We start from the raw sequence: 57671 nt of genomic DNA, 5'->3' as shown, positions 1-57671 counted from the left end.
TGACGTCGGTGCTTTCCTGGCCAAGCGTGGTCATGAGTTCGGTGCCACCACTGGCCGCGCCCGCCGTTGCGGCTGGTTCGATGCGGTGATTCTGCGTCGCGCCATCGAGATCAACAGTATCTCCGGCCTGTGCCTGACCAAGCTGGACGTGCTCGACGGCCTGGAAACCATCCGCATCTGCACCGGTTACAAGGATGCCAATGGCCAGGTGCTGGTCGATGCGCCGACCGACGCCGACAGCTACATCGGCCTGCAGCCGGTCTACGAGGAAATGCCGGGCTGGAGCGAATCCACCCTGGGCGCCAAGACCCTGGAAGACTTGCCGGCCGCTGCGCGTGCCTACATCAAGCGTGTGGAAGAGCTGGTCGGTGCGCCGATCGACATCATCTCCACCGGCCCGGACCGCAACGAGACCATCGTGCTGTGTCATCCGTTCGCCTGATCGAGAGATTCTCGAGTCGCACAGGAGCCGCCTTCGGGCGGCTTTTTTGTGCTCGCCCGTACGGGGCCCTGGCAGGGGTGCTGGGCATGCGCTTTGCTTGTATTCAATAAATCCCGGAAGTCGCCGTTATAGCTGTTACGGTCGTTGAGGAGTGTCCCCAGTGTTCGCCATCGTTTCCATGTTGCGTAGCCGTCTGCTGCGTCCGGTGTTCGTTGCGCTTGGTCTGGCCATGTTGGTGCAGGTTGGTTTGGCTGTCTGGCTGATGCGCGCGTCGGTCGACGGCATGGTCGAGGATCTGGCGCAGCGCCTGGGCGGTGAGAGCCAGCGCCTCGGTGAAGAGCTGAACATGGCCGAGCGCGAGATGAGTCAGGGGCTTGCGGCGTTGTCGAGCAGCACCCGCACTCGCCTGGGCGAAGGGCTTTCCAACCAGTTGAAGAGCGAGCAGGCGCAACTGCGTGCGGTGCTGGAGGGTAACCTCAAGCAATCCGGTCAGGCGCTGGCACAACTGCTGGCGGGTGTTGCGCCGAAGTCCATCTGGGATCTGGACATTCCTGCGCTGACGGCGCTTACCCGAATCGCCCAGCAGGACCCGGCGGTCTTGTTCGCCATCATTTATGACGCCGAAGGCAAGCGCCTGACGCGCAATTTCAATCGCAGTAATGCACAGGTACGCGAGCTGGTCGCTGCCGGGCAGGGTGACTCGCCGCTGGAGAAGCTGGTCGAAGCTGCGTCGCGTGATCCGCGCGTGTACGTGGTTGAGGCGCAAATCAGTCCGATGGGAGCGTCGATCGGCAAGGTGCAGATGGGCCTGTCGCTGGATCTGGTGGAGAAGGAATTGACCGCGCTGGACGGCCGCTTTGCGGCTTTGGTCAGCGGTGCTGGTGAACTGGTCGATAGCAGTCTGGCTGGCGCTTCCGAGGAAGCGACCGGCGCGCTGCGTGAGCGCCTGCAGTCGGCCGAGCGCTACACCCAGGAAATGGCGCGCAACGGTGGTGAGTCGGTGCGCGTGGCGGCGGATTCACTGCGTTGGAACATCGCCCTCGGCTTGTTGATCGTAGGGGCGTTGGCAATGGTGATGGTCGCCCTGGTGTTGGGCTGGCGAGTGCTGAGTCGCCTGCGTCTACTCAGTGCGGCGCTCAATGACCTGGCGGCGGGCGAGGGGGACCTGACTCGCCGCGTGAGCATCGACAGTCAGGATGAAGTTGGCGAAATGGCCGATGCGGTCAATCGTTTCATCGCCAAGCTGCAGCCCATCGTGCGCGAGTCTGGCGAGGTGGCGTTGCGCACTGGTGAGCAGATTCGCAGCCTGACTCAGCGCGGAGTGGCGGCCGAGGCCGCTGCCGGGCGTCAGCGCGATGAGGTGGCGGGTAGCCTGCAGGCCTTGGAGCAAATGGCCGACGAAGCGCAGGCGGAAAGCCAGGCCATGCAGGATGCGCTGCAGCGTGTCGACACCATCCGCCAAGCTGCACATGAAAATGCGGCTATTGCTCAGCGTCTGTCTACGCTGATCGAGGGCTTGGTGGCGCGGGTGGCCGATGGCTCGGCGGTGATCGAGCGCCTGGCCAAGCAGAGTGAGCAGATCGAGGTGGTGCTGACGGTGATTCAGTCCATCGCCGAGCAGACCAACCTGCTCGCGCTCAACGCGGCCATCGAAGCGGCGCGGGCTGGAGAGAGTGGGCGTGGTTTTGCGGTGGTGGCCGACGAGGTGCGTGCGCTGGCGAGCAAGACTCAGCAGTCCACCGGCGATATCCAGACCCATATCGCTGCGCTACAGCGTGGTGCGCAGGAGGCGGTTGCCGCCATTGCCCAGGCGGGCGCGCAAGGCAGTGAAGGGCTGCAGGTGCTGCGAGATAGTGCGCGCCTGCAGCAGTCGGTGCAGCAGTCGGTAGACGAAGTGCATGGCGCCATCAATGCAGCCACTCAGGCGGCGGCACATCAGGCGGACGGTGCGGGAGCGGTACGCGGGCGTGTCGAGACCATTCATGCCGAAGCGCAGCGTGCGGCCGAGGCGGTGACTGCGATTGCCGGCAATGCGCGGGCGTTGGATGAGTTGGCAGCGCAGCTCAAGGCCAGCCTGGGGCAATTCAAAGTGTAGGGTGCGCCGTGCGCACCTCGTCTGGGCGGGTGCGCGTAGCGCGCCCTGCGAGGTGGTCTGCTTTTTTGTGGGCAATAAAAAACCGAGTCGTTCGACTCGGTTTTTTGAATTTTGGTGCCCAGGAGAAGACTCGAACTTCCACGACCGTTAAGTCACTGATACCTGAAACCAGCGCGTCTACCAATTCCGCCACCTGGGCACTGCAGCAATGTTCGTCGTTGCCGACACGGAGCGTTGCATCCGTTTATTTGCAAAGTGGGTTATCAAACCACTTCACGAATTTGGTGCCCAGGAGAAGACTCGAACTTCCACGACCGTTAAGTCACTGATACCTGAAACCAGCGCGTCTACCAATTCCGCCACCTGGGCACAGAAACCGATGAATCATCATCTGCTTCGTGTTACAACGTCTGCTCGACGCTGTGGGCGCGAACTATACGGGCGGGCATTTACCTTGTAAACCCCTGACCCCAAAAAAATTATTGTCACCGGAAAAGCTGCCCCGGATGCCTTTTTCGCGCTTCAATAGGCATATGGCATACACCTTTATACATAAGCACAGGTAATCCTCCTTACATGGCCGATTGGCAATCCCTCGATCCCGAGGCCGCCCGCGAGGCGGAAAAATACGACAACCCCATCCCCAGCCGTGAGCTGATCCTTTCGCACCTGGCCGAGCGCGGCGCGCCTGCCAGTCGTGAACAACTGGTCGAAGAGTTCGGTTTGCATACCGACGATCAGCTCGAAGCGCTGCGCCGCCGTCTGCGCGCCATGGAGCGTGACGGTCAACTCATCTATACCCGCCGCGGCACTTACGCCCCGGTGGACAAGCTCGACCTGATCTGCGGCCGTATCAGTGGTCACCGCGACGGCTTCGGCTTCCTCGTGCCGGATGACGGCAGCGACGACCTGTTCCTCAGCCCGGCGCAGATGCGCCTGGTGTTCGATCGCGATCGCGCGTTGGTGCGGGTCGCGGGCTTCGACCGGCGTGGCCGCCGTGAAGGCGGCATCGTCGAGGTGATCGAACGCGCTCATGAGAGCATCGTTGGCCGTTACTACGAAGAAAACGGCATCGGTTTCGTCGTCGCCGACAATCCCAAGATCCAGCAGGAAGTGCTGGTCACGCCGGGCCGTACTGCCGGTGCGCGCATCGGCCAGTTCGTCGAGATCAAGATCACGCATTGGCCTACCGCGCGCTTCCAGCCGCAGGGCGACATCGTCGAGGTGATCGGCAACTACATGGCGCCGGGCATGGAAATCGACGTGGCGCTGCGCAGCTACGACATCCCGCACGTCTGGCCCGAGGCCGTAGTCAAGGAAGCGCGCAAGCTCAAGCCTGAAGTGGAAGAGAAGGACAAGGAGAAACGCGTCGACCTGCGTCATCTGCCCTTCGTCACCATCGATGGTGAGGACGCGCGTGACTTCGACGACGCCGTTTACTGCGAGAAGAACAGCAGCCGCTGGAAGCTGTTCTCCGGTGGCTGGAAGCTCTACGTGGCCATCGCCGACGTGTCGCACTACGTCAAGGTCGGTTCGGCGCTGGACGCCGAGGCGGTCGAGCGCGGCAACTCGGTGTACTTCCCTGAGCGCGTGGTGCCGATGCTGCCAGAAGAGCTGTCCAACGGCCTGTGCTCGCTCAATCCGCACGTTGATCGCCTGGCCATGGTTTGCGAAATGACCATGTCCAAAAGTGGTCAGATGGTCGACTACAAGTTCTACGAGGCAGTGATCCACTCCCATGCGCGCCTGACCTACAACAAGGTCAGCCTGATGCTGGAAGATCCCAAGAGCAGCGAGGGCAAGTCCCTGCGCAGCGAGTACAAGGAGGTCCTGCCGCACCTCAACCAGCTCTATGCGCTGTACCAGGTGCTGGTCGCTGCTCGTCACGAGCGCGGCGCCATCGATTTCGAAACGCAGGAGACGCGCATCGTCTTCGGTACTGATCGCAAGATCGACGAAATCCGCCCGACCCAGCGTAACGACGCGCACAAGCTGATCGAAGAGTGCATGTTGGCCGCCAACGTGGCCACTGCGCGCTTCATGCAGGATCACGAGATTCCGTCGCTTTACCGCGTGCATGATGGTCCGCCGCTGGAGCGCCTGGAAAAACTCAAGGCCTTCCTCGGCGAGCTGGGGCTTTCGCTGCAGCGCGGCAAGTCCAAGGACGGCCCGTCGCCCAAGGACTACCAACGACTGCTGGAAAGCATTCGCGAGCGCCCGGACTATCACCTGATCCAGACCGTGATGCTGCGCTCGCTGAGCCAGGCGGTATACAGCGCGCAGAACGAAGGGCACTTTGGCCTCAATTACGAGGCTTATACTCACTTCACCTCGCCGATCCGTCGCTATCCGGACCTGCTGGTGCACCGCGCCATTCGCAGCGTTGTTCGTTCCAAGCGCGACACCAAGCACGTCGAGCGTGCGGGGGCGGCGATCATGCCCAAGGCACGCATCTATCCGTACGATGAGGCGACCTTGGAGAAACTCGGCGAGCAGTGCTCGATGACCGAGCGCCGTGCCGATGAGGCGACGCGTGACGTGGTCAACTGGCTCAAGTGCGAGTTCATGCAGGATCGCGTCGGTGAGACCTTCGCCGGTGTGATCACTGCCGTGACCGGTTTCGGCATCTTTGTCGAGCTGCGCGACATCTACGTCGAGGGCCTGGTGCACGTGACCGCGTTGCCGGCCGACTACTACCACTTCGATCCGGTTCACCATCGCCTGTCCGGCGAGCGTAGCGGCCGCAGCTTCCGCCTTGGCGACAGTGTCGAGGTGAAGGTAATGCGCGTCGATCTGGACGAGCGCAAGATCGACTTCGAGCTGAGTCAGGACAAGGCCGGTAAGGGTGATGATGCTCGTCGCGGTGGCAAGCCGAATGGCATGGGCAATACCGACGTGCAGAAAAGCCGGGACGTGAAGAAAGCGTTGTTGGCTGGCGCCAAGGCTGGCAAGGGCGCGAGTGGCAAGGGTGCTGCCGGCAAGTCGGCGAGCAAGCCGGCCGGTGGTTCGCGCAAAGGCTCCGGACGAGGCGACAGTGCCCCGCCGCCTGCCGGTAAGCCGCGCAAGCGTAAGGCCAAGTCATGAGTGATCTGGAAAAGATCTACGGCGTACATGCCGTAGAAGCCTTGTTGCGTCATCACCCCAAGCGGGTGAAGCAGGTCTGGCTGGCCGATGGTCGCAGTGATCCTCGAGTGCAACCCTTGCTGGAGCTGGCTGCGCAGTCTCGCGTAAAAGTCGGGCAGTGCGAGCGCCGTGAGATGGATGCCTGGGTCGAGGGCGTGCATCAGGGTGTGGTTGCCGACGTCAGCCCCAGCCAGGTCTGGGGCGAGGCGATGCTCGAGGAATTGCTCGATCGCTGCGAAGGCCCGCCTTTGCTATTGGTGCTCGATGGCGTGACCGATCCGCACAACCTGGGGGCCTGCCTGCGTACGGCGGACGCCGCCGGCGCGTTGGCGGTGATCGTGCCCAAGGATAAATCGGCAACCCTCAACGCCACGGTGCGCAAGGTCGCCTGTGGCGCTGCCGAGGTGATTCCGCTGGTGGCGGTGACCAACCTGGCGCGCAGCCTGGAGAAGTTGCAGCAGCGCGGCCTGTGGGTGGTGGGTACGGCCGGCGAGGCCGAGCAGGAGGTCTATGAGCAGGACATGACCGGGCCGACGGTGCTGATCATGGGCGCCGAGGGCAAGGGCATGCGCCGCTTGACCCGAGAGCACTGCGATTATCTGGTCAAGCTGCCCATGGCCGGCAGTGTCAGCAGCCTCAACGTCTCGGTTGCCACTGGGGTCTGCCTGTTCGAAGCGGTGCGCCAGCGTCAGGCCAAGCGCAAGGGCTGACTGCTCAAATAATCGCCAATTCGTCTTGCGTGCGGCAGGGGGCTTCTCTAGAATGGCGCCCCTTGCCGTGACGGCAGGCCTTTTCGCGCCTACCGCCCGGCAAGCTCATCACGAGAAAACCCACTCCTTGCCTGACCACCTTAGTTGGCAGGCTACAACCCGTAAGGAGCATTTATGCGTCATTACGAAATCATCTTTCTGGTTCACCCGGACCAGAGCGAGCAAGTCGGCGGCATGGTCGAGCGTTACACCAAGCTGATCGAAGAAGACGGTGGCAAGATTCACCGCCTGGAAGATTGGGGTCGTCGTCAGCTGGCTTACGCCATCAACAACGTCCACAAAGCCCACTACGTGATGCTCAACGTAGAGTGCACCGGCAAGGCCCTGGCCGAGCTGGAAGACAACTTCCGCTACAACGACGCCGTGATCCGTAACCTGGTCATCCGTCGCGACGAGGCCGTCACTGGCCAGTCCGAGATGCTGAAGGCCGAAGAAAACCGCAGTGAGCGCCGCGAGCGTCGTGAACGTCCTGAAAACGCCGAGTCCAACGACGGCGATGACAGCGACAGCAACGACAGCGACAACGCTGACGAGTAATCCACGGATCTATTGAGGAGCCAATCACATGGCACGTTTCTTCCGTCGTCGTAAATTCTGCCGCTTCACCGCTGAAGACGTGAAAGAGATCGATTTCAAAGATCTCAACACCCTGAAAGCCTACATCTCGGAAACCGGCAAAATCGTTCCTAGCCGTATCACCGGTACCAAGGCTCGTTATCAGCGTCAGCTGGCCACCGCTATCAAGCGCGCCCGCTTCCTGGCCCTGCTGCCCTACACCGACAGCCACGGCCGCTGAGACCGGACAGTCGACAAGAGTTAAGGAATAGATCGCATGCGCGCCCTGGCTGAATACATCATGCGCGGCCGTATGCAGGCCACCCTCGTGGTGGTGGGATCGGCAGCGATGCCGCTGTTGTTCTGGTTGAGTGCAGCCGCTGGCAGCCTGGTGCTGCTGCGGCGTGGAGCCAGTGATGCCATCGGCATCTTGGCCTGGGCCCTGCTACCGGCGATTGCCTGGTGGTATTTCGGCGAACCGCGCACCTTGCTGGTGCTGGTCGGCGCGCTGGGGTTGGCGTTGTTGTTGCGCGCCAACTGGACCTGGAACCGCATACTGCTGAGCAGTGTGGCACTGGGCCTGGTGTATGGATTTGTCCTTGGGGCAGTGTTCCGCGAACCCATCGCGGCCATGGCCGGTGAGCTGCAGAAGCTACTGCCGACCATGTTCGATGGGGCTCACCAGCAATTGTCGGTGAGTGAACGCGAGCGTCTCGAGGCTTTGATCGCACCGGTGCTGACCGGATTGCTGGCGGCCTTGCTGCAGATTCTGAGCTTGCTGAGCCTGATCCTTGGGCGTTACTGGCAGGCCGTGTTGTACAACCCTGGCGGTTTTGGTCGCGAGTTCCGCGCCCTGAGACTGCCGCTGCCGCAGGCGCTGTTGCTGCTGGCGGGCATGATCCTAGGTCCCAATCTGGGGCCGCAGTTGGCCATGCTCACGCCGCTGTGCAGTGTGCCACTGCTGTTCGCCGGGATCGCCCTGGTGCATGGCTTGGTAGAAAAGGGTGGGCTCGCTCGCTTCTGGCTGGTGGGCATGTACATCACGCTCCTGCTGTTCATGCAGCTGATCTATCCGTTACTGGTGGTCTTGGCCATCGTCGACAGTCTGTTTGATTTTCGCGGTCGCCTGGCGCGCAAGAATGGCCCGGGCTCTGCGAACGGTGAAGGTTAAAAGTTAAGAGGTAAGACCCAAATGGAAGTCATCCTGCTGGAAAAAATCGCCAATCTGGGCAACCTGGGCGACAAAGTGAACGTTAAAGCCGGTTACGGCCGTAACTTCCTGCTGCCGCAAGGCAAAGCCACTGCTGCCACCGAAGCCAACGTTGCTGCTTTCGAAGCACGTCGCGCCGAGCTGGAAAAAGCTGCTGCCGAGAAGAAAGCTTCCGCTGAATCTCGCGCTGCTCAGCTGGCTGAGCTGGAAGTGACCATCACCGCCACCGCTGGCGATGAAGGCAAGCTGTTCGGTTCCATCGGCACCCACGACATCGCTGACGCCCTGACCGCCTCCGGCGTGGAAGTGGCCAAAGCTGAAGTTCGTCTGCCGAACGGCACCATTCGCCAGGTTGGCGAATACGACGTAGCTGTGCACCTGCACACCGACGTCGAAGCCACCGTCAAGGTGGTCGTGGTCGCTGCTTAATCAAGTAGCCGCCAAGCGGGCTTGCGCTGTAGCGTAGGTCTGCTGACAATCGGGCACGGTATCGCTCTGCGATCCGTGCCCTTTGTTTTTCTATCGCAGCATTTTCTTCCCGAGCCTATGAACGACATCAGCATTCCCGAGCAATACGACCTGCAGACTGCCGCCCTGAAAGTGCCTCCGCACTCCATCGAGGCGGAACAGTCGGTGCTCGGCGGCCTGATGCTCGACAACAACGCCTGGGAGCGTGTGCTCGATGGTGTGTCGGATGTCGATTTCTATCGCCATGACCACCGGTTGATCTTCCGCGCCATCTTCAAACTGGCCGAGCGTAACGAGCCTTTCGACGTGGTGACCCTGTCCGAGCAGTTGGACAAGGAAGGGCAGCTGTCGCAAGTCGGTGGCCTGGCTTATCTCGCCGAACTGGCGAAGAACACGCCGTCGGTGGCCAACATCAAGGCCTACGCGCAGATCATTCGTGAGCGCGCCACCTTGCGCAAACTGATCAGCATCAGCAACGACATTGCCGACAGTGCCTACGCCCCAGAGGGGCGCACGGGCGAGGAGATTCTCGACGAAGCGGAGCGTCTGATCTTCCAGATTGCCGAAGACCGCCCCAAGACCGGCGGCCCGGTGGGGATCAACGACATTCTGGTCAAGGCCATCGACCGCATCGACACGCTGTTCAACAACGGCGATGCGATCACCGGTCTGTCGACCGGTTTCGACGATCTGGACAACCTCACCAGCGGCCTGCAGCCGGCCGATATGATCATCGTCGCCGGCCGTCCGTCGATGGGTAAGACCACCTTCGCCATGAACCTGGTGGAAAACGCGCTGATGCGCAGCGACAAGGCGATTCTCGTCTACTCGCTGGAGATGCCGTCGGAGTCCATCGTCATTCGTATGCTCGCCTCGTTGGGGCGCATCGACCAGACCAAGGTGCGTGCCGGTCAGCTAGACGACGATGACTGGCCGCGCCTGACCAGTGCGGTCAACCTGCTTAACGATCGCAAGCTGTTCATTGACGATACCGCCGGTATTTCCCCGAGCGAGATGCGTGCGCGCACGCGGCGTCTGGCGCGCGAGCACGGTGAGATCGGCCTGATCATGGTCGACTACCTGCAGCTGATGCAGATTCCTGGCTCCAGCGGCGATAGTCGGGTCAACGAGATTTCCGAGATCTCGCGTTCGCTCAAGGGCCTGGCCAAGGAATTCAACTGCCCGGTCATTGCCCTGTCGCAGCTCAACCGTGGTCTGGAACAGCGCCCTAACAAGCGCCCGATCAACTCCGACTTGCGTGAGTCCGGTGCAATCGAGCAGGACGCCGACATCATCCTGTTCGTCTACCGCGATGAGGTGTATCACCCCGAGACCGAGTACAAGGGCGTGGCCGAGATTATCATCGGCAAGCAGCGTAACGGCCCGCTGGGCACCGCGCGCCTGGCCTTCCTCGGCAAGTATTCGCGCTTCGAGAACCTGGCGCCGGGTAGCTACCAGTTCGACGACGAATGAGATTCTCAGCCCGGGCGTCGTAGGGGCGAGTTCTGTAGCCCGGATGAAATCCAGGGCTCTCGGCGCAGAAGCCCCCGGATTGCATCCGGGCTACGCTCTAGATCAATGAAAACGGGCGCCCAGCGGTTAAGATGGGCGCCCGTTTTTCGTTCAGGCCTTCTGTCATGCGTCCGCTTGCCGCCATCGTCGACCTTTCCGCCATCGCTCATAACTACGCCGTCGCCAAGCGCTGCGCGCCCGGGCGTCAGGCCCTCGCCGTGGTCAAGGCCAATGCCTACGGGCATGGCGTGCGTGAGGTGGTGACGGCGCTGCACGAGGTTGCCGATGGCTTTGCCGTGGCCTGCCTGGAGGAGGCGGCCGAGGTGCGCGCCATGCATGGTGAGGCGCGCATCCTGCTGCTCGAGGGCTGCTTCGAGGCCAGTGAATACGCCATCGCCGCGCAACTGGGGCTGGACCTGGTGCTGCAGAGCGCGGCGCAGGCAGAGGCGCTGATTGCCGCTGAGTTGGCGCGTCCGCTCAATGTCTGGCTCAAGCTCGACTCTGGCATGCATCGCCTCGGTTTCGATGCCGCCAGTCTACGTCAGTGGCATGCGCGGCTCGAAGACGCCGAGCAGGTTGCCGAGCTCAACCTGCTCAGCCATTTCGCCTGTGCCGATGAGCGCGGCCACCCGCTCACCGAACTGCAGGTCGAGCGTTTTCTCGATCTGCTGGATCTGGATTTCAATCATCGTTCCCTGGCCAACTCGGCGGCCGTGCTGACCATTCCCGCTGCGCATATGGATTGGCTGCGCCCCGGCATCATGCTCTACGGCGCCACGCCGTTCGCCGAACTGAGTGCGCGCGAATTGGGGCTGAAACCGGCCATGACCCTGGCTGCGCGGGTGATCGCCGTGCGTGAGGTGGCAGTCGGTGAAAGCGTTGGTTATGGCGCAGCCTGGGTGGCCGAGCGGCCTTCGCGTATTGCCACGGTCAGCTGCGGTTATGCCGATGGTTATCCACGCCATGCTCCCAGTGGTACACCGGTGTTGATCGAGGGGCAGCGCGCCAAGCTGGCGGGCAGGGTGTCGATGGACATGTTGGCGGTGGATATCACGGACCTGCCGGAGGCCGATGTCGACTCGCCGGTGGAGCTGTGGGGCAGCCAGTTGCCGGTGGATGAAGTGGCCACGGCGTGCGGCACCATTGGCTATGAGCTGCTGAGCAAGGTCACTGCTCGAGTGCCGCGGCGCTATATCGGCTAGCAGTATTTCAGGTAGGGTGAGTGCAACCCGCCACCGGTAGCCTGGCGGGTTGCACTCGCCCATGGGGCCTAGGCCAGCCCGCTCGGGACTTTAAGTACGTCCAGCTCCAGGCAGGCCTGTTCGCTCAGTTCGCCATCGTCGCCATGCACGCGTGAACCGGAGCGGCCCAGTTCCTTCACCCGGTAAAGGGCCATGTCTGCCGCCTTGTACAGTCCGGTGAAATTTTTCGCATGGCGCGGATACAGCGCTACGCCGATGCTGATGGTTACGCGCAGGCGCTCGGCGCCGTAGTGCACGGGCTCGGATAGCTCGGCCAGCAAGCGCTCGGCGATCTCTCGAGCCTGGTTTTCGGCATCGCTACCGCAGATCAGTGCGGCGAACTCATCGCCGCCCAGGCGCGCAACCGCATCACCGGCACGAACGTGCTCGCGCAGTCGCATGGCGACTACCTGCAGCATCAAGTCGCCGGCCGCGTGACCGAAACGGTCATTGATCGGCTTGAAATGGTCCAGATCGATCAACAGCAATGCCACGCTTTCATTGTGCCGTTCGGCATGAGCCAGGGCCGACTCGCAGCGCTCGACCAGGTAGCGTCGATTGGGCAGTTCGGTCAGCGAGTCATGGAAGGCGGCATGCTGCAGTTCACGCTCGCGTTCACGTAGTTGCTCGTTGGTTGCGGCCAGCTCGGCGGTGCGTGCGGTCACTGCTGCTTGCAGTTCGTCGGCGCTGGCCTGCAGTTGCGCCAAACGTGCGGTTTTCTCGCGATCTGCCTGTTGCAAGGCAACGGCGCGCTCCTGCTTGAGGATCTGGATGCGATAGGCCAGGGCGAAGGAGAACAGGATGGATTCGGCAGCCACTGCCAGGGGGAACACGTAGGCATTCCACTCAGCCGGCTGCAGCACGCCGGTGGTACGCAGCAGCAGAATGGCGACACTGCCCAGGACCAACCCGTAGCCGTAAAGATACAGCTGCGCTGGGAAGAAACCCTGGCGCCAGCGGATCACGGCGCTGCCCAGGGCAGCAGGGATGCTGGTCAGCGACAGCAGGGCGATGGCCCAGGCAGCGAGGTAGCGCTGATCGAACAGGGTCAGAACGATGGCGATCAGGTAGATCACGCAGGCCATGTTCAGCAGGTGATGCGCCCAGCGCACGTAGAGTCGCGTCTGCAGTAGTGTCTGGGTGAAGCGGCTGGCGAACAGGCCCCATAGCGAGGGCAGGGTGATGCGATCGAGCCACGCCGGCACCGCATGGTTTGGCCACAGGTACTGTGCGCCATGGCCGGTCATGCTCATGATGAACAGCAGGGCGAAGGCAGTGGTCAGCACATACCAGAAATAAGCCTTGTCGCGCAGCGATATGAGGATGAACAGGTTGTACAACAGCAGCGCGAAAACCACGCCATAGATAGCCCCGAGTGCCAGGTTCTCGCGGGTGGCCAGTTGCGTGAGGTCTTCGAGTTGCCAGACCCGCAGCGGGAAGGAGTTGCCCGCCGGGTCAAAGGCACGCAAGTAGAGGGTCTTTGGCTGCTCACTCAGGGTCGGTAGGTCGAACACCATGCGGCGGTAGGGGTGGTCGCGATTTTCGCTGAAGGGGACTCGCTCGCCGGACTGACGCAACTGCCAGCCACCCTGGCCGTCAGGGAGATAGAGCTGCAGGTCCAGCTGAGTCACTGAGCCCACCTCCAGTACCCAGTAAGCGGGAGCGTGGATGTCGCGTTGTAGAGTGAGTTTGATCCACCAGGGATTGAGGCTCTGGCCGACGCTGGCGCGGCCGTTGGCGGGTTGAAAGCGCGACTGCTGCTCAGGGCTGGCAAGGTCGTCGATTGTCAGGGTGCCCTGGGCGTCTTCCAGCAGCTCGATATGCGCATTGAGCGGCATGCCGCTGCTGGCGTCGGTGAGTACCACGGACGCCGCTGCCGGACCCGTGATCGACAGTCCCAGCAGAAGGGCGAGCAGAAAGACGAAGCGCTGCGGCATAGATGTCCTGGAGTCGGCTGACCGAGTACTTGAGTATATGCACAGGATTGTTATCGGACGAAAACAAATATGGCGTAAGGCTACTGCAGGAAAATAACTGATTTCTCTAACCTTTCTTTCCTGATGTCGGCGTCGGGCAAGAGGCAGTAGCCAGGTGAGTGATCTGTGCGCCTGTTTGAGCGTTTGCCGTGGTGTGCTCAGGTGCTATTAAACCCAGCGTATTAGTCTGGTTTGGTCAATTTTTGTGCTATTATCCGCGCCCCTCGTGATAGCCCACTGATCAAAAAATATGCAAGCCGCCAAGCCGTTGTTCGACTATCCCAAGTATTGGGCCGAGTGTTTCGGGCCTGCACCGTTCCTGCCGATGAGCAGGGAGGAGATGGATCAGCTCGGCTGGGATTCGTGCGACATCATCATCGTCACCGGTGATGCCTACGTCGACCATCCTTCGTTCGGCATGGCGATCATCGGCCGTCTGCTGGAAGCCCAGGGCTTTCGTGTGGGCATCATCGCCCAGCCGAACTGGCAGTCCAAAGACGATTTCATGAAGCTCGGTGAGCCGAATCTGTTCTTCGGTGTCGCAGCCGGCAACATGGACTCGATGATCAACCGCTACACCGCCGACAAGAAGATTCGCTCCGACGACGCCTATACGCCCGGCGGCCTTGCCGGCAAGCGCCCGGATCGCGCCAGCCTGGTATATAGCCAGCGCTGCAAGGAGGCCTACAGCCACGTGCCGGTGGTGCTGGGCGGCATCGAGGCATCCTTGCGCCGTATCGCCCATTACGACTACTGGCAGGACAAAGTCCGCCGTTCGATCCTGATGGACGCCACCGCCGACATCCTGCTTTACGGCAATGCCGAGCGCGCGGTGGTGGAGATCGCTCAGCGGCTGTCGCGTGGTGAGCAGGTGGAAACCATCAGCGATGTACGTGGTACGGCTTTCATTCGGCGTGACACGCCCGAAGGCTGGTATGAGGTCGATTCCACTCGTATCGACCGTCCGGGCCGCGTCGACAAGATCATCAACCCCTACGTCAATACGCAGGATACCGAGGCCTGCGCCATCGAGCAGGCCAAAGGCGAGGTTGAGGATCCGAATGAAGCAAAGGTAGTGCAGATTCTCGACAGCCCGCGCATGACCCGCGACAAGACTGTGATCCGGCTGCCGTCGTTCGAGAAGGTGCGTAACGACCCGGTCCTCTACGCCCATGCCAACCGCGTGCTGCACCTGGAAACCAACCCGGGCAACGCCCGCGCGCTGGTGCAGAAGCATGGCGAGGTGGACGTGTGGTTCAACCCGCCACCCATCCCCATGACCACCGAGGAAATGGACTACGTGTTCGGCATGCCCTACGCGCGCGTGCCGCATCCGGCGTATGGCAAGGAGAAGATCCCGGCCTACGACATGATCCGCTTCTCGGTGAATATCATGCGTGGCTGCTTTGGCGGCTGCACCTTCTGCTCGATCACCGAGCACGAAGGCCGCATCATCCAGAACCGCTCCCACGAGTCGATCATTCGCGAAATCGAGGAGATGCGTGACAAGGTGCCAGGCTTCACTGGCGTGGTCTCCGACCTCGGTGGGCCGACCGCCAACATGTACCGCATCGCCTGCAAGGACCCGGAGATCGAGAAGCACTGCCGCAAGCCGTCGTGCGTGTTCCCGGGCATCTGCGAGAACCTCAATACCGATCACAGCTCCCTGATCGAGTTGTACCGCAAGGCGCGTGCGCTGCCGGGGGTGAAGAAGATCCTGATCGCCTCGGGCCTGCGTTACGACCTGGCCGTGGAGTCGCCGGAGTATGTCAAGGAACTGGTCACCCACCATGTTGGCGGCTACCTGAAGATCGCCCCGGAGCACACCGAGCGTGGCCCGCTGGACAAGATGATGAAGCCGGGGATCGGCAGCTACGACCGCTTCAAGCAGATGTTCGAGAAGTACTCGAAAGAGGCGGGCAAGGAGCAGTACCTGATCCCGTACTTCATCGCTGCGCACCCGGGCACCACCGACGAGGACATGATGAACCTCGCTCTGTGGCTAAAGCGCAACGGTTTCCGCGCCGACCAGGTGCAGGCCTTCTACCCGTCGCCGATGGCCACGGCGACCGCCATGTATCACTCGGGCAAGAACCCGCTGCGCAAGGTCACCTACAAGAGCGACGGCGTCGAGATCGTCAAGAGCGAGCAGCAGCGCCGTCTGCACAAGGCCTTCCTGCGCTACCACGACCCGAAAGGCTGGCCGCTGCTGCGTGAGGCGCTGACGCGCATGGGCCGCAGTGATCTGATCGGCCCGGCCAAGCATCAACTGATTCCGGCTCACCAGCCGGCTGCTGATGATGGCTACCAGAGTGCGCGGCGCAAGAACTCTACGCCGGTCGGCAGCAAGAAAGTGGGCAACGCAGGCAAGATACTCACTCAGCATACGGGGCTGCCGCCGCGTGGCAGTGATGGCAGCAAGCCTTGGGACAAGCGTGAGCAGGCCAAAGCGGCGGCTGAGGCGCGTAACCAGCAAGCCGCGCGCGAACGTGCTGGCGCTGGCAAAGGCAAGGGCAAAAAGCCCGGGAAGAAACCCGCGGTACCGCGCTGAATCATCGTAGCGCTCACGAAAACGCCAGCATTACGCTGGCGTTTTCGTTTCAGAAGCCCTCGTCAGCGCCTTGTAGGGTGGGCTTCAGCCCACCATCATCGTCGTGCCCTGCGGCTGGCTCAGTCAGCGCTGAAACGGCAGGTCAGGTAACGGTTGCTCGGGCCGTAGCGCAGGATCGACCACAAGCGCCTGAACAGATAAAACGGGTGGCTGCGGTAATACGCCAGCACGGCATTGCCGACACCTTCCGAGCGGTGCTGGCGGGCCTCTTTTTTCTCCGACCTCTTGAACAGTCCGGAACATTCCCAGTGCTGGATCTGCTCGAAGCGCTCATGCGGGCGCAAGCCATGGCGGCGGAACAGGCGGGCGAAGCTGGCTGGGCTGAAGTCATGCAGGTGATGCGGGTTGCCGTCGAGCGTGGGCGTCGTTGGCACCGAGGCAATGATGCGGCCGCCCCTGGCCAGCAGTCGTGAGAGGTTTTCCACCAGGCGCACCGGGTCTGGCAGGTGCTCGATGGTCTCCAGGCTGACGATACTGTCGAAGCCTGCGCTGTCGGCGAAGGTTTCGGCGTTGGCGCACTGATAGCGCAGGTTGGGACGTTGATAATTCGCCTGCGCGTAGGCAATAGCTTCGGGATCGATGTCGATACCGGTGATCTGCTTGTCTGGATGCCGTTCAGCCAACAATGCACTGCCGTAACCACAGCCACACGCCATGTCGAGCACGCGCGAGCCTGCCAGCGAGTCGCTGGCGAATTCATAGCGCTGCATGTGCAGGTCGAGAGTGGCCTGGTCGGCGGCCAGGCGCTCATCCATCTTCAACGGATAGATGCGTTCGAGGGTGTGCATGGCGGCCTGTCCTTGGGCTGTGGAGGGAAGAGATGGCCGACGTAGTCTGTTGTTTCCCGGTGAGGGCTGCAAGCGTCTCGCCTGGTTTCATGGCTCGGCTTGTGATGCATGGCGGGCTTGGTTTGTTTTTGTATTGGCACTATAGTTCCAAAATATAAAAACAACATCGGAGTCCTACCATGCGCCTTGCTGCTCCCTCTGTTATCGCTCTGTCCATGTTGTTGGCTGCATGTGGGGAGAGCGAAGCGCCGCCCGCGGCCAGTCTCGACTTTCAGAAGCAACTGCAGACGCAGCTGATCAAGGCCAAGCCGGGTGAGGTGGTCGAGATTCCGGCGGGTACCTGGCAGCTCGACCGTAGCCTGAGCCTCAAGGTCAGTGGGGTGACGTTGCGCGGCGCCGGCATGGATCAGACCATCCTCAACTTCAAAGGGCAGAAGTCGGGTGCCGAAGGGCTGCTGGTGGACGCCTCCGACTTCACCATCGAGGATCTGGCGCTGGAGGACACCAAGGGCGATGCGCTCAAGGTCGTGGGCGGTCAGAACATCATCATCCGCCGTGTACGCACCGAATGGACCAATGGCCCGGCTACCGAGAATGGTGCTTATGGCATCTACCCGGTGCAGACCGAGAACGTGCTGATCGACGGCGTGGTGGCCATCGCAGCCTCGGATGCTGGCATCTATGTGGGTCAGTCGCGCAACGTGGTGGTGCGCAACAGCCGTGCCGAGCGCAACGTCGCGGGTATCGAAATCGAGAACACCATCGGTGCCGACGTTTACGACAACGTCGCCACCGGCAACACCGGCGGCATCCTGGTGTTCAACATGCCCAATCTGCCGCAGCCAGGCCACACCACGCGGGTCTACCGCAACAAGGTCGAGGGCAACAACCACAAGAACTTCGGCCACAAGGGCACGCCGGTCGCCAGTGTGCCGGCGGGCTCTGGCGTGCTGGTCAACTCCAACGACAAGGTGGAAATCTTCGATAACGATATTGGCGACCACCGCACTGCCAACGTCATCGTCAGCAGCTACTTCAGCACCGGCTACACCGACCTCTCCACCGAGGCGGACTTCGATCCCTACCCGGAGGCCATTCATATCCATGGCAACCGCTTCGGACCTGGTGGCGACAGCCCCGATAACCTCGAGCTGAAAGCGCTGAGGCTGACCAAGTTCGGTCTCAATGGCCGCCTGCCGGACATCCTCTGGGACGGCTACGTGAACCCCGAAAAGCTGGTCGATGGCAAGCTGCCGGCTGAGTTGGCCATCTGCATAGACAATGGCGATGCCGGCATCGTCAACGTCGACGGCCCCGGCGGCTACAAGAACATCAGTACTGACATAACGCCGCACCGCTGCGAGCTGCCCCGTCTTCCTGCCGTCGAGCTGCGTTCAGCTCTGGCCGAGGTAGGTGAGTAAGCATGAAGCACGCCTGGCTGTTGATTGCCGCTATGCTGCTCGGCGCCTGTGAGCAAGCGCGTACGCCCCTGTATCTGCCCAGCAGTGAAGACTATCCGCACAAGCTCAGCGCCTGGGGTGTGCTGCAACAGCGTGACGGCCAGTTGCAGCCGGTCGAAGGTGTACAGCCTTATGATCTGAATACGCCGCTGTTCACCGACTATGCGCACAAGCTGCGTACGATCTGGCTGCCCGAAGGGAGCCATGCTCGCTATGGCGAAGCACGTTTCGATTACCCCGTTGGCACCGTGCTGAGCAAAACCTTCTACTACCCGATCGATACCCAGGGTCGGTTGCAGCGCAGCGAACAGCGCGATACCGAGGCGGTGGAACTGAAGCGGGTGCGGCTGATCGAGACGCGCATTCTGCTGCGCCAGGAGCAGGGTTGGGTCGCCCTTCCTTACGTCTGGGACGAGGCGCAACGCGAGGCCATGCTGGACTGGGCTGGTGCCAGTTTCGATCTGCAACTGCATGATGAAACTGGCGAGGTGCTGGCGGTCGACTATCAGGTGCCCGATGCCAACCAGTGTGCGGGGTGTCACGAGGAGCAGGCGGGCAAGGGCGTACAGCCGCTGGGGCCGAAGGCGCGTCATCTGAACAAGGATTTCGTCTACGCCGATGGCGCGGCCAACCAGTTGCTGCACTGGCAGGGTATCGGTTTTCTGCAAGGTGTTCCGGCTGACATGACCAGCGTTCCACGCAACGCCCTGTGGGGCGCACCGCGTGAAGGGGAGGGGCTGGAGCATCAGGCACGCAGTTATCTGGATGCCAACTGCTCGCACTGCCATAACCCTGAAGGGGCGGGGCGTACCTCAGGTTTGTATCTCGATCCGGCTACGCCGCTGAGTATCGCTTATGGTCTGTGCAAGCAACCAGTGGCCGCGGGCAAGGGCTCCGGTGATCGCCTGGTGGACATTTATCCCGGTGCGCCGGAAAAGTCGGTGCTGAGCTTCCGCCTGCACAGCACCGATCCCAGCATCATGATGCCTGAGCTGGGTCGTTCCACCTCCCACCGCGAAGGGCTGGAGGTGATCGACCGTTGGATCGCCAGTCTCGATGGCGAGTGCTGACAGACTAGAGCTGACCTGCCTGCCACTGCGCTTCGCGACTGGAGAGAGCTGCGGCGATGTCCGCAACGCTGTCGGAGGCGACGCTCTCCGGCAGCGGGTCGAGGCCGACGCTGGCGAATAGCTGGCCATAGCTGTTACGCAGTTCGGCGTAGGCCAGGTCACGGCGCAGATCCGCCTGTAGTGTGTTCAGCTCGCCCTGGATCAGTTCCAGCTCGCCAATGCCCTGGGCCTGGTAGCGATTGCGCAACTGCTCGACGATCTGCCCGTCCAGGCCGGCCAGTTGCTGGCTGGTCTGGAACTGGCGCTGAGCCTCGCGGAAGTTGGCGTTGGCAACGTGCAGTTGGGCGAGGATGGCCATCGACATGGCCTGGCGCCGCGCATCGGCGACTTCCTGGCCGGCCTTGGCGACATCGATGGCGGCTGGTGCGGAGAGCACGTTGAACAGGTTCCAGGTGACTTTCACGCCGTAGTCGGCCCAGCTCTGGTTCACCAGGAACGAGTTGCTGTCGTAGTGGCCACCGGCGGAAAACTCCAGGCCTGGTAGCAGGCGGAGCATGGCTTTGCGTGTTTCTGCGGCACTGATGCGCGCCTGATAGTCCTGCTCGCGCAGTTCGGGGCGACTGGCCAGTGCTTCCTGTTCGAGTGTGCTCAGTTCAACCTTGAGTTCCGGCATCTGATAACCGGCGTCAGGCGCCAGTTCGACCTGAGTGCCCAGTGGCAGGTTGATCAGAGTGGCCAGTTCGGTCTTGGCCAGCGACAGGGCACGGCGTTGTTCTTCCAACTGACGGCTAGCCTCGATCAGCGCGCGCTGATAGCTCAGGGCCTGGATCGGATCGCCGATTCGCTGTTCGCTCAGGCGCTGGCTGTTGTCGCGAGCCTGGGCGACGCGTGCCATGAGGCTATCTATCTGAGTCAGCAGGCGATCGGCCGCCACGGCACGCCAGTAGGCGGAGCGCACATCCTGAATGATGGTATGCACTACCTTGCGCCGGCGCTCCTGCACGATCAGCCGCTGGTCGCCCTGTTGCTTGGCGCTGACATAGCTGACACCGAAGTCCAGTACGTTCCACACCATGGTCAGATCGGCCACGCCGCGGTCACGATCCTGCGAGGTGGACGGTTCCAGCGACTGGGTGCCGGTGTTGACGCTCTGGCTGCTGGAGGCGCTGACGTTGTTGCGCCCGGCATAGCCGGCGGACAGCGCCATACGCGGCAGCATGTCGAAGGTGGCCAGGTCGACCTGACGCTGGGCCATGGCTTCTTCCATGACCTTCAGGCGCGCCTCGAGGTTGTACTTCACCGCGCGGGCCATGGCTTCGTGCAAGGTCAGTGGGCCGCTGAGCGGTTCCTGATCCTTGAACATGGTCGCCAGATCCTGCTGCGCGCGTTGCTCGCTGACGCTGCGGTCGATGGGTTGACTGGTCACCGCGCAACCACCAACGGCTAACGCCAGTACACTGATGCTGAAAAATTTCGCTGCTTTGCTCATCCTTGGGCCGCCCCCTAGTACGGCACTCATTCGATTCTTATCTGTTGTGTCGATTACGCTTGTGGCATCTGCAACGGAATTTCTCCCAGCGCCCAGGCAAGGTCTCTTACCTGGCGTTGTTCGCTATCCCCTATTTCCTGGAGTTGCTGGCTCAGAGTTGGTGCTCCGAGAATCTCTCCCCCGCCGAGACCAATGCCGTTGGAATTACCCCAGCGAAGCTGAATTTCGCCTGACTCCAGCGGTACGTCCTTGTTGAACATGCTGGAGAAACTGCTGATACCGAACACGCCGCCGTCGCCCCCGCCAAAGCCGAGGAAACCAATGCCGCTGCCATTGCCGGCACCGCTGTCGCTGCTGGCAAAGACCTGGGCGATGTAGCTGGGCGCCAGCGCACCGTTGTTGATGAAGATGTTGCCCACTGTGGGTACGCCACTACCGAGAGTCGGCTGCTCGAACAGTGGCGGCGGCAACAGTGGCGAGGTGGTGTTGGAGGGTGGCGCGCTGGGTACATTGGGTTGAGGTGGTGCACTAGGCATGGTGGGTACGTTGGGCGTCGGGTTGGCGCGGAACTCCGGATCACCATTATTGAGCCCGCCCAGTGTGTAGCTGGCGCTGGAGAAGTTGCTCAGCATGGCATTGCCGACGCCATCTACGATGCCGCTACCAGCGGCCATGAGCGACAGACCAAGTGTGCCCTGGCCGGTCACGCCGGTGACGGTGATGCGATAGGTGCGGGCGTCGACCTGTACCAGCGAGAGCAGGGTGCCGCTGGCGCTGCCGGTAGTGGCCAGGGCGAAGTCACTCAGGTCGACACCGTTGACGTCTTCGCTGAAGGTGACGGTGAAGCCGAGAGTGCTGCTGGTGGTGGGCGACGTGCCGTCGAGGGCGATGCCTGTCACCTGTGGTGGGGCGGCATCAACCAGCACGGCGTTGGTGGCACCGATGTTGTTGAGGGTCGTGGTTGTGTCGTTACCGGCGGCATCGCGCAGTGTCGCGCCGTTGGTCTGGAGGTTGCTAGCGATGGCGATGCCGTTGCTGTCCTGCTGGCCATTGGCGACGCTCAGGCGGAACACCAGCGCGGTGCTACCCGAGCCGCTCAAGTAGTTGGCATAGACGGTGCCACCCGTGTCCAGAGTGATTGCCAGACGTGGGGTGCCGCCTGTGGTGTCGACGGTCACGGCTTCGTCGAAGTTCACCGTGAAGTCGAGAGCGTCCCCCGCCACGTAGGTGCCGTTGGCTGGCACGCCAACCGAGGTGACGGTCGGGGCCTTGCTGTCGATGGCGTAGTTGTTGGAGTCGGTGGTGCCGATGCCGGTGTTGCCGGCGGCGTCGGTGAAGCCGGTGTTGTCCAGGGTGATCAGGTTGGTCGGGTCGGTGACGTCGGCGCTGGGTGTCAGGGTCGCCGTCCAGGTGCTACCGCCGTCCGCGGAGCTGAGCCCGCTCAGGCTGCCGTTGGCCACGCTGAAGTCCGCCGTGGTCAGCCCGCTCACCGCCTCGCTGAAGGTGATGGTGACGGTGGTGCCTTGCCCGGCCTTCAGCGCCGTGTCGGTGACCACGATGGTCGCCGTCGGGCGCTGGCTGTCGATGGCGTAGTTGTTGGAGTCGGTGGTGCCGGTGCCGGCGTTGCCGGCAATGTCGGTGTAGCCGGTGTTGTCCAGGGTGATCAGGTTGGTCGGGTCGGTGACGCTGGCGCTCGGCGTGAGGGTCGCGGTCCAGGTGACGCCACCGTCGTTGGAACTGAGGCCGCTCAGGGTGCCGTTGGCCACGCTGAAGTCCGCCGTGGTCAGCCCGCTCACCGCCTCGTTGAAGGTGATGGTGACCGTGGTGGTCTGCCCGGCCTTCAGCAACGTGTCGGTGACCACGACGGTGGCCGTCGGGCGCTGGGTGTCGATGGCGTAGTTACCCGAGTCGGTGGTGCCGCTGCCGACGTTGCCCGCCAGGTCCATCACTCCGGCGTTATTCAGGGTGATGATGTTGGTGGCGTCGCTGACGTTGGCGCTCGGGGTGAAGGTGGCGGTCCAGGTCAGGCCGCCATCGCTGCTGCTCAGGCCCGAGAGCGAGCCGCCGGACACCGTGAAGTCCGCCGTGTCCAGCCCGACCACCCGCTCTGCGAAGGTGATGGTGACGGTGGCGGTCTCGCCGATGCGCAGGGCCGTGTCGCTGAGGGTGATGCTGGTGGCCGCCGGGCGCACGCCGTCCACCACCAGGGCCTTGTTGGCGCCCAGGGAGCCGGCGGCGCCAGGGGCTGCCAGGGTGAGGATGGCGTTCTGGTTGGCGCCGTCCTTGATGGTGCCGCCATTCAGGCTTAGGGCCGAGGTGGAGGTGTAGTCGAGGTCGGCGGAGCTGTCGCCGGCCTGCACGGTGTAGCTGAAGCTCAGGGTGTCGGTGCCCGAGCCGGACACGTAGTTGAGCACCCGGTCGGTGGCGCCGGTCTCCAGGGTCAGGGTCGGGGTGCCGGTCACGTTCACCGCGCTGTCGAAGCGCACGGTGACGGTGATGACGTCGCCGATCTTGTAGGTGCCGTTGGCGGTGCTGGATGACACGTTGGTGATGGTCGGGGCGATGGGCGCGGTCAGGGACAGGTCGTTGCCGCTGCCGCCGATGTAGCTGGTGGTCAGCTCGGTGCCGTTGCCGGCGGCGTTGAACTTGCCCCCCTCGCTGACGCCGCTGAAGGTGCCGGTCACGGCATCGGCGGCGTCGTTGACGATCACCGTGTAGCTGTCGCCGCTGCCGGCCGCATAGCCGTGGGTGACCGCCAGGGCGGCGCCGGAGACGTCGACGGTGCCGTTGACCACCACCCGGTCGTAGCCAGTGCCCGCGGTAGCACCGTTGATGTCCAGCGCCAGGGTGCTGCCGAAGTCCAGGGTCAAGTTGCCGTTAATGGTCAGCGTGCCGGCGCCACCGTTGCCTGGGGAGAGGGTGCCGCCGCTCTGTACAGTGACGTCTGAACCCAGGGTGCCGCTGCCGGCCAGCGTCGCGCCGCTGGCCACGGTGGTGGCGCTGTTGGTGCTGCCGTCGACCACCAGGGTGCCGGCGGAAACGGTGGTGGTGCCGAACTGGGTGTTGCTGCCGGATAGGGTCAGGTTGCTGGCGCCGGTCTTGGTCAGGCTGCCGGTGCCACTGATGGTGCTGGACAGGGTAGCGGCGGCGCCGGCATTGACGGTGACCAGGCCGGTCAGCGCCAGGGCGTTGTCGATGGTGGTGGTGCCGGTGATCTGCAGCGTGGTGCCGTTGGCCAGGTTGAGCGCACCGGCGCCCAGGTTGGCGTCGCTGGCGACGCTCAGGGTGCCGGCGTTGACGCTGGTGCTGCCGGTGAAGGTGTTGCTGCCGGTCAGGGTCAGAGTGCTGGCGCCGGATTTGGTCAGGTTGTTGCTGCCACTGATGACGCCGGAGAGCGTGGTGTCGGCACCGGTGTTGACCGTGGCGTTGCCGCTGAGGGTAATGGCGTTGTCGATGGTGGTGGCGCCGGTCACCGCCAGGGTCGAGCCACCGGTCAGGGTAACGGTGCCGCCGCCCAGGTTGCTGTCGCTGGCGACGCTGAGGGTGCCGGCACTGACCGTGGTGGCGCCGTAGGTGTTGGTGCCGGAGAGGGTCAGGGTCGAAGCCCCGGCCTTGGTCAGTGTGAATGCACCGCTGATTACCCCGGACAGGGTGGTGTTGGCCGTCGTGCTGACCGTGGCATCGCCCGCTAGGGCAATGGCGTTGTCGATGGTGGTGGCGCTAGTTACCGCCAGGGTTGTGCCGGCCGCCAGGTTGACGGCACCCGAGCCCAGGTTACCGTCGCTGCTCACGCTCAGGGTGCCGGCATTCACGTAAGTGGCGCCGTAGCTGTTGCTGCCGGACAGGCTCAGGGTGCCGCTGCCGGTTTTCGTCAGGTCGTAGGCACCGCTGATGGCACCGCTGAAGGTGACGGCGTTGCCATTGTCGAGGGTGCTGTTGCCGGTGAGGGTGATGGCATTGTCGATGGTGCTGGTGCCCGAAACATTGAACACGGTGCCATCCGCCAGGTTGACCGCCCCGCTGCCCAGGTTGCTGTCACTGGCAATCGACAGGGCGCCGGCAGAGATGGTGGTGGTGCCGCCATAGGTGTTGCTGCCGGACAGGTTCAGGATGCCGCTGCCCTGCTTGACCAGCGAGCCGGTGCCGGAGATGACCCCGGCGACGGTGGCACTCACGTTGTTGCCCCAAGCGGTCAGGGTGTAGCTGCCCAACTGAATGCTGGCATTGGCGTTGTTGCTCGCCAGGCTGCCGATGGTCTGGTTCGACAGCAGCGTCAGGACGCTGTTGCCGTTGACCCGCACGGTGCTGCTGTCGGCCATGGCGGCGTCGCCATTGAGCTTCAGCCAGGCGTAGTTGGCCAGCAGGGTGGCGCCGGTGTAGGTGTTGGTGCCGGAAAACGTGGTCGAGTAGGTGGCGGAACCGCTCTGACTGAACGTCACTCCGCCGGTACCGCTGATGGAGCCGGAGAAGGTGGTGTCCGCCGTCTGGGTGCTGGTCAGGTTGAAGCTGCCCAGGGTCACCGAGCCGGCGCCGGAGAGGTTGCCGAAGGCTTCGTTGCCCGCCAGGGCCAGGGTGGCGCCTGCGGCGACGGATACGTTGGTCGCGGTGGCGAGCGCATCCCCGCCGCTGACCGTCAGGGTGCCCGCACTGATGGTGGTGGCCCCGGAGAAGGTGTTGCCGGCGCCGGCGAGGGTCAGGTTGCCGGCCCCGGTCTTGGTTAGCGCGCCGCTGCCGGCAACGATGCTGTTGATGGCCGCCGTGTCGCCAGCGCCATGGGTGAAGGTCTGGGTGGTGCCACCGCCCAGGGTAATGGTGCCGCCGGTGAGCACCAGGCCGCTAGCCTGGTCCATGTCGAAGGTCAGGCTTTCGTTGATCGACACGGTGTTGAGGTTCAGCGTCTGGCCGGCCAGGTTGCTGGCGAAGACGATGGTCTGGCTGCCGGTGCTGTCGGCCGCGGCGATGGCCACGGCCTCGCTGAAGCTCACGCCGTTGCTGGGGTCGATGGTCGCGGTGTCGATGGCGTTGGTGACGTAGATGGTGTCGCTGGCCACCGTGATGTTTGCGGTGGCACTGCCGCCGGCACCGTCATTGAGGGTGACCTTGACGTTGGCATCGCCGGCCGGCGTGTCGCTGCGGTAGGTGATGCGCTGCGCCACGTCGTTAACCAGCGCCGTGGTGGCGGTGGTAGCGCTGCTGGTGAAGGTGATGGTCAGCACGCCGCCAGTGTTGGTGAAGGTGGCGAAGGTCAGCCCGCCCGACTGCAGGTTGCTGCCGCTGACGGTGAACAGCGCACCGGAGGTATCGAAGCCCAGCACATCGCTGCTCACTGCCGTGCCGTCGCGCTGGATCACCAGGCTGGCCCCGGACCAGTTGCCGTTGCCGCCATTCAATGCGCCCAGCTCGCTGTCGGTCAGGCTGGCGTTGCTGCCGAGATCGAGGTGAACGGTATTGCCTGCGCCGCTCCAGGCGACGCTATCGCCATTGAGGTTATTGATAACTGGTGCGGCATTGGGCAGTACAGCCGCCTCGAAATTCAAGTCATCGACAACAACAATGGTGTCATTACCGGTAATTCTGATTTCATCGATGTACTGCCAGGCACTGGAGAAGGTCAGCGTACCGCCGAAACCACCAGTGATGCCATTCTTTGTGTAGGTCACCGAGCCTGTTGAGTCCGATACCCCTGTATTTATTGTGTCGGACGCTACCTCAACGCCATTGAGGTAGCCCTTTATGGTCAGGTTAGGGCTTGTGCCAAGGTCAGTACCTGTATCGATTTCCATCGATACGAGCCGGAACTCTGCACCGTCCGCAGAGGCTATGCGTGCATCGACGGGGCCGGGAACCACTACGACACCGTCAAAGTTGAACATAACTGCCAGATCGCCGCCCCCGGGGGTAATGCTGACGTTGCTGGGAACCTCCGTGATGGACATCACCGCGCCATTCACCGCCGTTGGTGCGACCAGCGAGTAGGTCACCCCAGCGATAGTCGCGCCAGCATTGTTCAGGTAATTCGGTGACTCGCCGTTGAAGTTTTGATCGGCAGGTGCTGCCAGTAGGCTCTGATAACTGCCCAGGCTTAGGGATGTTGTAGCAACTTCCCCCACCTGGCGTTCCAACAGCCAGTCGCCGCCCTTGCTGGCCGCTCCGGTTGCGTCGTCGGAGGCGGCCACGTCCGCTTGGGTCAAGCGGGCCAGCTCATTAAGCAGCGTCGCGCCTTGCGTGCCTTCGCCGGTATTGCAACCATAAATAAGAATGTCGCCATCGGCCGCCAGTGCCGCGCCAATGGCATTCAGTGTTTGGCTGTGCTGGCCAATATTCTGTGCGTTCAGCCAGGTGTTGCCGAGTTCGACTGTGCCTTCGGAGCCGTGGCTCAGCAGGTGGATGGCATCGACGTCAGAACGATCTTTCAGGTAGTCGGCGATCTGTTGCAGGCCGTCCTTGCTGCTGTCGAGCACCACAACCTCTGTGCCGCTTGGCAGCCCGGCGATCAACTGCTGAGCGTCCTGCAGCTTGCCATCGACAAAGACTATTTCCTGGCGCTGGTCGCTGCTGGCGGCTGGCGGCGTTACAGCGTCAGTGGCATGTTGCGAGCTGTCGTCGGCGCTTTGCGTTTGGCTGGCATCGGCTGTAGTCGTGGCGGTATCTGCCATGGTTGCGGCCACCGCGCCGTCGAACATCATGCGTTGTTCAAGTGAAATCGCCAGCGGTGTTTTGGGCGTGGCGACTGGGGAACGAGGCGATGACTTCTTATCATTCCAGAACATGACGTAGCTCCCTTTGATCGCATCGTGCCATTAGGCGGGTAAACGGATTAGGATCGCGATGAGTCTAGATGTCAATGGCCGCCGGACCAGCGTCTGACGGTGCGCGCAGGCCAGTAACTAAAAACCACTTTCGCGCACGCCGAGCGCCGCGATCCGCCGCCAGGCAGCGCCGAGTAGCGACTGCCGTTCTCCGTCCAGTATCACCACGCCGCGCAGGGGGTGATCGGGATGGATGTCGTTATCCAATAGCGTCAGACGTACGCCGTACTGTGCTTGCACAGGTTCCGCGCGGCGCTGTGCGTCCCGGCGTACGGCGATGGGACCGCCGTGATCCGAGCTGAGCGCTTCCAGTTCCAGATAAGCGACGCCGGTAGCATCCACTTCGTCCAGGCGCACTTTCACCGCCGGGCGGGCCGGGTCGTCAGTGATGAAGCGTCCTTCGCTACCCGTTTCGATCCGCCAGAGATTTTCTTCGGCCAGATAGCCGCGCAGGCGTAGTCCCGGCTCGACGATGCGTGCAAGTGATTCGGCAGGGTGTAGCCAGCGATTCGCGCTCAGGTCGCGTTGCAGGTCACGTACCACACCGGCCTGCGGTGATCGCAGTTGCAGGCGCTCACGCTGGGCAGCCAGGCCACGGTACTCGGCTACGGCTTCGGCCAGGCGTTGTTCGAGGATGCCCGCATCGGCTGCCGTTTCGCTGCGTGCGGACTGGCGGCGCAGTTGCAGCTGAAGAATTTCGGTCTCGCGCCGGACGATGGCCTGGCGCGAGTCCAGGTCGGGCGAATCCAGCTCCAGCAGCAGATCGCCGGCTGCCACGCTCTGCCCGTCCTGCACATGCACGGCTTTCAAGCGCGCAGCCACTGGCGCATGCAGGGCGCTGGTGCGTGAGGCTTCGAGCACTGCAGGTACTTCCACCGAGCTGCGCCAGGGCACGATCAGCACCAGCATTACCGCGCCAAGGCTCAGGCCGGTGATCAGCACCTTGCGTGAGTCGGCCTGTTCACGGCGTTGCCACCATTCGCCCAGCTCGCGCCAGATGGGTAGGCCAATGAACCAGAGCAGCTCAACCACCATCAGGAAGATGCCGAGTACTTTGAAGAACAGGTGATAGACCGCCAGGGCGATGCCGAGGAACAGGATTGCGCGCCATATCCAGGAGCCGTAGCCCCAGATCAGCAGACGCCGGGTCATGCTGGGTGACCAGGGTTCCGGTGCCTGTTCGCCATAGCCGAACAGGGCTTCGCGCAGGCGCCAGCGGCACAGGGCGAAGGCGCGGTGTTGCAGGTTGTCCACGCCCCACAGGTCGCTGATCAGAAAATAACCATCGAAGCGCATGAAGGGATTGAGGTTGATCACCAACGTGGTGATCCAGGTCGCGCTGGCCAGCATGAAGGCCGAGGTCAGCAAGGGGCCGTCCGGCAGCAATGACCAGGCCAGCAATGCCAGCACCGCCAGCAGCAGTTCAGCGAACACGCCGCCTGCACCGATCAGCAGTCGCGAGCGCCGGTCGCGCACGCGCCAGGCATCGCTGACATCGGTGTAGAACATCGGCAGCAGCACCATGAAGGCCAATCCCATGCTCTGTACCCGGCAGCCGGCGCGCTTGGCCATGAAGGCATGGCCGAACTCGTGACAGAGCTTGGCGAAGGTCAGCGCAATACCGAACGCCAGGGCGCCGCCGAGGCTGAACAGATGAGGAAACGTCGAGAGAAAGCGCTGCCAGTCGCGTATCACCAGGAACAAACCCAGCGCGAGGACCAGTGGCAGGCCCCAGCGCAGCAGCCAGGAGCCATGGCGTTCAAGCACAGGCCAGGCGCGATTGAGGAAAGGGTCGGGCCGCCACAGCGGAATGCGAAAGAACAGGTATTGATGCAGTACCCGCTTCCACGGGCTTTGGCGCTGTGCGGCGGCTTTCATCGCGTAGCTGGCACGCTGCTTGTCGTCTAGGGCGGCGATCAGGTCATGGCTGCTGAGAAAGCGCAGCATGTCCTCGAGTTCGGCCGGGCTCAAGGGTACGCCGGGCTCGGCGTTGGCCGCTGCCAGCACCTGTTGCGGCTCACCCAGTGTCCAGTGGCGTAGCAGGCGCACGGCGGCGGCGCCGAGTTTGAAGTAGCGACCGCGTAGTGGGTCGGCCAGCGTCCATTGCGGGGCGCCGTCGAGGCCAGGCGCTGCTGGCGATAGCTGCAGATCGGGGCGCAGGGCGGGCAGCATCAGAAGCCCAGGCTCTGACGTGCCGCCGCCAGGGGCCGGCGCAGTAGGTAATAGGCCAGCGGCGCTCGGTCGCCGAACAGCTTGGCGGTACCACGTAGGCCCACGCGTGGCGGCGCCTCGACGAAGCGCGCATCCAGGCGGTAGGCCAATTGTCCGGCGGCGGTGGTCTGTGCTTCGTAGGCGGAGCGCTCCAACTGGGCTTCATGACGATTGAGCGGGTCGCTGTCGAGAAACAGCGCGACTTCGGCGCCCGGCTGCAGTGTGATGGCGTCACCCACTGGCAGCTCGATGCGCAATTCGGCCTGGCTCGGGTCGGCGATCTGCATCAGCCGCTCACCGGTTTGCACCGGCTTGCCGGTCAGGCGCTCGGCGTCGGCGAAAACGGCGATGCCCGCACGTTCGGCGCGTACCTCGCTGCGCGCCAGCAGTTGCCTGGCATAGTCGCGTTCGGCGCGCTTCTGTTCGACGCGTGCGGCCAGCAGGTCGAGACGTGCGCTGGATTCTGCATCGGCGAAGGCGCGCTGGCTGTTGGCCTTGAGTTCGGCCTCGGCCACGCCCAGGGCGCGTTCGGCCACATCGGCCTGAGCCTTGAGGCTGGTGGCCTCGAAGCGCACCAGCAGGTCACCGGCGGCGACGCTTTGATTGGGCTTGACCAGAAATTCGGCGATCACGCCATCCAGTGGCGCGGCGACCACCCGGCCGCCCAGCGGGACGACTTCGGCAGGTGCCAGTACCGACTGGCGTACCGGGATCAGCAGCAGGAGCGAGAGCGCCGCCGCGACGGCCAGCAGCTTCTTGCGCGGCCAGCGCATACGCCAGGGCTTGTTCGGTTGCAGCGCCAGCCAGGCGTGAGCATAGGTGTCGGCCAGTTGCCTGAGCAGCGATTGCTCGGCCTCGTTGAAGGGCAGGTCGCGGGCCAGCCATAGACCGCCGAAGGTTTCGCCGCTGCGATTCTTCAGGGGAAGCCAGTAGGCATGTGCCGCGGACAGGTCGTTCATATCGGCGCGAGCCTGTTCGTCCAGATGCGTGGGGTCGACGTTATGACCCTCGTCCAGACGTTCTTGCTTGAGCAAGGTCGCGGTAGCGCGCTCGACGAAGGCGACGAATGGCGCATGCGCTTCCACCACGCTGATACCGGTCAGCGCCTGCACCTTGCCGGCGATCAATAGGGCGGCGTGGCGAAAGCCGAACAGTGCCTGGCCACCATTGACCATGGCGAAGGCCAATTGCTCGGTATTGCCAGCCTTGCGGGCCTGCTGCTCAAGCCCGAGAAAAAGGGCGAAGACTCGCTCGGCTGTTCCGGGCAGTGGTGCGTTCATTCAGTCACCTGGAGTTGCGCAGTACCGCTCATGCCGGCGAGCAGCCCCTTGGTATCGTCCGGCAGGCTGCCGATCAGCAGCAGGGTCTGGCTGCCCTCGTCGATACGCGCACCCAGGCGTTTAACCGTGGCCTTGAGCGGTTTGCCGGTTTCATCGGGAGTGAAATCGAAGGTCTGGCCCGCCTGCAGGCGGCTAAGCCAGTTGGATGGCACCAGCAGGTAGATCTCCAGTGTGCCGTTATCCACGACATCCAGCAGTGGAGTGCCGCTGGCCACGCTTTCGTGCGGTTGGGCGCGGCGCAAAACCACACGGCCATTGAAGGGTGCGGTGACGCTGCAGCGTTTCACCTGCACCTGGTATACCTGGGTTTCCGCCTGGGCTTGGGCCTGCCGGGCCTCGGCCAAAGCTACTTCGAAGCGGCCAACCGAGTTGAGAGCAGCCAGCTGTTTCTTGTGGTTCAGTTCTTCGCGGGTGGCGCGGGTAGCTGCTTGCGCTGCATTGAGTTGCGCTTGATAGGCGCTGCAGTCGAAACGTACCAGAACGTCGCCTTTGTTGAAGTCCTGGCCGTCGCTGAAGGGCATTTCGATGATGCGGCCAGGCAGTTCACTGGACAGTACGGCCTGATTGCGGGCCCGCAGTACGCCGCGTACCTGGCGCTCGCCGGTTTGCGTGGCGACTGGCGCCAGTGACTCGAGTAACGGGTCGTCGGCCCGTACGAGTGAGCTGAGTGCAAAGATCAGCAGGCCAAAGAGGGAGGGGAGAGGGCTGTGGCGCGGCATGGCATACGTCCTTGCATGGAGTCAGCGCAGTCTACGGTAGAAGTCGATCATGGCAAATTGGCCGTAACGATGCATTGCTATGGTGCATGATGTCGACTCTGGTGCGCGCGAGGCCTGCTTCTGGTGCGTGAGGGTTCACGCCCGCCTATGCGGTGCGTGGTTTTGCCCCTGGCATAAGTCTTGCGCTGCACTGAGTATCGTCCAGGCTAGCAGGAGGCCGCCGTGTCGATTCATGTCGCGCTGCATCATGTCACCCACTACCGTTACGACCGCGCGGTCAATCTCGGGCCACAGGTCGTGCGCCTGCGCCCGGCACCGCACAGCCGCACGCGCATTCTCTCCTACGCATTGAAAGTCGAGCCGGCCGAATACTTCATCAACTGGCAGCAAGACCCGCAGGGTAATTACCTGGCGCGTCTGGTGTTCCCGGAGAAGACTCGCGAGTTCAAGGTCGAGGTGGACCTGGTCGCCGAGATGGCGGTGTTCAACCCGTTCGACTTCTTCCTTGAGCCCTACGCCGAGCGCATTCCTTTCGCCTACACCGAGGGCGAGCAGCGCGAGCTGGCGCCTTATCTGGTCAAGCTGCCGGCCACGCCGCTGTTCACCGAGTACCTGGCCGGTATTTCTCGCAAGCCGCGTCCCAGCATCGATTTTCTGGTGGAGCTGAACCAACGTCTGTCGGCCGACATTCGCTACCTGATTCGCATGGAGCCGGGCGTGCAGACGCCGGAGCAGTCGCTCGAGCTGGCTGCCGGTTCGTGCCGTGATTCGGCCTGGCTGCTGGTACAACTGCTGCGTCACCTGGGGCTGGCGGCGCGCTTTGTTTCCGGCTACTTGATCCAGCTCACGGCCGACGTCAAAGCCCTCGACGGCCCCTCCGGCACCGACAAGGACTTCACCGATCTGCACGCCTGGTGCGAGGTGTATTTGCCCGGTGCCGGCTGGGTCGGCCTCGATCCCACTTCAGGCCTGTTCGCCGGCGAAGGCCACATCCCGCTGGCCTGCAGCCCGGAGCCATCCTCGGCGGCGCCGATCACTGGCGGTCTGGACGAGTGCGAGGTGGAGTTCGAGCACCTGATGAGCGTCGAACGCGTGTGGGAAGCACCGCGCGTCACCAAACCCTACAGCGAGGCGCAATGGCAGGCGATCCAGGCGCTGGGCCAGCAGATCGACGATGACCTGCACAAGCACGACGTGCGCCTGACCATGGGCGGCGAGCCAACCTTCGTCGCTCTCGATTATCCCGATGACGACGAGTGGAACACCGCCGCGCTCGGGCCGAACAAGCGCCGCCTGGCGGCCGACCTGTTCTATCGCCTGCGCAACCACTATGCGCCCAAGGCATTGGTGCATTTCGGTCAGGGCAAGTGGTACCCCGGCGAGCAGTTGCCGCGTTGGTCGCTGAACTGCTTCTGGCGGCGCGATGGTGAACCGCTATGGCACGACCCCAAGCTGCTGGCTGACGAGAAGCGTGGCTATGGCGCGACGGCAGAAACTGCCGAGCGTTTCCTGGGGGCGCTGGCGGCGCATCTGGGGGTGGATGCTGGCAACGTTTTCCCAGCCTATGAGGATTGGTTCTATTACCTGTGGCGCGAGCGCAAGCTGCCGGACAACGTCACTCCTGATGACCCGCGCTTGAGTGATCCGCTGGAGCGTGAGCGCCTGCGCAAGGTGTTCGATCAGGGGCTCGATTCTGTGGTTGGCCACGTATTGCCGTTGGCGCGCCAAGTGGTTGGTGAGGGCTGGCAGAGTGGGCGCTGGTTCCTGCGTGACGAGCATTGCCGTCTGTTGCCGGGCGACTCGGCGCTGGGCTATCGCCTGCCGTTGGATTCCATGCCCTGGGTCAGTCAGGCCGACTACCCCTACGTCAATCCGGTCGACCCTAGCCAGGCGTTGCCGCCGTTGCCCAGTCCGGCGCAGATCCAGCGTCAACTGCGCGGTGTCTGGCGCGGCGCCAGTGCCGGCCCGCAGAGCGCGCGCCCAGCCAACGGGCAATCAGCTGCCGGCATCGTCCGTACCGCGCTGTGCGCCGAGCCCCGCGATGGCCGCCTGTATCTGTTCATGCCGCCGCTGAGCCATCTCGAGGACTATCTGGAGTTGGTCGCGGCCATCGAGGCCGTGGCTGCCGAGCTCAAATGCCCTGTGCTGCTGGAGGGCTACGAGCCGCCGCTGGACCCACGCCTGCAGTATTTCCGCGTCACCCCCGACCCGGGCGTGATCGAGGTCAACATCCACCCGGCTGCCAGTTGGGATGAGCTGGTCGAGCGCTGCGAATTTCTTTACGAGGCCGCGCGGCAGTCGCGTCTGTCCAGCGAGAAATTCATGATCGACGGACGCCACACCGGCACCGGCGGCGGCAACCACTTCGTCCTCGGCGGGGCGACGCCGGGGGATTCGCCCTTCCTGCGCCGTCCCGATCTGCTGCGTAGCCTGATCAGCTATTGGCACAACCACCCGTCGCTGTCCTATCTGTTCAGCGGGTTGTTCATCGGCCCGACGTCACAGGCGCCACGTGTCGATGAGGCGCGCAACGATGCGCTGTACGAGCTGGAGATTGCCTTCGCGCAGATGCCCGAACCGGGGCGCGACTGCCCGCCGTGGCTGGTCGATCGGCTGTTGCGCAACCTGCTGGTGGACGTCACCGGCAACACTCACCGCGCCGAGTTCTGCATCGACAAGTTGTACTCGCCGGACTCGGCCACTGGCCGCCTGGGCCTGCTCGAACTGCGCGCCTTCGAGATGCCGCCGCATGCGCAGATGAGCCTGGCTCAGCAACTGCTGCTGCGTGCGCTGATCGCGCGCTTCTGGCAGGAGCCCTATCGGCCGGCGAAGCTGGTGCGTTGGGGCACCGAGTTGCACGACCGTTACCTGCTACCGCATTTCATCGAGCAGGACTTCGCCGATGTGCTGCAGGAGCTGGGTGCCTTTGGCTATCGCCTACGCAGCGAATGGTTCGCCCCGCATTTGGAGTTCCGCTTTCCCAAGGCCGGCGACTTCATGGTCAAGGGTATCGACCTGGAAGTGCGCCAGGCACTGGAGCCCTGGCATGTACTGGGTGAGGAGGGGGCGGTCGGTGGCACCGTACGCTACGTCGACTCGTCCCTGGAGCGGCTACAGGTGAAGGTGAACGGCATGGCCCCGGATCGCTATGTGTTGACCTGCAACGGCGTGCCGGTGCCGCTGCGGCCGACCGGCAAGGTCGGCGAGTTCGTCGGCGGCGTGCGTTTCCGTGCCTGGCAGCCGGCCAGTTGCCTGCAACCGACCATCGGTGTGCACGCGCCGCTGGTGTTCGACCTGATCGACACCTGGATGCAGCGTTCGCTGGGTGGTTGCCAGTACCATGTCGCGCATCCGGGCGGTCGTAACTACGACAGCCTGCCGGTCAACGCTTACGAGGCGGAAAGCCGGCGTCTGGCGCGCTTCTTCCGCCTGGGCCACAGCCCAGGCAAGCGCCCAGTCACGCAGCCGATAGATAATAATGAACTGCCGATGACCCTGGATCTGCGTCGCGTCTGACGCAATCCAGCAATGTGTGGGAGGCGCTTTAGCGGCGACGGTCGCGGCTAAAGCCCCTCCCACGGTGCTTCAAGGATTTGCACCGCCTTGCCACTGCCGAGCCTGCCATGCACGACCTGCTAGCTGATTATCCGCCCCCTGCCGGGGCCTACCACGAACTGCTCGACGCCAAGGGCAACGTGCGCCCGCATTGGCGCCGCCTTTACGAGCAACTGGCACGCAGCCGCCCGGAACACCTGGCGCAGCGCGAGGCAATGTTGGCGCGGCAGATTCAGGAAAACGGCGTTACCTACAACGTCTACGCCGACCCGGACGGCGCCGACCGCCCGTGGGAACTCGACCTGCTGCCCAATCTGATCCCCGCTGACGAGTGGCAGCAGATCGCCGCTGGCGTGGCGCAGCGCGCGACCTTGCTCAACCGCGTGCTGGCCGATCTGTATGGCCCGCAGAAGCTGATCGCTGAAGGCTTGCTGCCGACCGAACTGGTGTTCGGCCACAACAATTTCCTCTGGCCGTGCCAGGGCATGCAGGCGCCGGGCGGCACCTGGCTGCATCTGTATGCAGTGGATCTGGCCCGAGCGCCGGACGGGCGCTGGTGGGTCACCGCCGACCGCACCCAGGCACCCTCCGGTGCCGGTTATGCGCTGGAGAACCGGCAGATCGTCTCGCGCGCCTTCCCCGAGCTGTACCGCGACCTGCGCGTGCAGTATCTGGCCGGCTTCTTCCGTACCTTGCAGGACACCCTGGCACGTCAGGCGCCGAGTGGCGGCGAGACGCCGCTGGTGGTATTGCTGACGCCGGGGCGCTTCAACGAGAGCTACTTCGAACACCTGTACCTGGCGCGCCAGCTCGGTTATCCACTGGTCGAAGGCAGCGACCTGACCGTGCGCGACGCCACCCTCTACCTCAAGACTCTGGCCGGCCTGCGCCGCGTACACGCGGTGCTGCGTCGTCTCGACGACGACTACTGCGACCCGCTGGAGCTGCGTACCGATTCTGCCCTTGGCGTACCTGGCCTGCTCGAGGCCGTGCGCCGTGGCCGCGTGCTGGTGGCCAATGCCCTGGGCAGCGGCGTGCTGGAATCCCCCGGCCTGCCCGGCTTTTTGCCGGCGATCAGCGAGCACCTGTTGGGTGAAGAACTGCTGCTGCCATCCATCGCCAGTTGGTGGTGCGGCGAGCCGCCAGTGCTGGACGAGGCGCTGGAGAAACTCGACCAGTTGCTGGTACGTCCGGCCTTCCCCTCGCAGAGCTTCAATCCGGTGTTCGGCCGTGATCTGGACGAGGCGCAGCGCGCCAAGCTGGCCGAGCGCCTGCAGGCACGTCCCTACGCCTATGTCGCGCAAGCGCGGGCCAAGTTGTCACAGGCTCCGGTGTGGGATGGCAGCGGTTTGCAGCCGCGGGCCATCGGCATGCGCGTGTTCGCCGTGGCCAGCGCCGATGGCTATCGGGTGATGCCGGGTGGCCTGACGCGTGTGGCCGCCGAGGCCGATGCCGAGGTCGTGTCGATGCAGCGCGGCGGGGCGAGCAAGGATACCTGGGTGCTCGGCACGCGGCAGAGCGGCGGCGAGCCCTGGCAGACGCAGCGTACGCTCGGCACCGCCGACCTGGTCCGCAGCGACCCCTTCCTGCCTTCACGCGTGGTGGAGAATCTCTACTGGTTCGGTCGTTACGCCGAGCGCTGCGAGGGCAATGCGCGGCTGCTGCGCATCATGCTGGCGCGCTACGTCGATGACGATGACGACCCGCAGGCGCTGCAGAGCGCGCTGGCGCTGGCGCAGGAATTGGGCCTGCTGGCAGATCCCGACGAGGGTGAACTGGCGGAGCGTCTGTTGCAGGCGTTGCTCGGCAGCGACTGGCCGGCCAGCCTGCGCTCCAATCTGCAGCGCTTGCAGTGGGCCGCTGGCAGTGTGCGCGGCAAGCTGTCCCAGGCCAACTGGCAGGCGCTGGTGGAACTGCAGTGCGAGGCGCAGTTGCTCGAAGGCCAGCCGGCCGATTTCGGCGAGCTGCTGGATTTTCTCAACCGTCTGCTGATGTCGCTGGCGGCGCTGTCGGGCTTTGCCCTCGATGACATGACGCGCGACGACGGCTGGCGCTTCCTCATGCTCGGTCGTTACATCGAGCGCTTGCAGTTTCTTTGCGACAGCTTCGCCGGCTTCCTGCGCAGCGGCTCGGCCACTGACCAGTCGGCCCTGGAATGGTTGCTGGAGCTGGGCAACAGTAGCATCACCTACCGTACCCGTTACCTGGCTTCGGCGCAGTTGATTCCGGTGCTCGACCTGCTGTTGCTCGATGAACAGAACCCGCACGCCGTGATCTTCCAGATGCGCACCTTGCTGCGCTCGCTGGAAGGGCTCAACGAGCGTTTCGAGCTGCCGGCCGAGCGCTACCTGGTCTATCTGGAGCAGCAGCTCACCGCCTTCAGCCTGGCCAGCCTGGAAAACCCGCTGTTCGGCCCAGGCAGTACCCGGGCGGTGCTCGAGGGGCTTGCCGATTTGCTGGTGGCCATCAGCGAGGCCGCTGGCGCGGTGTCCGATCACCTCGGGCTGCGTTTCTTCGCCCATGTCGATGTCAGTCAGCGGACGCAATCCTCATGAGCAGCGCGTTGTATCAGGTTCTCCACGACACCCATTATCGTTACTCGGCGCCGGTTTCCCTGGCCCAGCAACTGGCGCACCTGTGGCCGCGCGAATGCCCCTGGCAGCGTTGTCATGAACAGGAATTGCGTATCGACCCACAGCCCTGTCAGCGTCGTGACGGCCTGGACGTGTTCGGCAACCCCCTGACCCGCCTGGTGTTCGAGCGCCCACATGAGGCGTTGGTCGTCAGCGCTCGGCTGCGCGTCGAAGTGCTGGAACGGCCAGCGCTGGAGCTGGATGACTCGCCGAGCTGGGAGGCTACCAGCGCGGCTCTCAGCTACAGCGGCAAACGGATGGCGCCGGCGTTGCTGGAGGCGGCGCGCTACCGCTTCGAATCGCCCTACGTGCGCCTCAAGCAGGTGTTCGCCGACTACGGCGACGATTGCTTCACGCCGGAGCGCCCGCTGCTGCAGGCGTGCCAGGCGCTGATGCAGAAGATCTTCGACGAATTCAGCTTCGATGCCGAAGCCACTCAGGTGGCCACGCCGCTGCTGCAAGTGCTAGAGGAAAAACGTGGGGTGTGCCAGGACTTCGCCCACCTGATGCTTGCCTGTCTGCGTTCGCGTGGGCTGGCGGCGCGTTACGTCAGCGGCTACCTGCTAACTCAGCCACCGCCCGGCCAGCCTCGGCTGATCGGTGCGGATGCCTCGCATGCCTGGGTCTCGCTGTATTGCCCGCGTCAGGGCTGGGTGGACTTCGATCCGACCAACAACGTGCGCCCGGCACTGGAGCACATCACCCTGGCTTGGGGGCGGGATTTCTCCGATGTGTCGCCGCTGCGTGGGGTGATTCTCGGGGGCGGCAGCCACGACCCGGAAGTGCAGGTGACCGTGTTGCCGTTGGCGGGATAAATGGTGGCAGCAGTTGTGCACGTAATCTGTGGGTAACTCTGTACACAAATTCTGGAACAACCGCTGCAATCCCGCCGTTTCGGGGCTTGCAGGGCATTGTTCAGCTTTTCGCCAACGCGCTGAAATACACCTGTGAAGGGTGAAAAACTTCAAGTAAACCAGTGGCTTGTCTTGAATCCTCGCGCATCGATAGTGCGCCCGGAGTGGATTCGATGTTTATCCCCGAAAAACGGGGAGCAAGCTGTGGATAAGCTTGGGGAGAATCCCTCCAGGCAGCGCGGGCCAAGGGCCGCAGGCGTTTGCACACGCTTTGATCTTTTCACTCGGCCTTGGCGGGCCGAAGTGACTGCCAGAGGCGGCCGAACAGGCTGACCAGCGGCAGCGTCAGCAAGCCAGCGAGGATGCCGAACAGCGCATTGAGCAGGGTGGGGACGAGCAGCGACACTAGGTGCCCGGCATCGCGCTCCACCCACTCGGCTGCATGGTGTACTGCTGTCTCCACTGGCGGCAGGCCGTGGCTGAGAATGCCACCACCGACCATGAACATCGCGGCTGTGCCAACCACTGACAGCGTCTTCATCAACCACGGAGCCAGGCGCAGGATGCCGCGACCACAGGCCTGGGCGAAGGCACTGGTGCGCTGGCTGAGATAGAGCCCGGCGTCGTCCAGTTTGACGATGCCGGCGACCAGCCCGTAAACCCCGGCGGTCATCACCAGCGCGATGCCGCTGAGCACCAGCACCTGATTGAGAAAACTGGCAGCAGCGACGGTGCCGAGGGTGATGGCGATGATTTCCGCCGAGAGGATGAAGTCGGTGCGCACGGCGCCACGAATCTTCTCGCGCTCGAATGCCACCAGGTCGACCTCGGGGTCGGCGATGGCATTCAGGTGTGCCTGCTTGTCGTCCTCCCCATGGCGGTGCAGCAGCTTGTGCACCAGTTTCTCGGCGCCCTCGTAGCAGAGGAACAGGCCGCCGAGCATCAGCAGCGGCACAACCAGCCAGGGCGCCACGGCGCTGATCAGCAGGGCGGCCGGCACCAGAATCGCCTTGTTCAGCAGCGAACCCTTGGCGACCGCCCAGACCACCGGCAGCTCGCGGTCTGCGCGTACGCCTGTGACCTGCTGGGCATTGAGCGCGAGGTCGTCACCGAGCACGCCGGCGGTCTTGCGCGCGGCGATCTTGGTCATGGTGGCGACGTCGTCGAGTACGGTACTGATGTCGTCGATCAGGGCGAGCAGGCTGCTTCCGGCCATGTTGCGGCTTCCGTAGGGAGACAAGCCGCAGAGCGTAGCATTGTGTTACATGTCTGCGTATAGGCTCAGACGGGCGCGCGATCCACCCACTTCGGTGCCGCGCTGGGGCGCCATTCGCTCAGGGCATCGAGCAGGTTTTGCGGGCTATCGGCAATCTGCAGCATCTCGCGGTGCTGCGCACGGACGAAACGCTCGGCAACCAGGTGATCGAGGAAGTCACCCAGCTTGCTGTAGAAGCCATTCACTTCCAGCAGGCCCAGCGGTTTGGCGTGATAGCCCAATTGGCCCCAGGTCCATACCTCGAACAGTTCTTCCAGGGTGCCGAGGCCGCCGGGCAGGGCGATGAAGGCGTCGGCCAGCTCAGCCATGCGCGCCTTGCGTGCGTGCATACCATCCACCACTTCCAGGCAGGTCAGACCGCGGTGGCCGATTTCGGCGCGCTCCAGGCTTTGCGGGATGATGCCGATCACTTCGCCACCGGCATTGAGCGCCGCATCGGCGACTACACCCATCAGGCCGACGGCGCCGCCGCCGTAGATCAGGCGAATGCCACGCTCGGCCAGGTGCTGACCCAGCGCTTCGGCGGCTTCGCGGTAGATAGGGCTGGCGCCGGGGCTGGCTCCACAGAAGACGCAGACGCTACGCAGGGACATGGACGAACTCCTTGGCTGAATACGCCAAGGGTAACCAGTCGCTACGCAGCCACCAAGTGTCAGTGCCGCGTATCAATGCCGCAGGTAGCGCAGGCGTAGCTGGCGAGCAGTTGCTTGAGCAGGTCGTTGAGGTGCATGGCGCGGCTTCCTGACGCAGGGACATGCTGTTCAGGCTAGTCCCGATGCCGGCGCCGCGCCGTTAGATTGTTTCGATGATGGCGATAGCCGCCGTGCGATCAGATCAGTTCCAGCGCACTCATCCCGGCCAGGCCCAGCAGCACCACGCCGCAGGCTGCATAGGTCAAGCGGTGCCAGAGCAGCGAGGCGGCGCGGCGGAACCAGTCCACCAGGCCGGCGCAGATGAAGCACCAAAGGATTGACGACACCATGAACCCGGCGAAGAACACCGCCAAATGCATGGGTGTTGGCTGGGCGACACCGATGGCGGCCATCGCACCACCCATCGCCGCCCAGTAGACGATGTTCTGCGGGTTGGTCAGCGATAACGCCGCGCCAGCGGCAAAAGCGCCACCGGCAGCAACCTGGCCATCGTCGCTGGGTTGTGGCGGGCGATGGGCGTCGCGTAGCGACTGATAGCCAAGCCAGGCCAGGTAGAGCGCGCTGGCCAGCGTCAGCGGGTAGCGAATCTGTGCGCTGTCGAGCAGCAGTGCCAGGCCGGTGAGACCGAGTGCGGCCCAAGTGGCGTCGCCCACCAGCGAGCCGATCTGCACCAGCAGCGCAGGTCTGTAGCCGTCACGCAGGCCGCGGCGCAGGGTTTCGCTGAACACGGCACCCGGAGCGGCGTTGAACACGAAACCAAGCAGCATGGCGGCGAGGAAGAAACTGAACATGAAGCGTCCTTACTAGGCAGGGAAACGAAGGCTACTCGCCTAAGCAGGCAGCATGCCAGGTGGGGAAAATAAAGTTTTCCACGAAGCCTGTGGGAATAACTGTGGATAAGCTGGTGGTGCCTGTCTGTGGGGCTTAAATGGCGCCGTTTTCATGGTGCTGATGAAGATTTGATCAGTGGCATTTTCCCTTTGTACACAGAGACTTGACATGTTTTCGCGAAGCTGTAGTCGAGCTTTGCGTTTGTCCACGAGAGCTGTGGGTGATGTTGTTGATAACTTCTGTAAACCTTGTCGTAGCCCTTTGCCGGCGAGCGCTTCAGCGCTTTGGCGTTTTTTTGATCAGGCCGTTGTGGGCGCCGCGAAGGGGGCGGATTACGTGCGTTTGTCCAGTGTTTTTTCTGATGGTCAATCGCAGGGTGAAGATTATCCCCTGAATCTGTTGATGAGTCTGTGGGTAAGCTGGTGATGGCGCGCGCTGGCTCACGTTGGGTCAGTGTTTGCCCGCGCTGTGCGCTTAGTCTTCGGTCAACGCACCGAGCTGGGTGGAGCGCCCCAGCAACTGCAAGGCGCGATCCGGATAGTCGGTGATCAGGCCGTTGACGCCCATCTCCAACAGCGCGCGCATGCTGGGTTGCTCGTTGATCGTCCACAGATGTACCTGTAGGCCGCGCGCCTGTGCATTGCGAACCAGCCGAGGTGTGGCCAGGGCCAGGCCGCTGTGCTCAGGCGGTATCTGCAGCACTGGGTAGGAAGGCGACAGCAGGTCGCTCAGGCCCAGCCAGTTGAGCGCCAGCAGCAGGCGCACCGAAACCGGTCCGGCCGCGGTGGCGACCTCCGGACAGAGCTCCCTGAAGCGTTTGAGACTGCGTTCATGAAAGCTGCCGACAATGACCCGATCGAGTTGGTCATAAGCTGCCAACATCTCGCAGAGCACAGCTTCCATACCGACATCGGGCACCTTGATTTCGAGCGCCTTGGGGATCAATGGGAAGCGCTCGAACACCTCTTCCAGTGCGGCAATGCGCGTACCCTGACCACGGTAGGGATAGCTCTGACCGCCATCGGCCGTCCATTTGTAGCCGGCATCGAGCGCTTGCAGTTCGGCGAGGCTGAAGTGCGCGACCGGGCCTTGGCCATTGGTGGTGCGCTCCAGGGTGTCATCGTGGATCACCACCAGCTTGGCGTCCTGGCTCAGGTGCAGATCCATCTCCAGCATATCGACGCCGAGAGCGGTGGCGCGTTCGAAGGCGAACAGGGTGTTCTCCGGCCACAGCCCCTTGCCACCGCGATGGGCGATCACCAGAGGGCGCTCGCCGAGGTCTTCGAGCACTGCAGGCGTGCTCGACGGGCGGCTGGTCAGTGTGATCACCAGCACGACGACGCCGATCAGCAGCAGCGGGACGAGAAGAAATCTGGTGATGCGCAGCATGGGCCGGGTCTCGAAAGCGGTTCGGGACTTTGTGCCCCACTACAGAGGCATTGGCAAGCATTGCGGCTGAAGGGGCGCCGGGCCCATCGCAAGATCCGCAATGGGCAAGCCGGCACCGGTGCGCATGGCGCACCCTACGGCGGTAGGGTGAGCCGTTATTCGCTGCGGCTCTTCAGCTAGCCAGCAACCAGACACCGGTCGCTGCCGAGGCTGCACCGGCGATACGCACCAGCGGTGCCGCCGCTTGCGGCAGGAAGCGCACCAGGGCAAAGCCGATGGCGTGCAGCGCCGCGGTGGCGACGATGAAGCCGATGGCGTAACCGAAGGGGCTGACCAGATCAGGCAGTTCCAGGCCGTGGGCGACGCCGTGGGTGAGGGCGAAGAGCGCGGTCAGGGCAACGGATACCACCATGGGCAGGCGTGCAGCCACGGCTACCAGCAGGCCGAAGGCCAGAACCGAACCTGCGATGCCGGTCTCCATCAGCGGGATCTCTACACCGGCGAAGCCGAGGAGGCCGCCGACCAGCATGGTGCCAACGAAGGTCACTGGCAGCGCCCAGCGCGCCGCACCGCTCTGTTGCGCGGCCCACAGGCCGACGGCGAACATCGCCAGCAGGTGATCCAGGCCGAACACCGGGTGGGCGAGGCCGGCCATGAGCCCGGAGTCGCCGTGCCCGGGGTGAGCAAAGGCCAGCGCCGGGGTACAGAACAGGGCAACGGCGTAGAGGGTTTTGCGCAGATTCATGAGGTTCTCCTTGAGTGGAATCAGGCCGCTGTGAGCATGCCCTGGCGTTCGATGAAGGCGATGATCTCGTCGAGACCCTGGCCGACTTTCTGGTTGCTGAAGACGAAGGGCTTGTCGCCGCGCATCTTCAGCGTGTCGCGCTCCATGACCTCCAGCGAGGCGCCGACCATGGGCGCGAGGTCGACCTTGTTGATCACCAGCAGGTCGGATTTGCAGATGCCCGGGCCGCCCTTGCGAGGCAGCTTGTCGCCGGCCGATACGTCGATCACGTACAGGGTCAGGTCGGACAGTTCCGGGCTGAAGGTGGCGGAAAGGTTGTCCCCGCCGGATTCGACGATGATCAGGTCCAGGCCGGGGAAACGGCGGTTGAGTTGTTCGACGGCCTCCAGGTTGATCGAGGCGTCTTCGCGGATGGCGGTATGCGGGCAGCCGCCGGTTTCCACGCCGATGATGCGCTCGGGCTCCAGGGCCTCGTTGCGCACCAGGAACTGGGCGTCTTCCTGGGTATAGATGTCGTTGGTGACCACGGCGATGTTGTAGCGCTCGCGCAGGGCGCGGCACAGGGCCAGGGTCAGGGCGGTCTTGCCGGAACCGACCGGGCCGCCGATGCCGACACGCAGGGGTTGGCTGTTCATGTGCTGTTGTTCCTCGTCAGGAGCGGAAGAGACGTGAGTACTGGCGCTCGTGCGCCATGCTCGCCAGGGCCAGGCCGAAGGCGGCGCTGCCCCAGTGTTCAGGGGAAAGGGTGGCGGCTTGCTGCTGGGCGGCATCGAGCTGCGGTAGCAGGCAGCTGGTCAGGCGTTGGGCGGCCTGCTGACCCAGCGGCAACACCTTCATCAGCACGGCCAGCTGGTTTTCCAGCCAGCCCCAGAGCCAGGCGGCGAGAGCGTCGTCCGGGCTGATCTGCCAGGCGCGTGCGGCCAGGGCCCAGGCCAGTGCCAGGCCGGGTTCGTCCTGGGCTGCAAGTGCTTCACGCGCCGCCTCGTCCAGTTCGGGCAGGCCTTCGAGCAACTGCCGCAGCGAGTAACCCATCTGCCGGCTCTCCAGAGCCAGCTCGCGTGTCTCGCGGCTGGCGCGGTGCTGCTCGGCCAGTTGCTGCAGGCACGGCCAGTCGCCCTCGTCTGCGGCGCGGCAGTGAGCCAGTAGCAGCGGCGCCTCGAAGCGGGCGAGGTTGAGCGTCAGTTGATCGGCCAGCCAGCACTCGGCGCTTGCGGCATCCGTAATCAGGCCGCTGTCGATGGCCCATTCCAGGCCTTGCGAGTAGCTGTAGCCGCCAATCGGCAGCTGCGGGCTGGCCAGGCGCAACAATGCCCAGGCAGGTTTCATGACGTTGCCTTTGCCAGGCTCGATGGGGGCAGCGTCACTTGCGTACCCCGAATTGGTGCAGGCGTGGACCGTAGTTGAATTCTTCATCGCCGTGATGGGAATGGTGATGGCCGCCGCCGTAGGCGCCTTGCTCGGGCTGATAGGGCGCTTCGACGGCTTCGACCGTGGCACCGAGCTGTTCGAGCATGGCCTTGAGCACGTAGTCGTCAGGCAGGCGCAGCCAGCCGTCACCCAGTTGCAGGGCGACATGGCGGTTGCCCAGGTGGTAGGCGGCGCGCATCAGCTCGAAGGGGCTGGCGCAGGTCACGTGCAGCAGCGGCTCAGCCTTGGCTAGTACCTTGACGGTGCGCCCGTCCTTGGTCAGCAGACACTCACCATCGGCCAGCGCCGGTTGGCCGCGCTCAAGGAACAGGCCTACCTCCTCACCGCTAGTGGTGAAACAGCGCAGGCGGCTTTTACTGCGGGCTTCGAAGGTCAGTTCCAGTTCAGCGTCGCAGGCGCTCTGCGGCGCGATTCGGGAGTGGATCACCAGCATGCGTATCTATTCCGGGGCAATGTGCCCGGAAATAGTGCAAGTGGCTTGCCAAGGCTGGAGAGTGGCGCAAGGCGGGGCGTTCAAGCCTGTTGTGGATAACTTGGCGAGGCGGTCAGGTTTGATTTGGTGCGTTTTTGTCAGTGGTGATCGATTTTGGTGCGCTCTAGTCGGAGGGCTTGCCCAGGCCCAACCAGTGCTTGCCACCGACCATGATGAAGCGCAGCTGCTGAATGACCTTGGCTTCTGCGGTGAGGTGCGCCGGCAGGGTTTCAGCGGGTGGGTCGATCAGTTCGGGCAGGGTGGCGAATACGGTCTTCACCACCAGGTCCGACACCACGTCGCGCGCTGCATCGTCGAGGTGCGGCATACGGTTCATCAGCTTGAGGTCGGCGGCCAGGTCGCTGGTGATGCGTTCGCGCAGGGCCGCAACGGCCTGGCGCACCGGTTGTGAGCCACCGTACTGCTCGCGGGCGAGGAACAGAAACTGGGCGCGATTGGCGGCCACTTCGGCAAGGAAGATACGCACCGAGGCGTCGATCATGCCGCGCATTTCGAACTCGTGGCGACGCACCTGGCGGATCGCCGCACGGAAGGTTTCACCGACTTCCGCCACCAGCGCCAGACCCAGTTCGTCCATGTCAGCGAAATGGCGGTAGAAACCGGTGGGCACGATACCAGCGACGCGGGTGACCTCGCGCAGGCTCAGGCTGCCAAAGCCGCGCCCGCTTTCCATCAGCGTGAGGGCGGCAGCCATCAGGGCCTGGCGGGTCTGCTGCTTTTGTTCGGCGCGTGGCGTCATGCGAGATCGGGGTCGTTGAGCGATGCCGCACTCTAACAAATGCGCGACGCCAGCGTCGAACCGAGCCTGCATAGTTCGGTGAGCGACTGTTGACTGAAATGCGGGCTATCTGTCAGCCTTGTGCACAAGTGTTCACTGGAATTCTTCGATGGCTTTACTTTCTCTCTCAGGGGCGCGGTGGCTGGCGGCTTACCTACAGCCTCTGCGTCAGCTTTGTGCGAACGGCTGGCTGCGTGAAGCGGATGTCGATCTGTGCCTGCGTCAGTTGCACGCGGCGCTGCGCCTCAATCGTGTGTTCGCTCAGGTCGAGGCGCGCCGCTGGGTCGCCGACGACATGCTGGCACTGCAACTGCGCTGCAATGGCAATGCGCGTGACTGGCGAGCTGGGCAGCATGTCCAGCTGTATCTGGAGCAGGACGGCGTGCGTCACGGACGCAGTTACAGCCTGTCTTCGGTAGCAGCCGGCGGGCGCATCGAGATTGCGATCAAACGTCAGCCGGGCGGGCGCCTGTCCAATTTGCTGCTTGATCACCTGGAGGTGGGTGAGGTGATCGAGTTGGGCCAGGCATTCGGTGAATTCGCCTGGCCGCAGGAGCACAACGCCGTGTTGTTGCTGGCGGCTGGCAGCGGCATCACCCCGTTGCTCGGCCTGCTGCGTGACGCTCTCTCGCGTGGCTTCGCTGCGCCAGTGACGTTGCTGCATCAGGTTCGTCATCAGGGGCAACAGGCTTTTGCCGCAGAGCTGCAGGCATTGTCGGCACGTCATGCCAACTTCCAGGTGCAGCGGGTTTTCAGTGGCGAGGGTGATCGCCTGTCGGCCGAACGGCTGGCCGCGTTGCCGGGGGATCATCTGCGGGTTTGTGGCCCGCGTGGTTTCGTCGAGCAGGCGTGTGGTTGGTGGCATGCCGCCGGACGCGGCAGCAGCGTGCAATCGGAAAGCTTCAGTCCGCTTCCGATGCTGGCCGAAACGGAGGCTGGCGAGGTCCGCTTGAGCTTCGCCCGGAGCCGGCAGCAGGTCTCCGGCAGCAGCAACGCGAGTCTGCTGGAGCAGGCCGAAGCTGCCGGGCTGCGCCCGGCTCATGGCTGCCGTCAGGGCATCTGTACCAGTTGTACCTGTTTGCTGCTGGCCGGCACGGTGCGTGATCTGCGTAGCGGTGAGCTGTTCGCCGAGCCGGGGCAGCCCGTCCGTCTATGTGTCAGCGCCCCGCATGGGGATGTGGAGATCGACCTGTGAGCAATCGTCCTGATCGTGAGTTGACCCCCGCCGAGCTCGAAGCCTTCGGCCAGGAGCTGGATGTCTTGCGCCAGCGCACGCTGGCCGACCTTGGCGAAAGCGATGCTCGCTATATCCGCCGTGTGCGTGGTGTGGTGCGACTGTGCTGCTGGAGCGGCCGCGCGCTGCTGATGTTCGGTTGGTTCCCGCCGACCTGGCTGCTCGGCACATTCTTGCTGGGCCTTGGCAAGATCCTCGAGAACATGGAGCTGGGCCACAACGTGATGCACGGCCAGTACGACTGGATGAACGACCCGGAATTCGCCGGGCGTCAGTATGAATGGGACATCGTCGGCCCCGCTGACTTCTGGCGGCACACCCATAACCACGTGCATCACACCTACACCAACGTGCTGGGCATGGACGATGACGTCGGCTACGGCGTGGTGCGGCTGTTCCCGGAGCAGCGTTGGAAGCCTTTCTACCGCTGGCAGCCCCTGTGGGTGACGATACAGGCGCTGCTGTTCCAGTACGCGGTGGCGATCCAGCACCTGCGCCTGGACAAGCTGGTCAAGGGGCGTATCAGCAGGGACGAAGTGAAGCCGCTGGCCCGTCAGTTCGGCGCCAAGCTGGCGCGGCAGTGGGGCAAGGACTATCTGGCGTTTCCGCTGCTGGCCTTGCTGCTCGGTGCCAATGTCATGGCCGTGCTGACCGGCAATCTGGTGGCCAATCTGCTGCGCAATCTATGGACCTTTCTGGTGATCTTCTGCGGCCATTTCACTGAAAGGGCGGCGGTCTTTGCGCCCGAAATATTGCAAGGGGAGACGCGCGGGCACTGGTATCTGCGGCAACTGCGCGGCTCGAGCAACCTGTCCGGTGGGCCGCTGCTGCATATTCTGACCGGCAACCTCAGCCATCAGATCGAGCATCACCTGTTCCCGGATCTGCCTGCGCGGCGCTATGCCGAGCTGGCGCGGGAGGTGCGCCGGATCGCCGAGCGTTATGGCCAGCATTATAACTGCGGCACCTTGTGGGGGCAGTTTTCGACTGTGCTGCGACGTATCTGGATCTACCGCTTGCCCTCTGCTGGGATGGCGTGACTCGCTGCGTGCCAGTGCTCGCTCGCCTATAAATCGCGGGCATGAAAAAGCCCGGCTTGTGCCGGGCTTGGGGTCTTGCGATAGCACTTAGGCAGTGCGTCCACGTTGCTCGATCAGGCGATCAGAGCCGCCTTCGGCCAGCTGTACACGCTGTGCGCCAGGAGTACGTTCGTAGCCACCTTCGGCCAACTGAACGCGTTGGGCACCAGGGGTACGCTCATAGCCGCCTTCTACCAGCTGGATACGCTGGCTGCCGGGAGTGCGGTCAGAGCCGTCTTCAGCCAGCTGGATGCGCTGTGCGCCAGGGGTACGTTCATATCCACCTTCTACCAGCTGAATGCGCTGGCTGCCGGGAGTACGGTCGTAACCATCTTCGGCCAGTTGAATGCGTTGAGCGCCCGGAGTGCGTTCGGAGCCGTTCTCGGCCAGCGGTGCGACGAGTTGTTGTTGGACCTGGCTGTCCTTGGCTTCACCCACCAGAGGGAAGGGCGCGCTGCTCGGAGCGGCGAATACGCTGGTGGTGATCAGACTAAGGGCCAGAGTGGCGAGGGTCAGTTGAGCTTTCATGTCGATGTCTCCTTAGGGAGTAATAAGTGGCTTCGGAATCAATTCTTAAGGACATGAGCGCAGATAAGAACTTGACTGGCCTGATAGTGAACATCGACCCCCTCAATACTTGATCGAGAGGCTCTATCTCGTGGCTTGTGGCCGGGTGAGAAGCGTGGCGGCGAATATTTGGTGAAGCATCGCGCTGGATGCCGGGCACGCGTATGCTTGGCGCCCTTTGCGGGTCGTGCTCGATCCGTACTCTTTTGCAGTTCCCTGGAGGCAGGCTCAGCAATGCTCGCGGCACAGGCAATTTTGCCGATCTTCGCTCTGATCGTTCTCGGCTATCTGCTCGGCTGGCGCCAGTGGCTCACCAGCGAGTCGGCGGCCGGTCTGGCCAACATCACCTTCAAGCTGTTCATGCCGACGCTGCTGTTCGCCGGCATCGCCAAGGCATCGCTGGCCGAAGGTCTGTCACCGATGTTGTTGTTGGCCTATTACCTGCCGGTACTGCTGATGTTCGTCATGGTCAACGCGTTGGCGCATTGGCGTCGTGGTACGGCAACGCCGCTGGGATTGGTAGCGGCGTTCTCCAACAACGTGCTGGTGGGCATCCCGCTGATCGCCAGCCTGATGGGTAACGACGGCCTGCTCTACGTGTTCGCCATTCTGGTGTTTCACAGTCTCACGCTGTTTTCCCTGCACAGCTTTTACGCTGCCTTTGGCAGCCAGGAGCGCGTCGACGGCCGTGCACTTCTGAAGAACCTGGCCAACCCGATGATCATCGGTCTGGGATTGGGGGCGCTACTCAACCTGTCCGGACTGCAGGTGCCGGAAAGCCTGTGGCGTGCAGTCACCTGGCTGGGCCAGGCTGCGTTGCCCTGCGCGCTGATCGTGCTCGGCGCCAGCTTGTCGCGCTATCGTTTGCGCCCGACCGGCGAGGCCTGGGGCGTGGCATTGGCCAAGCTGCTGCTTTTCCCTGCGCTGGTGTGGTGGCTCAGCGGCCAGCTATCTGGCCTCAACGAGACCGCGCGCAGCGTGTTGGTGCTGCTTGCTGCTTGTCCCAGCGGGGTCAACGTGATGGCGTTTGCCCGTACGGCCGAAGACAGCCGTAGCGTCAGCGCGGCGATTTCCCTGTCCACACTATTGGCGGCGATTTCCCTGCCGCTGTGGATGCTGCTGGTCGGGTTCTGATTGTTCTGTCTGGCGATTCCCTCTTCCGGGCGATAGGCGCGTTCGCAGTGGCCGACTAGCATCGTGCTTCCGCTGCGTTCAGGACTGCCCAGATGAAACGTCTCGCCCGTGTGCTGCTCGGCCTGTTGCTGGTATTCGGGCTGACTCTCGCCGCTTTCGTCGCCCTCAACTGGGCGCCGGACCGTCCTCTGGACGAGCTCAAGGCTCGCTGGGCGCCATCGCCGTCGCAGTTCGTCGACATCTATGGAATGTCGGTGCACCTTCGTGATCAGGGGCGACGCGATGACCCCGAGCCTATCCTGCTGCTGCACGGCACGTCGGCCAGCCTGCACACCTGGGAAGGTTGGGTGAAGGAACTGGCCCCACGGCGCCGGGTGATCAGTGTGGATCTGCCCGGCTTCGGCCTCACCGGGCCATTCGCCGATGGCAATTACCACGTCGAGCACTACACGGCGTTTCTCCTCGCCCTGCTCGATCATCTACGGGTGAACGGTGTCGTGCTGGTCGGCAACAGTTTCGGTGGCCAGTTGGCCTGGCGCTTTGCCCTGGCCCATCCCGAACGTAGTGCACGCCTGGTGCTGGTGGACGCGGCTGGCTATCCGCGCAACGCCGAGTCTGTACCGATAGGCTTTCGCCTGGCAGGCATCCCGGCCTTGGCGCCGCTGATGAGCCGCTTGTTGCCGCGGAGCATGATCGAGTCGAGCGTGCGCAACGTTTATGGCGATCCGGACAAAGTCGACGATGAACTGGTCGAGCGCTACTACCAACTGACGTTGCGCGAAGGGAACCGCCAGGCCTTGCGCCAGCGCTTCGCTCAGGCCCCCAGCGGCGAGCTGCACGAGCGTATCGGCGAACTGCAATTGCCTACGTTGATCATCTGGGGCGCGCGTGACCGGCTGATTCCTCCGGACAATGCCGAGCGCTTCGCCGCTGACATCGAGGGCAGCCAACTGGTGCTGTTCGATGACCTTGGTCATGTGCCCCAAGAAGAGGACGCACAGCGCACCGTTGCAGTGCTGGTTGCCTTTTTGCTGCGCTGAGGCTCAAGCACGGTACTTTCCAAGTGCTTGATTTTGTTTGGTGAACGGTTTGTCGCTAATGGCTGGCGCGTTTCCTGCTATGGCTCGGCGGGGCGGTTGGCTTTGGCGAATCTTCGTCTAGGCTGACGGGATAACGAACAAAAACAGCAGGAAACTGCATGCGCAAGGGCATTAGAGCTTTCGTCCGGGTCGTGGACGCATTCAACCTGAGGGTCGGGCGCTTCGCCATGTACCTGATCTTCGCCATGCTGGCGGTGCTCCTGTACTCCTCCATCAGCAAGACTTTCTTCACGCCATCGATCTGGACTCTGGAAAGCGCCCAATTCCTCATGGTCGCCTATTTCCTGCTCGGCGGTGCCTACTCGATGCAGCTCGACGCCCATGTGCGCATGGACCTGGCCTACAGCAACTGGTCGCCACGCACCCGAGCGGTGGTCGATGCGATCACCGTGTTCATGCTGATCTTCTACCTGGTGATGCTGCTGATCGGTGGCATTTCCTCCACCGAGTACGCCATCGAATACAAGGAGACCAGCTACTCGGCGTGGTCGCCCTACATGGCTCCCATCAAGATCATCATGTGCCTGGGCATTGTCATGATGCTGCTGCAGGCGATCGCCACCTTCTTCAAGGATCTGTACGCGGCCCGTGGGGAGACGCTCTGATGAGCTACGAGCTGATCGCAATGCTGATGTTCTCCTCGATGATGCTGTTGCTGCTGACCGGTAAGCGAGTCTTCGGCGCCATCGGCTTCGTCGCTGCGGCTGCTGCATTGCTGTTGTGGGGTGATGGCGGCTCGGAGATGGCCTTCAGTGCAGCCATGAAGCTGATGAAGTGGTACCCGCTGCTGACCCTGCCGATGTTCGTGTTCATGGGTTACATGCTCTCCGAGTCGGGCATCGCCGAAGACCTCTACAAGATGTTCCATGTGTGGATGGGTCCGCTGCCGGGCGGCCTGGCCATCGGCACCATCTTTCTCATGGTGGCGATCTCGGCGATGAACGGCCTGAGCGTGGCCGGCATGGCCATCGGCGCCAGCATCGCCTTGCCCGAGCTGCTCAGGCGTGGCTACGATAAGATCATGATCACCGGAGTGATTCAGGCGGGCAGTTCGCTGGGGATTCTGATTCCACCCAGTGTGGTGCTGGTGCTCTACGGCATGATCGCGCGCCAGCCGGTGGGCCAGCTGTGGCTGGCCGGGGCGATTCCCGGACTGATGATGGCCGGCATGTTCATGCTCTACATCGCCATTCGCTGCCGCCTGCAACCGCAGCTCGGCCCAGCGCTGTCACAGGCCGAGCGCGAGCAGATCAGCATGCAGGAGAAGCTGCGCCTGCTCAGTGCCGGGCTGGTACCGGTGTTCATCTTCCTGTCGATGACCGGGCTGTTCCTGATGGGCTACACCAGCCTGGTGGAAAGCTCGGCGGTCGGCGCAGCGGCAGCGACGCTAGCGGCGCTGTTCAAGGGGCGCTTGAGTGGCAAGGTGATGGAGGAGACGCTGCGCAAGACCCTGGCCATCAGTTGCATGTTCATGTGGATCATTCTCGCCGCGTTGTGCTTCGGCGCGGTGTTCGATGGCCTCGGCGCGGTCAGGGCCATCGAAGGTTTCTTCGTCGACAGCCTGCACCTGGGGCCGTGGCAGATTCTCATCCTGATGCAGATCTCCTTCATCGTGATGGGCATGTTCCTCGACGACACCGCCATGCTGGTGATCGTCGCGCCGCTCTACATCCCGCTGGTCGGTGCACTGGGCTTCGATCTGATCTGGTACGGCGTGCTCTACACCATCACCTGCCAGATCGCCTACATGACCCCGCCATTCGGCTACAACCTGTTCCTCATGCGCGCGATGGCGCCTCCCGAGGTGAGTCTGCGCGACATCTACGTCTCGGTCATCCCCTTCGTCATCATCATGGTGTTGGCGTTGACTCTGGTGATGGTCTTCCCACAGCTGGCGCTGTGGTTGCCGCAACTGCATTACGGCGGCTGATCAACGGAAATCGGCGCGTGCGCGCCAACAGTCGAGCCGGTTCGTCCGGCCACTGGTAAGGCCGTCAGCTCTGGCGGCATTGAGCGGTTGTATTGCATTGGCATCGACACTATGGAGAGACCAGCATGAGTACGAGACGCGATTTCCTAAAAACCGCCGCAGTCGGCACCGCGGCCCTGGGTTCGGCGCATATCTACGCCGCCGAGCCAAAGAAAATCACCTGGCGATTGCAAACCTACGCCGGCGCGGCGCTGGCCGAGCACGTGATCAAACCCTCGATCGACGCCTTCAACAAGGCTGCCAATGGCCAGATGGAGATCCAGTTGTATTTCGCCGATCAGCTTGTGCCGACCGGCGAGCTGTTTCGCGCCATGCAGCGCGGCACCATCGATGCGGTGCAGAGTGATGACGATTCGATTGCCGCGCCTGTGGACGTCTCGGTATTCGGTGGTTACTTCCCCTTCGCCACCCGCTACAGTCTCGATGTGCCGGTATTGTTCGAGCAGTACGGGCTCAACGAGATCTGGGCCGAGGCCTATGGCGAGGTCAAGGGCGTAACCTGGCTCGGCGCTGGTGCCTGGGACCCTTGCCACTTCGCCACCGTACAGCCAATCAGAAAGCTCGATGATCTCAAGGGCAAGCGCATCTTCACCTTCCCCACCGCCGGTAAATTCCTTTCGCGCTTCGGTGTGATCCCGGTGACTCTGCCTTGGGAGGACGTCGAGGTGGCGATCCAGACCGGCGAGCTGGACGGCATCGCCTGGTCCGGTATCACCGAGGACTACACCGTCGGTTGGGCCAACGTCACCAAGTACTTCCTGACCAACAACATCTCCGGCGCCTGGTGTGGCTCCTACTTCGCCAACTCGGACAAATGGGCCGAGGTGCCGGAGCATCTCAAGACCCTGTTCAAGCTGTGCATGGACAGCTCCAACTACTACCGCCAGCACTGGTACTGGGGCGGCGAGGCGCAACTTCGCGTCGAAGGCGGTAAGCTGGAGCTGACCTCAATACCCGCCGAAGAATGGGCCACGGTTGAAGCCGAGGCGCAGAAATTCTGGGACGAAATCGCCAAGACCAGCCCGCGCTGCGCCAAGGTGGTGGACATCTTCAAGAAGTACAACGCTCTGATGGCCAAGGCTGGAGCACCTTATCGCGGTTGAGGTCTCCCCCACGACTGCCCGCCCAACGCTCAGCGATGGGGCGGGCAGCGCTGGAGATTCTCTCGGGCCAGGTCTGTGAATGCCTTGAGCGAGGCAGACGGATTGCTCCGATTGGGGTAGTACAGGCACAGGTCATCTCTGGGTGGCGTCCAGTTCTGCAGCACTCGCAGCAGGTTTCCAGCGTCGATCTCCGCTTGGACCTCCTGCTCCAGAAAAAGCCCGAGCGCCACGTTCGCCTGCACGATGGCCTTGGCTACGCTCGGCTCATCCACTGTGAACTGACCCTCGACATCAACCCTGAGCACTTCACCCGCATGTTCGAAGTACCAGGGATAGATGGCGCCGTTGGGCAGCCGGATGCGTAGGCATTCATGCTGTTTCAGATCGGCAGGTGTTTGCGGCATGCCGTGTTCGGCGAAGTACTTGGCTGTGCCCACCACGGCATAACGCTGTGTCTGGCCGAGTGAGATGGCGATCATGTCACCTGGTATCAGGCTGGATGCGCGCACGCCCAGATCGAAGCCTTCCGCGACGATGTCCATCAGTCGTTCCTCCGTCACCAGATCGATCTGCACGCGCGGGTAACGGGCGGCAAACTCCAGGACCAGCGGCATGAGTGCTGTACGTGCCGCGCTGGCAAATGCGTTGATTCTGATCACGCCAGCAGGTTCGGCGTTGTGCGAGCGAACCGTTTCCAGTGCGCCGCGTAGAGCTTGCAGCGTAGGCCCTACCTGCTCCAGATAACGTCGACCTGACTCTGTCAGCGACACGCTGCGCGTGGTGCGATTGAACAGACGCGTCTGCAGCGTCATCTCCAGCTTGGCGATAGTGCTGCTCAGCGCGGTAGTGGAAACATTCAGGTCGATAGCTGCCCGCCGAAACGAGGCACGGCGGGCCACGGCCAGGACGGCCTCCAGCTCATGAAGGGTAAGGCGTGAATCGGACATCGAATAGTCCTGCTATGCGGGATAGGCCATCAGCATTTGTCCCAATTGAGCAGATTGTCTCGCGAGAGGCAAGATCGCAGCTCTGCAAGACCGACAACTGTGAGAGGACCTAGCGTATGAACCTGCAATTGCCGAGTGTCGTTCAAGCCTACTTCGAGATCACCAACGGCGATGACATTTCACGTATGACGGCGTGTTTCCATGCGGACGCCAGCGTGATCGATGAAAACCGCTGCCATAAGGGGATCGAGGCCATCGAGTCCTGGCAGCAGGCTGCGCGGAAGGCATTCACTTACCGGGTGGAGCCCATCGAGTCGTTTGCCAAGGAGGATCAACTCAGCGTCACGGCAATGGTGAGCGGTGACTTTCCCGGTAGTCCGATACCACTCAAGCATGTCTTTCGTTTGCGTGACGGGCGGATCAGCTCACTGGAGATTGCGCCATGATGAACCTTGAGTTTGCTGGTAAGCGTGTCCTGGTGACCGGTGGGACCAAAGGTGTGGGACTCGCAGTGGTTCGTCTTTTCCAGGCGGAGGGCGCGCAGGTGCTGACCTCTGCGCGACAGGCCGACAGCGCCGTACCGCCAGATATGTTCGTTCAGGCGGATCTTTGTACCCCAGACGGTTCCGCGGCGCTGGTGGCGGCGACCGAGCAGCGCCTGGGTGGCGTCGACATTCTCGTGCACGTCCTGGGTGGCTCGTCCGCTCCTGGGGGAGGGTTTGCCGCGCTGGATGACGAGCAGTGGCAGCGCGAGCTCGATCTGAACCTGTTCCCTGCGGTTCGCCTCGACCGTGCAATGCTTCCGGGCATGCTGCAGCGTGCAGCGGGCGTGATCATCCATGTGACATCTATTCAAAGCCGCTTGCCGCTGCCCGAGGCGACCACTGCGTACGCTGCAGCCAAAGCGGCGCTTTCGACTTACAGCAAGAGCCTGTCGAAAGAGGTTTCGCCCAAAGGCGTGCGCGTCGTGAGGGTTGCCCCTGGCTGGATCGAAACCGAGGCATCGGTCGCCTTGGCCAAGCGATTGGCAGAGGAGGCGGGCACCGATTATGACGGAGGCAAGCGCATCATCATGGATGCGCTGGGAGGTATTCCGCTCGGTCGCCCTTCGACGCCGTCGGAAGTCGCTGAACTCATCGCTTTCCTGGCGTCACCTCGGGCGGCCTCCATCACCGGTAGTGAATTCCTGATCGACGGCGGTACGGTGCCGACAGCTTAGTGCGTCGCGGTGGATAGCCTTCGGTTGTCCACCGCCTTGATCGTCATCACCTATTTTTCTGCCCCGCTCCCTGCCATCCCGGCAATCCTGTACCACACTCTATGAGCCTGAAACGGACGCTGTCACAAGCGTCGTGCTGCGTTCGTGCGTCGTCGGCCTTGCCTGGCCGGTCATGAATGCCCAGCTCTTCGCTTAACCCGCCCGCGATAACAACAAGACACAGGGGTTAGCATGTTCAAACCACGGGATGTAAAGACCCTGGGCGATGCCCGGCGCATCGTCGAGGAGCGTGGCCTGAGCCACGTCAAGGTTGGCCTGTTCGATAACGATGGGGTGATGCGCGGCAAATACATGAGCCGCAGCAAGTTCTTCTCCGCTCTCGAGCACGGCTTTGCTTTCTGCGATGTGGTGCTCGGCTGGGACGTCAAGGATCAGCTCTACGACAATGCCCAGTACACCGGTTGGCACAGCGGCTACCCGGACGCGCCGGTGCGCATCCTGCCGCACACCTGCCGTGAAATTCCCTTCGAGAACGGCATGCTGCTGTTTCTCGCCGAATTCGACCAGCAGGCCGAGGCGGTGTGCCCACGCGGCACGCTGCGTCGGGTCATCCAGCGCTGCCAGGACATGGGCTTCGAGCCCTTTGCTGCGCTGGAGTACGAGTTCTTCATGTTCGATGAAACTCCGGACTCGGCGCGGGCCAAAGGCTTTCGCGATCTCAAGCCGTTCACCCCGGACTGGTTTGGCTACTCGATGATCCGCAACTCGGTGCAT

The 57671-nt window shown here is 63.2% G+C and carries 44 protein-coding genes, 2 tRNA genes and 3 pseudogenes (2 of these 49 only partly in view); 28 read left to right on the top strand and 21 right to left on the bottom strand.

Annotated elements, in window-relative coordinates; genetic code table 11:
* From RTH74_RS05310 to RTH74_RS24145, 3 genes and pseudogenes are all read left to right on the top strand, one after another.
* Window positions 1–442, top strand: the end of a protein-coding gene (locus RTH74_RS05310; protein WP_316913985.1) for an adenylosuccinate synthase. The gene continues 854 nt to the left of window position 1, outside the view; only the last 442 of its 1296 coding nucleotides appear in the window; its start codon lies off the left edge, out of view; the stop codon is at window positions 440–442.
* Window positions 443–620: 178 nt separating this feature from the next.
* Window positions 621–1679, top strand: a pseudogene (locus tag RTH74_RS24150) (HAMP domain-containing protein); the annotation flags it as partial.
* Window positions 1653–2537: a methyl-accepting chemotaxis protein gene (locus tag RTH74_RS24145; RefSeq protein ID WP_420713137.1), complete on the top strand. Its 885-nt coding sequence runs from the start codon at window positions 1653–1655 to the stop codon at window positions 2535–2537. The pseudogene RTH74_RS24150 and the gene RTH74_RS24145, both read left to right, overlap by 27 nt.
* Before the next feature lie 112 nt (window positions 2538–2649).
* Here RTH74_RS24145 and RTH74_RS05300 read toward each other — a convergent pair.
* Both RTH74_RS05300 and RTH74_RS05295 read right to left on the bottom strand, forming a co-directional pair.
* Window positions 2650–2736 (bottom strand) — tRNA-Leu (locus tag RTH74_RS05300).
* An 83-nt stretch (window positions 2737–2819) separates the two neighbouring features.
* Window positions 2820–2906 (bottom strand) — tRNA-Leu (locus RTH74_RS05295).
* Between the two features lie 207 nt (window positions 2907–3113).
* Here RTH74_RS05295 and rnr point away from each other — a divergent pair.
* The 8 genes from rnr to alr all read left to right on the top strand — a co-directional run bounded on the left by rnr (window position 3114) and on the right by alr (window position 11377).
* A complete protein-coding gene (gene rnr / locus RTH74_RS05290) occupies window positions 3114–5621 on the top strand; it encodes a ribonuclease R (protein ID WP_316913983.1) in 2508 nt (835 codons plus the stop codon).
* Window positions 5618–6370 (top strand): 23S rRNA (guanosine(2251)-2'-O)-methyltransferase RlmB, encoded by a 753-nt coding sequence (rlmB, locus tag RTH74_RS05285; protein WP_316913982.1) that lies wholly within the window; start codon window positions 5618–5620, stop codon window positions 6368–6370. Before rnr ends, rlmB begins: the two co-directional genes overlap by 4 nt.
* 174 nt (window positions 6371–6544) lie before the next feature.
* Window positions 6545–6967, top strand: a complete 423-nt coding sequence (gene rpsF, locus RTH74_RS05280) for a 30S ribosomal protein S6 (protein ID WP_003246846.1) — start codon at window positions 6545–6547, stop codon at window positions 6965–6967.
* A gap of 28 nt (window positions 6968–6995) precedes the next feature.
* Window positions 6996–7226 carry a 30S ribosomal protein S18 gene (rpsR, locus tag RTH74_RS05275; protein ID WP_003246847.1) on the top strand — a complete coding sequence of 77 codons (231 nt, stop codon included), beginning with the start codon at window positions 6996–6998 and terminating at the stop codon, window positions 7224–7226.
* Between the two features lie 36 nt (window positions 7227–7262).
* A complete protein-coding gene (locus RTH74_RS05270; RefSeq protein WP_125878968.1) occupies window positions 7263–8156 on the top strand; it encodes a hypothetical protein in 894 nt (297 codons plus the stop codon).
* 21 nt (window positions 8157–8177) lie between these two features.
* Entirely contained in the window at window positions 8178–8624 is a 447-nt protein-coding gene (gene rplI, locus RTH74_RS05265) for a 50S ribosomal protein L9 (RefSeq protein WP_017678673.1), read from the top strand.
* A 117-nt stretch (window positions 8625–8741) separates the two neighbouring features.
* Complete coding sequence (gene dnaB, locus RTH74_RS05260; RefSeq protein ID WP_316913981.1) at window positions 8742–10136, top strand: replicative DNA helicase; 1395 nt, start codon at window positions 8742–8744, stop codon at window positions 10134–10136.
* 164 nt (window positions 10137–10300) lie between these two features.
* Window positions 10301–11377, top strand: a complete 1077-nt coding sequence (gene alr / locus RTH74_RS05255; RefSeq protein WP_316913980.1) for an alanine racemase — start codon at window positions 10301–10303, stop codon at window positions 11375–11377.
* A gap of 68 nt (window positions 11378–11445) precedes the next feature.
* Here the strand turns inward: alr and RTH74_RS05250 are convergent, their stop codons facing one another.
* A complete protein-coding gene (locus tag RTH74_RS05250) occupies window positions 11446–13353 on the bottom strand; it encodes a diguanylate cyclase domain-containing protein (protein WP_316913979.1) in 1908 nt (635 codons plus the stop codon).
* 289 nt (window positions 13354–13642) lie between these two features.
* On the opposite strand from RTH74_RS05250, the gene RTH74_RS05245 reads away from it, so the two are divergent.
* Window positions 13643–15943 carry a YgiQ family radical SAM protein gene (locus RTH74_RS05245; protein ID WP_256834447.1) on the top strand — a complete coding sequence of 767 codons (2301 nt, stop codon included), beginning with the start codon at window positions 13643–13645 and terminating at the stop codon, window positions 15941–15943.
* A 119-nt stretch (window positions 15944–16062) separates the two neighbouring features.
* Here RTH74_RS05245 and RTH74_RS05240 read toward each other — a convergent pair whose 3' ends face one another.
* The gene (locus RTH74_RS05240; RefSeq protein WP_316913978.1) at window positions 16063–16791 is read right to left on the bottom strand and encodes a class I SAM-dependent methyltransferase; all 729 of its coding nucleotides are present in this window, start codon (window positions 16789–16791) and stop codon (window positions 16063–16065) included.
* Between the two features lie 179 nt (window positions 16792–16970).
* Between RTH74_RS05240 and RTH74_RS05235 the strand changes: the two genes are divergently transcribed.
* Both RTH74_RS05235 and RTH74_RS05230 read left to right on the top strand, forming a co-directional pair.
* Entirely contained in the window at window positions 16971–18212 is a 1242-nt protein-coding gene (locus RTH74_RS05235; RefSeq protein ID WP_316913977.1) for a parallel beta-helix domain-containing protein, read from the top strand.
* A gap of 2 nt (window positions 18213–18214) precedes the next feature.
* Complete coding sequence (locus RTH74_RS05230; protein ID WP_316913976.1) at window positions 18215–19321, top strand: SO2930 family diheme c-type cytochrome; 1107 nt, start codon at window positions 18215–18217, stop codon at window positions 19319–19321.
* Between the two features lie 4 nt (window positions 19322–19325).
* On the opposite strand, the gene RTH74_RS05225 is transcribed toward RTH74_RS05230, so the two are convergent.
* The 6 genes and pseudogenes from RTH74_RS05225 to RTH74_RS05205 form a co-directional block, all read right to left on the bottom strand.
* The gene (locus RTH74_RS05225; protein ID WP_316913975.1) at window positions 19326–20810 is read right to left on the bottom strand and encodes a TolC family protein; all 1485 of its coding nucleotides are present in this window, start codon (window positions 20808–20810) and stop codon (window positions 19326–19328) included.
* Between the two features lie 1258 nt (window positions 20811–22068).
* Window positions 22069–26320: pseudogene (locus RTH74_RS24140) on the bottom strand (beta strand repeat-containing protein); the annotation flags it as partial.
* Window positions 26321–26890: 570 nt separating this feature from the next.
* Window positions 26891–27466, bottom strand: a pseudogene (locus RTH74_RS24135) (DUF4347 domain-containing protein); the annotation flags it as partial.
* Between the two features lie 231 nt (window positions 27467–27697).
* Window positions 27698–29791 carry a biotin/lipoyl-binding protein gene (locus RTH74_RS05215; protein ID WP_316913973.1) on the bottom strand — a complete coding sequence of 698 codons (2094 nt, stop codon included), beginning with the start codon at window positions 29789–29791 and terminating at the stop codon, window positions 27698–27700.
* The gene (locus RTH74_RS05210; RefSeq protein ID WP_316913972.1) at window positions 29791–31110 is read right to left on the bottom strand and encodes an HlyD family efflux transporter periplasmic adaptor subunit; all 1320 of its coding nucleotides are present in this window, start codon (window positions 31108–31110) and stop codon (window positions 29791–29793) included. Before RTH74_RS05210 ends, RTH74_RS05215 begins: the two co-directional genes overlap by 1 nt.
* The gene (locus tag RTH74_RS05205) at window positions 31107–31889 is read right to left on the bottom strand and encodes an efflux RND transporter periplasmic adaptor subunit (protein ID WP_099522690.1); all 783 of its coding nucleotides are present in this window, start codon (window positions 31887–31889) and stop codon (window positions 31107–31109) included. The genes RTH74_RS05210 and RTH74_RS05205 overlap by 4 nt, the downstream gene beginning before the upstream one ends.
* A gap of 222 nt (window positions 31890–32111) precedes the next feature.
* Here RTH74_RS05205 and RTH74_RS05200 point away from each other — a divergent pair, with 222 nt between their 5' ends.
* The 3 genes from RTH74_RS05200 (at window position 32112) to RTH74_RS05190 (ending at window position 38892) form a co-directional block, all read left to right on the top strand.
* Window positions 32112–35405 carry a transglutaminase family protein gene (locus RTH74_RS05200; protein WP_316913971.1) on the top strand — a complete coding sequence of 1098 codons (3294 nt, stop codon included), beginning with the start codon at window positions 32112–32114 and terminating at the stop codon, window positions 35403–35405.
* A 107-nt stretch (window positions 35406–35512) separates the two neighbouring features.
* The gene (locus tag RTH74_RS05195; RefSeq protein WP_316913970.1) at window positions 35513–37999 is read left to right on the top strand and encodes a circularly permuted type 2 ATP-grasp protein; all 2487 of its coding nucleotides are present in this window, start codon (window positions 35513–35515) and stop codon (window positions 37997–37999) included.
* Entirely contained in the window at window positions 37996–38892 is an 897-nt protein-coding gene (locus RTH74_RS05190) for a transglutaminase family protein (RefSeq protein ID WP_179545893.1), read from the top strand. The genes RTH74_RS05195 and RTH74_RS05190 overlap by 4 nt, the downstream gene beginning before the upstream one ends.
* Before the next feature lie 319 nt (window positions 38893–39211).
* Here the strand turns inward: RTH74_RS05190 and RTH74_RS05185 are convergent, their stop codons facing one another.
* Window positions 39212–40147, bottom strand: coding sequence for a DUF808 domain-containing protein (locus tag RTH74_RS05185; protein WP_316913969.1), 936 nt, complete (start codon window positions 40145–40147; stop codon window positions 39212–39214).
* 65 nt (window positions 40148–40212) lie between these two features.
* Window positions 40213–40800 carry a TIGR00730 family Rossman fold protein gene (locus RTH74_RS05180; RefSeq protein WP_041976613.1) on the bottom strand — a complete coding sequence of 196 codons (588 nt, stop codon included), beginning with the start codon at window positions 40798–40800 and terminating at the stop codon, window positions 40213–40215.
* Window positions 40801–40811: 11 nt separating this feature from the next.
* On the opposite strand from RTH74_RS05180, the gene RTH74_RS05175 reads away from it, so the two are divergent.
* On the top strand, window positions 40812–40952 hold the full coding sequence (locus RTH74_RS05175) for a hypothetical protein (protein ID WP_316913968.1): 141 nt from the start codon (window positions 40812–40814) through the stop codon (window positions 40950–40952).
* 84 nt (window positions 40953–41036) lie between these two features.
* Here RTH74_RS05175 and RTH74_RS05170 read toward each other — a convergent pair whose 3' ends face one another.
* From RTH74_RS05170 to RTH74_RS05140, 7 genes are all read right to left on the bottom strand, one after another.
* On the bottom strand, window positions 41037–41651 hold the full coding sequence (locus tag RTH74_RS05170; RefSeq protein ID WP_316913967.1) for a LysE family transporter: 615 nt from the start codon (window positions 41649–41651) through the stop codon (window positions 41037–41039).
* A gap of 514 nt (window positions 41652–42165) precedes the next feature.
* Window positions 42166–43080 carry a glycerophosphodiester phosphodiesterase gene (locus RTH74_RS05165; RefSeq protein WP_316913966.1) on the bottom strand — a complete coding sequence of 305 codons (915 nt, stop codon included), beginning with the start codon at window positions 43078–43080 and terminating at the stop codon, window positions 42166–42168.
* Between the two features lie 172 nt (window positions 43081–43252).
* Complete coding sequence (locus RTH74_RS05160) at window positions 43253–43825, bottom strand: HupE/UreJ family protein (protein ID WP_316913965.1); 573 nt, start codon at window positions 43823–43825, stop codon at window positions 43253–43255.
* Window positions 43826–43845: 20 nt separating this feature from the next.
* Complete coding sequence (gene ureG / locus RTH74_RS05155; RefSeq protein WP_013713893.1) at window positions 43846–44460, bottom strand: urease accessory protein UreG; 615 nt, start codon at window positions 44458–44460, stop codon at window positions 43846–43848.
* Between the two features lie 16 nt (window positions 44461–44476).
* Window positions 44477–45151 carry an urease accessory UreF family protein gene (locus tag RTH74_RS05150; RefSeq protein ID WP_316913964.1) on the bottom strand — a complete coding sequence of 225 codons (675 nt, stop codon included), beginning with the start codon at window positions 45149–45151 and terminating at the stop codon, window positions 44477–44479.
* Window positions 45152–45185: 34 nt separating this feature from the next.
* Window positions 45186–45686 (bottom strand): urease accessory protein UreE, encoded by a 501-nt coding sequence (ureE, locus tag RTH74_RS05145; protein ID WP_316913963.1) that lies wholly within the window; start codon window positions 45684–45686, stop codon window positions 45186–45188.
* Between the two features lie 163 nt (window positions 45687–45849).
* Window positions 45850–46485 carry a TetR family transcriptional regulator gene (locus RTH74_RS05140; protein ID WP_106732536.1) on the bottom strand — a complete coding sequence of 212 codons (636 nt, stop codon included), beginning with the start codon at window positions 46483–46485 and terminating at the stop codon, window positions 45850–45852.
* Window positions 46486–46633: 148 nt separating this feature from the next.
* Between RTH74_RS05140 and RTH74_RS05135 the strand changes: the two genes are divergently transcribed.
* Entirely contained in the window at window positions 46634–47719 is a 1086-nt protein-coding gene (locus tag RTH74_RS05135) for a ferredoxin reductase (RefSeq protein WP_316913962.1), read from the top strand.
* Complete coding sequence (locus RTH74_RS05130; protein ID WP_316913961.1) at window positions 47677–48798, top strand: fatty acid desaturase; 1122 nt, start codon at window positions 47677–47679, stop codon at window positions 48796–48798. Before RTH74_RS05135 ends, RTH74_RS05130 begins: the two co-directional genes overlap by 43 nt.
* 87 nt (window positions 48799–48885) lie before the next feature.
* On the opposite strand, the gene RTH74_RS05125 is transcribed toward RTH74_RS05130, so the two are convergent.
* The gene (locus RTH74_RS05125) at window positions 48886–49365 is read right to left on the bottom strand and encodes a hypothetical protein (RefSeq protein WP_316913960.1); all 480 of its coding nucleotides are present in this window, start codon (window positions 49363–49365) and stop codon (window positions 48886–48888) included.
* Between the two features lie 273 nt (window positions 49366–49638).
* Here RTH74_RS05125 and RTH74_RS05120 point away from each other — a divergent pair, with 273 nt between their 5' ends.
* The 5 genes from RTH74_RS05120 to RTH74_RS05100 all read left to right on the top strand — a co-directional run bounded on the left by RTH74_RS05120 (window position 49639) and on the right by RTH74_RS05100 (window position 54731).
* Window positions 49639–50538, top strand: coding sequence for an AEC family transporter (locus RTH74_RS05120; protein ID WP_316913959.1), 900 nt, complete (start codon window positions 49639–49641; stop codon window positions 50536–50538).
* Between the two features lie 92 nt (window positions 50539–50630).
* On the top strand, window positions 50631–51578 hold the full coding sequence (locus tag RTH74_RS05115; protein WP_257597670.1) for an alpha/beta fold hydrolase: 948 nt from the start codon (window positions 50631–50633) through the stop codon (window positions 51576–51578).
* A 158-nt stretch (window positions 51579–51736) separates the two neighbouring features.
* Window positions 51737–52243, top strand: coding sequence for a TRAP transporter small permease subunit (locus tag RTH74_RS05110; RefSeq protein WP_099522674.1), 507 nt, complete (start codon window positions 51737–51739; stop codon window positions 52241–52243).
* Window positions 52243–53568: a TRAP transporter large permease gene (locus RTH74_RS05105; RefSeq protein WP_106732542.1), complete on the top strand. Its 1326-nt coding sequence runs from the start codon at window positions 52243–52245 to the stop codon at window positions 53566–53568. Before RTH74_RS05110 ends, RTH74_RS05105 begins: the two co-directional genes overlap by 1 nt.
* 125 nt (window positions 53569–53693) lie before the next feature.
* Entirely contained in the window at window positions 53694–54731 is a 1038-nt protein-coding gene (locus RTH74_RS05100; RefSeq protein WP_037005790.1) for a TRAP transporter substrate-binding protein, read from the top strand.
* A gap of 29 nt (window positions 54732–54760) precedes the next feature.
* Here RTH74_RS05100 and RTH74_RS05095 read toward each other — a convergent pair whose 3' ends face one another.
* On the bottom strand, window positions 54761–55678 hold the full coding sequence (locus tag RTH74_RS05095) for a LysR substrate-binding domain-containing protein (RefSeq protein WP_316913958.1): 918 nt from the start codon (window positions 55676–55678) through the stop codon (window positions 54761–54763).
* 116 nt (window positions 55679–55794) lie between these two features.
* Here RTH74_RS05095 and RTH74_RS05090 point away from each other — a divergent pair, with 116 nt between their 5' ends.
* The 3 genes from RTH74_RS05090 to RTH74_RS05080 form a co-directional block, all read left to right on the top strand.
* Window positions 55795–56124 (top strand): nuclear transport factor 2 family protein, encoded by a 330-nt coding sequence (locus tag RTH74_RS05090; protein ID WP_316913957.1) that lies wholly within the window; start codon window positions 55795–55797, stop codon window positions 56122–56124.
* The gene (locus tag RTH74_RS05085) at window positions 56121–56897 is read left to right on the top strand and encodes an SDR family oxidoreductase (protein WP_316913956.1); all 777 of its coding nucleotides are present in this window, start codon (window positions 56121–56123) and stop codon (window positions 56895–56897) included. The genes RTH74_RS05090 and RTH74_RS05085 overlap by 4 nt, the downstream gene beginning before the upstream one ends.
* 231 nt (window positions 56898–57128) lie before the next feature.
* Window positions 57129–57671 carry the beginning of a glutamine synthetase family protein gene (locus RTH74_RS05080; RefSeq protein ID WP_099522669.1) on the top strand. It continues 831 nt past the right edge of the window, so the window shows 543 of its 1374 coding nt (coding positions 1–543); its start codon is at window positions 57129–57131; its stop codon lies off the right edge, out of view.

Source organism: Pseudomonas sp. zfem001 (assembly GCF_032621725.1).
GTDB lineage: Bacteria > Pseudomonadota > Gammaproteobacteria > Pseudomonadales > Pseudomonadaceae > Aquipseudomonas > Aquipseudomonas sediminis.
Note: the sequence above shows the minus strand (reverse complement) of the source record. Positions and strands in the feature narration are given on the sequence as shown.

Excerpts from the sequence above, each read along its gene's own strand:
- RTH74_RS24145 (WP_420713137.1), top strand. The coding sequence starts at position 1,653 with ATGGCCGATGCGGTCAATCGTTTCATCGCCAAGCTGCAGCCCATCGTG.
- rnr (WP_316913983.1), top strand. The coding sequence starts at position 3,114 with ATGGCCGATTGGCAATCCCTCGATCCCGAGGCCGCCCGCGAGGCGGAA.
- rlmB (WP_316913982.1), top strand. The coding sequence starts at position 5,618 with ATGAGTGATCTGGAAAAGATCTACGGCGTACATGCCGTAGAAGCCTTG.
- rpsF (WP_003246846.1), top strand. The coding sequence starts at position 6,545 with ATGCGTCATTACGAAATCATCTTTCTGGTTCACCCGGACCAGAGCGAG.
- rpsR (WP_003246847.1), top strand. The coding sequence starts at position 6,996 with ATGGCACGTTTCTTCCGTCGTCGTAAATTCTGCCGCTTCACCGCTGAA.
- RTH74_RS05270 (WP_125878968.1), top strand. The coding sequence starts at position 7,263 with ATGCGCGCCCTGGCTGAATACATCATGCGCGGCCGTATGCAGGCCACC.
- rplI (WP_017678673.1), top strand. The coding sequence starts at position 8,178 with ATGGAAGTCATCCTGCTGGAAAAAATCGCCAATCTGGGCAACCTGGGC.
- dnaB (WP_316913981.1), top strand. The coding sequence starts at position 8,742 with ATGAACGACATCAGCATTCCCGAGCAATACGACCTGCAGACTGCCGCC.
- alr (WP_316913980.1), top strand. The coding sequence starts at position 10,301 with ATGCGTCCGCTTGCCGCCATCGTCGACCTTTCCGCCATCGCTCATAAC.
- RTH74_RS05250 (WP_316913979.1), bottom strand. The coding sequence starts at position 13,353 with ATGCCGCAGCGCTTCGTCTTTCTGCTCGCCCTTCTGCTGGGACTGTCG.
- RTH74_RS05245 (WP_256834447.1), top strand. The coding sequence starts at position 13,643 with ATGCAAGCCGCCAAGCCGTTGTTCGACTATCCCAAGTATTGGGCCGAG.
- RTH74_RS05240 (WP_316913978.1), bottom strand. The coding sequence starts at position 16,791 with ATGCACACCCTCGAACGCATCTATCCGTTGAAGATGGATGAGCGCCTG.
- RTH74_RS05235 (WP_316913977.1), top strand. The coding sequence starts at position 16,971 with ATGCGCCTTGCTGCTCCCTCTGTTATCGCTCTGTCCATGTTGTTGGCT.
- RTH74_RS05230 (WP_316913976.1), top strand. The coding sequence starts at position 18,215 with ATGAAGCACGCCTGGCTGTTGATTGCCGCTATGCTGCTCGGCGCCTGT.
- RTH74_RS05225 (WP_316913975.1), bottom strand. The coding sequence starts at position 20,810 with ATGAGCAAAGCAGCGAAATTTTTCAGCATCAGTGTACTGGCGTTAGCC.
- RTH74_RS05215 (WP_316913973.1), bottom strand. The coding sequence starts at position 29,791 with ATGCTGCCCGCCCTGCGCCCCGATCTGCAGCTATCGCCAGCAGCGCCT.
- RTH74_RS05210 (WP_316913972.1), bottom strand. The coding sequence starts at position 31,110 with ATGAACGCACCACTGCCCGGAACAGCCGAGCGAGTCTTCGCCCTTTTT.
- RTH74_RS05205 (WP_099522690.1), bottom strand. The coding sequence starts at position 31,889 with ATGCCGCGCCACAGCCCTCTCCCCTCCCTCTTTGGCCTGCTGATCTTT.
- RTH74_RS05195 (WP_316913970.1), top strand. The coding sequence starts at position 35,513 with ATGCACGACCTGCTAGCTGATTATCCGCCCCCTGCCGGGGCCTACCAC.
- RTH74_RS05190 (WP_179545893.1), top strand. The coding sequence starts at position 37,996 with ATGAGCAGCGCGTTGTATCAGGTTCTCCACGACACCCATTATCGTTAC.
- RTH74_RS05185 (WP_316913969.1), bottom strand. The coding sequence starts at position 40,147 with ATGGCCGGAAGCAGCCTGCTCGCCCTGATCGACGACATCAGTACCGTA.
- RTH74_RS05180 (WP_041976613.1), bottom strand. The coding sequence starts at position 40,800 with ATGTCCCTGCGTAGCGTCTGCGTCTTCTGTGGAGCCAGCCCCGGCGCC.
- RTH74_RS05170 (WP_316913967.1), bottom strand. The coding sequence starts at position 41,651 with ATGTTCAGTTTCTTCCTCGCCGCCATGCTGCTTGGTTTCGTGTTCAAC.
- RTH74_RS05165 (WP_316913966.1), bottom strand. The coding sequence starts at position 43,080 with ATGCTGCGCATCACCAGATTTCTTCTCGTCCCGCTGCTGCTGATCGGC.
- RTH74_RS05160 (WP_316913965.1), bottom strand. The coding sequence starts at position 43,825 with ATGAATCTGCGCAAAACCCTCTACGCCGTTGCCCTGTTCTGTACCCCG.
- ureG (WP_013713893.1), bottom strand. The coding sequence starts at position 44,460 with ATGAACAGCCAACCCCTGCGTGTCGGCATCGGCGGCCCGGTCGGTTCC.
- RTH74_RS05150 (WP_316913964.1), bottom strand. The coding sequence starts at position 45,151 with ATGAAACCTGCCTGGGCATTGTTGCGCCTGGCCAGCCCGCAGCTGCCG.
- ureE (WP_316913963.1), bottom strand. The coding sequence starts at position 45,686 with ATGCTGGTGATCCACTCCCGAATCGCGCCGCAGAGCGCCTGCGACGCT.
- RTH74_RS05140 (WP_106732536.1), bottom strand. The coding sequence starts at position 46,485 with ATGACGCCACGCGCCGAACAAAAGCAGCAGACCCGCCAGGCCCTGATG.
- RTH74_RS05135 (WP_316913962.1), top strand. The coding sequence starts at position 46,634 with ATGGCTTTACTTTCTCTCTCAGGGGCGCGGTGGCTGGCGGCTTACCTA.
- RTH74_RS05130 (WP_316913961.1), top strand. The coding sequence starts at position 47,677 with ATGTGTCAGCGCCCCGCATGGGGATGTGGAGATCGACCTGTGAGCAAT.
- RTH74_RS05125 (WP_316913960.1), bottom strand. The coding sequence starts at position 49,365 with ATGAAAGCTCAACTGACCCTCGCCACTCTGGCCCTTAGTCTGATCACC.
- RTH74_RS05120 (WP_316913959.1), top strand. The coding sequence starts at position 49,639 with ATGCTCGCGGCACAGGCAATTTTGCCGATCTTCGCTCTGATCGTTCTC.
- RTH74_RS05115 (WP_257597670.1), top strand. The coding sequence starts at position 50,631 with ATGAAACGTCTCGCCCGTGTGCTGCTCGGCCTGTTGCTGGTATTCGGG.
- RTH74_RS05110 (WP_099522674.1), top strand. The coding sequence starts at position 51,737 with ATGCGCAAGGGCATTAGAGCTTTCGTCCGGGTCGTGGACGCATTCAAC.
- RTH74_RS05105 (WP_106732542.1), top strand. The coding sequence starts at position 52,243 with ATGAGCTACGAGCTGATCGCAATGCTGATGTTCTCCTCGATGATGCTG.
- RTH74_RS05100 (WP_037005790.1), top strand. The coding sequence starts at position 53,694 with ATGAGTACGAGACGCGATTTCCTAAAAACCGCCGCAGTCGGCACCGCG.
- RTH74_RS05095 (WP_316913958.1), bottom strand. The coding sequence starts at position 55,678 with ATGTCCGATTCACGCCTTACCCTTCATGAGCTGGAGGCCGTCCTGGCC.
- RTH74_RS05090 (WP_316913957.1), top strand. The coding sequence starts at position 55,795 with ATGAACCTGCAATTGCCGAGTGTCGTTCAAGCCTACTTCGAGATCACC.
- RTH74_RS05085 (WP_316913956.1), top strand. The coding sequence starts at position 56,121 with ATGATGAACCTTGAGTTTGCTGGTAAGCGTGTCCTGGTGACCGGTGGG.